Source organism: Microbacterium sp. NPDC055910, from assembly GCF_042271185.1.
Classification (GTDB): domain Bacteria; phylum Actinomycetota; class Actinomycetes; order Actinomycetales; family Microbacteriaceae; genus Microbacterium.
In genome coordinates this window covers 1-56538 of record NZ_JBHJZS010000001.1, presented here as the reverse complement: position 1 = coordinate 56538, position 56538 = coordinate 1, and the positions used below count along the sequence as shown (strand labels likewise).

Genomic DNA, 56538 nt, shown 5'->3' with positions numbered 1-56538 from the left:
TCTTCGACGACGACCTCGACACCGTCTCAGACGCCCTCGAGATCGCAGCGGAACGGCATTTCCGCGACGCTCGATGGATTCACCCAGCGACTCCCCGAACCGGGCCGACCACGGACCCGTACGGCCCCGGGATCTAGCTGTCCGTAGACCTGCACGTAGCTCGACACCTCCACGGGCGGAGCGATGGATACATTACAGTAGGCGACCGCCATCGTGTTTCAGTGTGGTGCGGGGCCAGTGTTATCCCATTTCGATTGAGATGTATTTTCCAGTTTCGCCTTCAGGCACTGTGTAGATCCCGCGGAACGCGTTACCCACATCGAGTGAATAGAACCCTCTACCGGCCGGGATGTTGCCAATCTCGAACTTGAATGCGCAGCCACTGCGGTAGCCGCCTCCTATGGTGCTGTACCCGTCGACCAATTCACTGACCGCAACTATGTTTCCTTCAGCATCCAGAACGCTGATCTGGGTTCCACCGGAGAAATCTGAGAACCCTTTATCAGCGACACAAACGCTCGGAGCTTGGTTAGGCCCCCCGCCGGGGACAAGGATCACTCCTCGGAGGAAGAGCGTCTCTTCAGTCGGAGGTTCGGAGAGTAGAGGCTCGCTCCCCGCGGACGTTTCCGCCTGCGAGCACCCAGTGAGCATCAAGACGACCGCGAAGAACAGCGCTCCCCCGTACCGCATCATGGTCGAGATCCTAGCGGGCCGCACTGTCGCCTGGCCATGTAAACCAAGGTTGCTGAGCCGCACCTCGAGGGACGAGGGATCGCCGCGTCCGCGAGCACCCAGGGGCGCCGAGAGCCGTCCACTCCGACGGTCCCGGCCGCGCGTCGGAGTCTCCCTGGTTCGAGCGCCTCAGCCAGTACAACGCCAGCGTGCAGCGACTCCGATTTTCCAGCGTTGGCATCCGCTCCGAGACCCCACGAAACGACGTGAACGAACCTCCGTTTGCCCACATCGCCGTGGGCAAATGTGGGCAAATTATGGGCAAATCGCGAAAATCGGACGGGAAATCGCTCCGCTCAGATGCAGAAAAACCCCGGTTGATCCGGGGTTTTGATCTGTAGCGGGAGCGGGGTTCGAACCCGCGACCTCACGATTATGAGTCGTGCGCTCTCACCAACTGAGCTACCCCGCCGCGAAGCATCCGAAAGCATGGATGCTACGAGCCCCGAGTCAGGATTGAACTGACGACCCCTTCCTTACCATGGAAGTGCTCTGCCACTGAGCTATCGGGGCGTGCCACCCGTCGCCGGGCAACTAGACGAGAATACCAGAGCCGCGGCATCCGTCTGAATCCAGATCAGCCTCCCGCGTGCTCACGCAGCCAGGGCAGCGGATCGATGTGCGTCGTGCCGTTGAGCAGCAGCTCGAAGTGCAAGTGCGCGCCGAAGGAGCGGCCGGTGTTGCCGGTGCGCCCGATCACCGTTCCGACCTCGATCTTCTGGCCGGGAACCACCTGGATCGAGTCGAGGATCATGTGGGCGTAGTGGCTCGAGATCATCTGACCGTCGATCTCGTGGTCGATGATGACGTGCACACCATAGGCGCCGCCGTTGTTCGTCGCGACGCGCACCGTGCCGTCGGTGATCGCCTGGATCGGCGCACCGGCACCGGGGGTGAAGTCCACACCCTGGTGCATCCTGCCCGAACGCATTCCGTAGCCGTAGCTGATCGGCACACCGACGGCGAAGGGCCACTGGATGGCGGCGTTGGCGTCGTTGACGAAGAAGTCCGAGATGTTGGTGATGCCCGACTGGTAAGCGAGCTCGGCCATCGTGATCGTCGAGTAGCTCTCATCGCGCGTCACATCGGCGTTCTGCACGCTCGACGGGGCGACATAGGCCTGGATCTCGCTGATGGTCTCGTCCTCAGCGGGTTCGACCGGAGCCCGCACCGACATGGCGGCGGCGCTGCTGCCACCCGCCGCGATGACGGCCTCGGCGGGTGTCGTGAGGCCGACCGTGAGCAGTCCGACCACGCCCATGACGCCGAACGAGAACGAGGTGGCGGCGACCCGCGAGAAGGCGGCGCGGCCACGACGGGCGCCGCGGGGCGCGACGTGCGCGGCGACGGGCTCCGCTTCGGTGTCAGCAGGCTCCGGGGCAGACATCACCGGGGTCTCGTCCGTGAACGAGAAGAGCCGGGCTGCGGCTTCGAACTCGTCGACGGATTCGGATCGCACGGGCTCGTCGACGACGGGCTCTTCGACGGGCTCGGCTTCGTCCACGATGGGCGGTTCGATGAGCTCGAAGACTTCGGGCGCGACAGCGGTGCGAGCCGCACGCAGCGCGCGGCGGGAGCGGGCGGCGGGCTGGTCGACGGCGACGACGTCGCCTGAAAGCACCGGCGCGGGAACGATGTCGGTTCCGGCGGTCGCGGCATCCGTCGTCACGGTCGCCGCACCCCAGACCAGCGCGGTCCGCGCGGCTGCCACGGATCGTCGCTGCGCTTCGTCACGGTCGTCTGTCGTCGGCTTCGTCGACGATTCGGGCATCGACGGGGAGCGGTTCGACCGGCGCGTGGGCACAGGCGGAGCCAGGGGCGTGTCGGGCTGCAAGAGGGTCGGGGGCTTTCAGATCGTGTCGCCTCGGGGGAAAGGCGGCGGAACGGGCTTCATGCACCCCCACACGCGAACGCGCGAAGGTAACGATCGGGTAAACACTACCCCGGGGTGCCTGGGAATGCCATGAACGGGATGCCGGGTGTCGAGCGATCACCCACGGGCGCGCTCGAGGAGCGGTTCGAACAGCGCGGGTCCAGCGGCGACGAACAGGTGCCGACCGAACGGGTCGACGTCGTCGTAGCCGCCGACGAGTCCGCCCGCCTCGCGCACGAGCAGCGCGCCCGCGGCGTGGTCCCACGGCGACAGACCCCGCTCGAAATAGCCGTCGTAGCGGCCCGCCGCGACGTAGGCGAAGTCGAGCGCCGCGGCACCCGCACGGCGCAGATCGCGTGCGATCGGCATGACGCGCTCGACGCGCGCGAGGTCTCCGACGTGCGTCTCGGCGTTGTATCCGAAGCCGGTCGCGAGCAGGGCGCCCGCCGTCGGCGGCTCGCTGACCACAGCGAGCCGGAGCCCGTCGAGCCAGGCCCCCTCACCGCGCGCGGCTCGGAAGAGCTCGTGACTGGGCGGGTTGTAGACGACGCCGGCGAGGGCGTCCCATGTGGCGGGGTCGGGCTCACCCGCGACAGCGGCGATGCTGACGGCGTAGGTGGGCACGCCGTACGCGTAGTTGACCGTGCCGTCGATCGGGTCGACGATCCACGTGACTCCCGAAGTCCCGGCTTCGACGCCGGATTCCTCCCCGAGGAAGCCGTCATCGGGACGGGCCTCCGAGAGGCGGCGGCGGATGAGCGCTTCGACCTCGTGGTCGGCGTGGGTGACGATGTCGGCGAGCGCCGACTTCGTCGCGGCGATCGCGACGCCCTCCGCTCGGCGCAGTCGAGCGAGCTCCCCCGCTTCCTGCGCGATCGCGACGGCGAGGTCCTGGAGTTCGATGACCGAGGGCATCCCTCCACGGTACCCGGCGCGGACGGGCCGATAGCGTGGAGGGATGGCCGATGCAGTCCACTCCTCCACCCACGACGTCGTGATCGTCGGCGGAGGCCACAACGCCCTCGTCGCCGCCGCCTACCTCGGGAAGGCGGGTCGCAGCGTCGTCGTGCTCGAACGCCTCGACGGTGTCGGCGGCGCTGCCGTCTCGGAGCGTCCATGGGAGGGCGTCGACGCGCGCCTGTCCCGCTACTCGTACCTCGTGAGCCTGCTGCCGCCCCGCATCATCGACGACCTCGGCCTCTCGATCGAACTGCGCCGACGTCGCTATTCGTCGTACACGCCCGTGCCCGACGACCCCGCGCGCGGCATCCTGATCGACAACGCCGACGTCGGCGCGACCGTGGCATCCTTCCTGCGCGCCACCGGCGACGCCGTCGAAGCCGAGCGCTACGGCTCGCTGACGAACCGCATCGGGCCGGTCGCCCGGCGTTTGTTCCCGACGGTGTTGAAGCCCCTGGCCCGTCGCGCCGACACGCGACGGCTGGTCGGCGACGACGACCTGTGGGCGGCGCTCGTCGACACGCCGCTCGGCACGCTGCTGCGGGACTCGCTCGAGACCGACCTCGTGCGCGGCATCGCCCTCACCGACGGTCTGATCGGCACGTTCGCGAGCGCCGACGACGCGAGCCTGCGTCAGAACCGGTGCTTCCTGTACCACGTGATCGGCGGCGGCACGGGCGATTGGGACGTCCCGGTCGGCGGGATGGGCCGCGTCAGCGCCGAGCTCGAACGCGCCGCGCGCAATGCGGGGGCCGACATCCGCACGAACGCGGAGGTCGTCTCGGTGTCGCCCGACGGCGTGGTCGAGGTCGACGTGCGCGGATCCCGCCAGACGCTGCGCGGCCGTCTCGTGCTGAGCGGCGTCGGACCCGCCGTCCTCGAGGGCCTGCTCGACGCGAGCGGCGTCGACCGGTTCCTCCCCGTCTCACGGGAGCAGCCCGAGGGCGCCCAGATCAAGGTCAACATGCTGCTGCGTCGCCTGCCGCGGCTGCGCGATGAGCACGTCTCGACCGAAGCCGCGTTCGCGGGCACCTTCCACATCAACGAGACGATGAGTCAGCTCGACGCCGCGCACACGGCGGCGCTCGGCGGCAGCATCCCCCATCCTCTCCCCGCCGAGATCTACTGCCACTCGCTCACGGATCCGAGCATCCTCGGGCCCGAGCTGCGCGCATCGGGGGCGCACACCCTGACGCTGTTCGGCTTGCAGGTGCCGCACCGCATCATCGAGGGCGGCGATCGCGACACGGCGCGCGCCGAGCTTCTCGACGCCGCGACGCGCTCGCTGGACTCCGTGCTGGCGGAGCCGATCTCCGACCTCGTCTACGAGGCGCCCGACGGCACGCCGTGCGTCGAGGCGAAGACCACGACAGATCTCGAGGACGCTCTCGGCATGACGGGCGGGGACATCTTCCACGGTTCGCTGTCCTGGCCCTGGGCGGCCGACGACGAGCCCCTCGACACGCCCGCGCAGCGCTGGGGCGTCGCGACGCCTCACCCCGCCGTGCTGCTGTGCGGATCGGGTGCGCGACGCGGCGGCGCCGTGAGCGGCATCGCGGGCCACAACGCCGCGATGGCAGCCCTGGAGCTGCTCGCGCGCTGAGGACGGATGCCGCCGGCCTCAGCCGCGCGGAGGCAGCGGCGGGGGCGGCGGGAAGCCCTCGTAGCCGGGGGGCGGGGTCTGCGGAGCGTGCGGGGCCACCGGCTCGGGCGCCGGCGCGGGGTGACCCACGATCTGCGCGCCGGGCGAGGGATAGCCCGAGTAGTAGGCGCCCCAGTCGGGCTGGCCGTCGGGCATGACCGGCAGCGGCGTGACACCGTCGACGAAGGTCGGCCAGGGCAACTGCTGCGGGTGCTGCTGCTCGACGGGCGCGGGCGCGGGCGCGAGCACGGGCGCGGGCACGGCCGGCGGGACCTGCTGCGCGTGGTGGGCGGGAGCGCTGTAGCCGTCGTACGCGGGCGCCTTCTTGGGCGCGAAGAGCACGTTGACCAGCGGCACGAGGGCCGTGCCGACGGCCGCGAGGATCGCGACCGCCACGATGACGCGCCAGTACAGGTCGGTGAACGTCACGTACTCCCACAGCACGAGCGGCACGGACAGCAGCGCCGCGAGTCCGACGACGAGCGAGATCGTGACGACCGTGACGACCTGCGTGAAGCCGGTCACGAAGCGCCGCGATGCCTTCATATAGAGGCGGATGTGCAGCAGCGCGAGTTGCACGATGAGCACGATGACGAGGAACTGCACGAACCGGCTGATCCCCGAGTACTCGTAGCGTTCGGGCATCCAGACCATGACCGCGCCCACCAGGAGCAGCGCGACCCAGCCGATCATGCTCGACAGGGCGAACCACGCGGGGCGCCGCTCCGCCAGGTGGGCGTCGAGGATCGCGACGCCGGCGAAGGCGACGAGCAACAGGATCGTGAGGAAGGCGCGCCCCACGATGCCGTTCTGCTCGCCGAGGAAGATCCATACGACGCACACGATCGCGGCGGCGATGAGCGCACCGATGGCGACCCAGATCGCGGCGCGGAGAAGCGATGAAGCGGAACCGGAGCGCGTCGGCTCCTCGGTCGGATATCCGGGCACGGTCATCGTCGCTCCTGTCTTCTCGTCGGGCGGACCCGCCCCCATCCTGGCACGCGGCGCCCTTGACCGCCGTGGGGACTTTCGCCCACACCGCCTCTCGAGCCACCGGGATCGGAGAGGATCTGATGGGATGGACCGAGCGCATCCGCAAGGAGGACCTGATGGCCGAGATCGAGAGCTTCACCCTGGACCACACCGCCGTGAAGGCGCCGTACGTGCGGCGGATCGGTGTCGAGCACGGCCCGTCGGGCGGGACGATCACGAATTTCGACGTGCGGTTCGTGCAGCCCAATGCCGGCGAGATCCCGACCGCCGGCATCCATACTCTCGAGCACATGCTCGCGGGGCTGCTGCGCGACCGCATCGACGGCGTCATCGACATCTCGCCGTTCGGGTGCCGCACGGGCTTCCACTTGCTGATGTGGGGCGAGCCGCCCGTCGCCGACGTCGTCGGCGCCCTGACCGAAGCGCTGCGCTTCATCGCCGACGAGGCCGTCGAGGCCGACGTGCCGGCCGTCTCGGCGATCGAATGCGGCAACTACCGCGACCACTCGCTGCACTCCGCGCGCGAGTGGGCGAAGGTCGTCCTCGACGACGGCATCAGTCTCGACGCGTTCGAGCGCGTGGGCGTCTGACCCCCGCACCTGCTCGCACCCGTCCATCCCCTGTCGACTTGCGCCTTGTGCGCGCGACACGCCGACAGCGCGATGCACAAGGCGCAAGTCGACAGGAGAAGAGGGCGCGGGGAAGGGGGCCGCGTGACCTCAGCCGACGATCGCGCGGATCCCGAGCTCGAGCGTGCGGACCACGGTGTCCAGCGATGAGATCGTGACCCATTCGGTCGCCGCGTGCGCGCCGCCGCCGTCGACCCCGAACAGCACGGTGTCGATCCCCGCCTCGCTCAGCAGCGCGCAATCGGTCCAGAAGGGCTCACCCCGGGTGCGGGGCGGCATCCCGGTCACCTCCGCGAACGATGCGGCGAGCGCCGCGGCGATCTGCGACCCCTCGTCCGCTGCGAACGGCGGACGATCCCCCGTGATCGCGAGGTCGTAGGAGAAGTCGGCATCGGCACTCGCGATCCGGTCGAGGATGCCGCGCAGCTCGTCCTCCACGAACGCGACGTCCTCGCCCGGCACCGTGCGGCGCTCGAGGACGATCCGGCAGCGATCCGGGTACGACGATGCCTCCGTGCCGCCCTCGATCGTCGACGCGTGCACGCTTCCGGTCGCGAGCAGCGGATGCCGCACCCCCGCCGCGAGCCGCGCACCGAGTTCGTCCAGCTCGACGAGGAAGCGCCCCGCCTTCGCGATCGCGTCGATTCCGAGGTCCGGGCGGGACCCGTGCGCCGCGCGGCCGTGGACCGTCACCTCGGCCCACACGAATCCCCGGTGCGCGATGACGAGGTCGAGCCCACTGGGCTCGACGACGACGGCCGTGTCGGTCACGACGTGGCGCAGCACGTCCTCCGTGCCGGCGCTGGCCCATTCCTCGTCGGCGACGAGTGCAACGACGATGTCGCCCGCGTGGGGCTCCGCGGCGACCGTCGCGGCAGCCACCATGATCGCGGCGACGCCGGATTTCATGTCGTACGAACCGCGACCGAACAGGCTCCCGTCGCGCACGACGGGACGCAGCCCCTCACCGTCGTAGCTGCTGAGGGCGACCGTGTCGATGTGCCCGTTGAGCATGATGCTGCGCCCGCCGCCCGATCCGGGTGAGACGGCGAGGACCGAGGTGCGCCCCGGCGCACGCTCGACGAGCCGGCAGGTGAACCCGCGGGCGTCGAGCCACGCGTGGGCGAACGCGGCGATCTCGGCCTCGCCCGCTCCCCCGGCCACGAGCTCGGGATTGACCGAGTCGATCGCGATGAGCTCCTTCAGGAGATCGACGACATCGCTCACGACAGGTCCGTCGGGAGCGGGTTGGCGGCGCGGCTCTCGGTGCTGAGCAGCAGCACGGTCGCCTCGGGGGCGAGCGGTGCGACCTCGGCGAGAGAGCGGATGCCGGCGAGCGTCGCCGCCCCGCAGGGTCCGGCATCGACGCCGAGGGCTTCGAGATCGTGCACGGCGCGTGCGGTCGCGGCATCCGTCACCGTCACCGCCGCATCGATGCCGCGGTGCAGTGTGGGCCAGCCGCCGGCGGTGGGAGTGCCGCAGTTGAGGCCCGCCATGATGGTCGACGACGCCTCGACCGTGACGGGCCTGCCCGCGCGCAGCGACTCCCGCAGCGTCGGCGCCGCCGTGGGCTCGACGCTGAGCACGGTGGGCGCCGTGCCGCCCGAGCGATAGTGCCGCACGACGGCTTCGGCGAGCGAGCCGACGCCGACCGGCACGACGACGACCTCCGCGCGTGCACCGACTTCGGACAGCTGCTGATCGGCCTCCACGACGAGCGTCGTGTAGCCCTCGACGATCCACTGCGGGATGCGCTCGTAACCCTCCCAGGACGTGTCCTGGATGAGCACGTCGGCATCGCCCGCGGATTCCGCGGCTTCGGCGACGACGTCGTCGTACGGCGCATCCACCTCGATGCGGTTCGCCCCTTCGGATTCGATCCCGGCCTTCGCTTCGGGCGTGATGTCGGCCGGCGTATAGATACGGGCGGGGATGCCGAGCAGCCGCGCCATGTGGGCGACGGCACGGCCGTGGTTGCCGTCGGTCGCCGCGACGAGCCGGACGGGCCCCGTGGTCCGCAGCCGTTCCCGAAGCTCATCGACCGGGAGGGCCCCGCTGCCCCCGACACGTTCCGTGAGCGCGCGCGACACGGCGTACGACGCCCCCAGGATCTTGAACGCGGGAAGCCTGAGCCGCGAAGCCTCCTCCTTCACGAACACGCGCGCGACGCCGAGCTCACGGGCGATCCCGGGAAGCTCGACGAGCCTCGTCGGGGCGTATCCCGGGAGCGAGGCGTGGAAGCCGAGGGCATCGGGCGAGCGGTCGGTCCGCCAGCGACGGGCGGCAGGGTTCAGGTAGGCGTCGACGCTCATGACGCGAGCCTACGCACCGTGTCGGCGAGCACCGCGATGCCCGCTGCGCAGTCCTCGGGCGTCGAGTACTCGCGCGGATTGTGGCTGATGCCGTCGTACTGGCCGCGCACGAAGACCATCGCGGTCGGGGCGATCACCGCCATCTCCTGCGCGTCGTGTCCGGCGCCGGACATGAGCGGCATCGTGTCGTACCCGAGGTCTGTCGCGACCTGAGCGATCGTCTCCTGGATGCCCGTGTCGAACGGCACGCTCGTCGTCCTCGCCATGCGGGCGGACTCGACGCGCAGGCCGGGCTGCGTGCCGGGAAGCGTCTCGAGGTACGCCGCGAAATCGCGTTCGGCGGCGGCCAGGTGCGCATCGTCCGGATTTCGCAGGTCCACCGTCAGTTCGGCGCGGTCGGGGACGACGCTCGGCAGTCCGGGCGACGTCGAGATGAGCCCGACGGTGCCGCGCAGCCGGCCATAGACGCCCGAGTCCACCATCTCGCGGACCTTCACGACGATCTGGGCCGCGGCAAGTCCGGCGTCGGCGCGCAGCTCGGTCGGCGTCGTGCCGGCGTGCGCGGCGCGGCCGTGCACGGTGATCCGCTGCCACGAGATGGCCTGCACACCGGTCACGACGCCGATCGGGACGCCTTCGCGCAGCAGAACGGGCCCCTGCTCGATGTGGCATTCGACGTAGGCGTGCACAGGCTCGATGCGCACGGAGCGCTGACCGCGGAAGCCGATGCGCGCGAGCTCGTCTCCGAAGCGGAGGCCGCGCGCATCCGTCAGCGCGTACGCGTCCTCCAGCCGGATGCGGCCCGCCGCGACGGCGGACCCCAGCATGTCGGTGCCGAACCGCACACCTTCCTCCTCGGTCCATGCGGCGACGACGATGGGGCGGCGCGTGCGGATCGCCTGCTCATCGAGAGCGCGCACCGTCTCGAGCGCGCCCAGCACGCCGAGGCATCCGTCGAAGGCGCCCGCCGTTCCGACGCTGTCGATGTGAGATCCGGCGATGACCGGCGCGAGGCCGGGCTCGGTCCCCTCTCGACGACCGAAGATGTTGCCCATCTCGTCGATCGTGACGTCGAGACCGGCCTCCCGCATCCATTCCACGAGAAGGCGCCGACCGGCGGCATCCTCGTCGGTGAGCGACTGTCGGTCGACACCGACGAGTCCTGTCGCGTCGTCCTGATAGGCGCCGATGCGCGCGAGCTCCATGAGGCGGTCCCACAGGTGCTGTCCATCGATCGCGACAGAAGCGGGGGCGTGAGTCGTGTCGGTCATGTGCGTCTCCCGGGTCGGTGGATGCCAGCATCCCGCGTCCGTACCGACGAATCGATAGCATGCTTCTCATCGGTACTGATGAGTTCTCTTCATGAGAGGAAGCCATGTACGACGTGCACCGGCTGAGACTGCTCCGCGAGCTCCGGCTGCGCGGGACGCTTGCCTCCGTGGGGGCCGCACTCGGCTACAGCCCGTCGGCGATCTCCCACCAGCTCGCCGTGCTCGAGCGCGAAGTCGGCGTGCCTCTGCTGGAGCCGGTGGGACGCGGCGTGCGGCTCACGGCGACCGCCGATGTGCTCGTGGGTCACGCCGAAGCGGTCCTGCGCGAGCTCGAGCGTGCCGAAGCGGGAGTTGCGGCGAGTCGCGGCGCCGTCATGGGAACCGTACGCATCGCGACCTTCCAGACGGCCGCGCACACGATCGTGCCCCGCGCGCTGGCCGCGCTCACGGCGCAGCATCCGAGTCTCGATGTGCGCTTCTCGCACATCGACGCCCCGGCCGCGATCCCCGGCCTGGTCGCGCGCGAGTTCGACGTCGTCCTGTCGGAGCGCTATCCGGGCGAGCCGGCGACACCTCGCGCGGGCGTTCTCACCGACGAACTCGCGCGGGATACGCTGCGCCTCGCGGTGCCGGACTCCTGGTCGGGCGAGGCCCTGTCCGATCTGGCGGATGCCCCGTGGATCATGGAGCACGTCGGCACGAACGCGCGGGCCTGGTCGGACGCGATGTGCCGCGGCGCGGGCTTCGAGCCGCGCGTCGCCTTCGAGACGGCGGATGTCCTGCTGCACGCGCAGCTCATCGATCGCGGGCTCGCTGCGGGGTTCCTGCCCGATCTCGTGGCCGCCCGGGCCGGCGGCATCCGCCTGCACGACACGGGACGGAGCCGGATGATCGAGAGCTCGGTGCGCGCCGGCAGCGAGACCTCGCCCGCGATCGCGGCCGTCCGCGCCGCGCTGCACCGGGCCGTCGCCTGACGGCGACCTGATGCGCCGATCGGCGAGTCCTCGGCGGGGCCATCCGCGCGCGTCTAGCCGGCACGCAGCAGGTCGCGCAGCCGCTCTTCCAGGGCGGGCACTCGCGGATCCGTCACGAACCCCTCCCCCCGCGGGATGTCCCTCGACACCACGGCCTCACCGATGATCCGGGCGGGACGGCGCGAGATGACGTAGACGCGGTCCGACAGCCGGACCGCCTCGCGGATGTCATGCGTCACGAGCAGCACGCTCCACCGGTGCTGCGCCCAGACGGTCAGCAGCCACTCCTGCATCTCGTCGCGGGTGATCGCGTCGAGCGCACCGAACGGCTCGTCGAGCAGGAGCAGCGGCTTGCCCTGCACGACCGTGCGAGCTAGCGACACCCGCTGCCGCATCCCTCCGGACAGCTGGCGCGGGTAGCGCCGCTCACTGCCGGACAGCCCGAAGGCGTCGAACAGCTCGCCGGCGCGGCGCCGCGCTTCACGCCGTGGCACGCCCGCGACCTCGAGCCCGATCGCGGCGTTGTCGAGAGCGCGACGCCACGGCAGCAGCACGTCTCGCTGCGGCATGAACGCGAAGGGCCGCTCTCGTTCCGGCACGGGGGCGCCGTCGAAGAGGATCCGGCCGGCATCGGCGACGAGCTCACCCGTGAGCAGCGAGAGGAGCGTCGACTTGCCGCTGCCGCTCGGGCCGATCAGGCTCACGATCTCACCGGGCGCGACCGACAGAGTGAGGTCATCGAGCACCGGCATCCCGTCGAAGCCTTTGCGGATGCCGGTGAGTTCCAGGCCGCCGACGTTCATCGCAGTGCACCCTTCTCGACGCGCAGCCAGGGCAGTACGAGGCGTTCCACCAGACCGACGAGCCCGTAGAGAAGGAGTGTCAGCACCGAGCTGACCGCGACGGCCGCGAGCACCAGATCCGTTCGGAACACGTTCTTCGCGCTCTGCATGTAGACGCCCAGGCCCGAGACGGCGCCGGCGTACTCCGCGAAGATCGCGCCCACGACGGCGTAGGTGATCGAGATGCGCAGCGAGGAGAAGAACGACGGCATCGCCGTGGGCAGCCGGACCATGCGGAACACGGTGCGTGTGCCCGCCCCCATCGAGCGCAGCAGGTGCTCGGCGTCGGGATCGGCGGAGGCGAAGCCGCGCATGAGTCCCACCACCATCGGGAAGAACGTGACGAACGCGACGAGCAGCACCTTCGGCAGCAGACCGAACCCGAACCACAGCACGACCAGCGGCGCGAGCGCGATGAGCGGCAGGGTCTGGCTCACGATGAGCAGCGGCATCACCGCCCGCCGTCCGAGCGCGAAGAAGTCGAGCGCGGTCGCGGTGAGGAATGCGACCGCGATCGACAGCGTGAAGCCCAGTGCGGTCGCGGTGAGCGTGGGGATCGTGTGGCGCAGCAGCACCTCCCGCTCGCCGAACCCCTGCTCGAGGATCCGGGTCGGCGAGGGCAGGACGCCGGCCGCGACGAGGCCCGCGTTCGCCACGACCTCCCACAGAACGAGGATCGTCAGTGCGGCGGCGATCGGGGGCAGGACGACGCCGACGGTGCCGCGCATCCTGCTCACTCGAGGTAGTCGGTCGAGTAGTACTCCGACCAGTCGGGCGCCTCGGTCACGACCGCCCCCGCGGCATCCGTCAGCACACCGTGGGCGATGAGGAACGCGCCGAAGTCCTCCCACTTCTGGGGCACGGCCTCGCCGATCGCGACGCCGTCGGCGACGAAGTACTCCTCCGCGAGCAGGGTCGCGCTGCGCGTCACGAGCTCTTCCGCGGCGCCCAACGTGTCGGAATTGGCCTCGATGAGGATGCGAGCCGCGTTCTCGGGCTCGGCGGCGGCATACGCGTAACCGCGCTGCACGGCTGAGACGAACGCCCGAGCCGTCTCGGGGTTCACCTCCAGGTAGGCGTCGCTCGAGACGATCCCCGTCGACTGCAGGTCGGGCACGCCGTAGTCCTGGTAGCGGAACGCGCGGTAGGGGTGACCGTCGATGTCGGCCTGGATGTCCTGCCACGTCGAGACCGAGAGCGTGAAGTCGATGCGCTGCTGACTCAGCGCCTCATAGGCGCCGGTGTCGAGCACGACCTCTTCGAAGTCGCCGTCGCCGCCGTCGCCCTGGATCACGGCACGCGCGAGCGCGCCGTAGAGCGGCGAGCCGAAGCCGCCGAAGACCCCGCCGTCGAGGTCCGCGGGGCGCTCGATGTCGTCGCGGTCGCCGAGGAGCACCAGTTGGCCCGTATCGGACTGCGTCACCTGGAAGACCGATACGACGTCTCGACCCGCCGTGCGAGCCAGCTGCACGCCCGCTTGACCGGCCAGCCCGAAGTCCGCCGACCCGGCAGAGACCAGCTCGGGCACCGAGGTCGAGGCGTACGGCAGGATCTCGACGTCGATCCCCGCCTCGTCGAAGTATCCGAGCGCATCGGCGACGTACACGCCGATGTGGTTGGTGTTCGGCGCCCAGTCCAGGGCGAACGTGACCTTCTCGAGGTCGTCGGGCGAGTCCGCCGACCCGGCTGCGCAGCCGGTGAGACCGAGCGCGACGATGGAGATGGATGCCGCGAGGGCGTGGAGTTTTCGCATGGGTGTGCCCCTCTGATCGGGCACGGGTGAAGAAGAGATGCCTCCCTGCGCTGGCATTATCCAGATCAGGTTCGACGGTCGAAGGTTGGGACCTTCCTCTCAGCCCGGTCTACCGAGCTCCCGTGTACCGACGAGCGTAGCCGAGATCCGCAGAAGGGCTATCGTGGTGCGTCATGCCCCCCGTGATACATCAGAACGCGCTCACTCCGACCGAGTACGGGGTGGGCGCGCGCTTCACCCTCTCGGTCTACGACTCCGCCTACGTCGACATCATCCTGGGTGCGCTCGCGACCGCCGACGCGAGCGCCGTGACCGTCGACACGACCGACATCTCCACCTTCGTGGGCGGCGCCGAGAACGACGTGCTGCGCTATCTGCGCGACGTCATCGCCTCCGCGTCCTCCGGCGGAGCGCACGTGTCCGCGGCGATCCTGCTCTCCCGAGGCTGCCCCGGCGAACTGCAGTGCGAGCTTCCCGCGGGGGTGGATGCGATCGGCGCCGAACCGGTGCAGCTCGCGGCCACCGGCATCCGTGCACGCGCCCACTGGTCGCTGTATCCCCTGCTCGACGGCGGTGCCGACGGCGATCACATGACGGCGATCTACGACGCGATCGAGCACGCGAAGGAGATCGGCGTGTACGCGGGTTCGGACCACTACGCGACGCGCCTGGACGGCGACCTCGCCGACGTGCTGACGACCGTCGCGAACGCCTGGATCGCGGTGGGACGAACCGTGCAGCACGTGACGACCCACGTCACGATCTCGATCAACAGTCCGACTCTCGCGGCGAGCTGACGTGGCGAGGCAGATGCACCTCGTCGCGATGGTGAATCCGCCGACGAGCCAGTATGCCGAGAACTGGCGCAACCCGCTCGGGCGGGCCGACTGGCTGCGCGGCGAATTCTTCGCTGACCTGGGGCGGATGCTGGAGCGCGGCCGGTTCGACATGATCTTCTTCGCCGACGCACTGGCGGTGCCCGAAGCCGCGGACGGCACGGTCGACACGACCCTGGCGACCGGCGGGAAGGGCAGCATCTACCTCGATCCGATCTCGCTCATCTCGCTCGTCGCGGGAGTGACGAGCCGGATCGGGCTCGGCGCGACCGTGTCCACGAGCTTCGCGCCGCCGTACACGATCGCGCGGCAGCTCCTGACCGTCGACCAGCTGTCGGGTGGACGCGTCGCGTGGAACATCGTGACCTCCACGACGAACGCCGAGGCCCGCAATCACGGGCGTGAGAGCATCGCGGGGTCGGCCGCTCGGTACGACAAAGCCGACCGGGTCGCGGAGACGGTCGTGGATCTGTGGAAGAGCTGGGATGCGGACGCACTCGTGCTCGACCGCGAAGCGCGCCGGTTCGCGGATCCGGACCGCGTGCACCGAGTGCCGGCGCGCAACGCCGACCTGGCGCGCGGACCCCTAACGGTGCCGGCGAGTCCGCAGAGGCACCCCGTGCTCATGCAGGCGGGAGCTTCGCCGCGCGGACGCGATTTCGCGGCGCGATGGGCGGAGGTGGTCTTCGCGATCGGAGACTCCGAAGACCAGATGCGGGCCTTCCGCCAAGAGCTGCGCGGGCGCGCCGAGCGAGATCACGGCAGGGATCCGGACAGCATCCGTGTCCTGCAGGGTCTGCAGCCGGTGCTCGGGCGGACGGACGCCGATGCGCAGTCGCGGCTGGAGCAGCTGCGCGCGCAGATCTCGCTCGACGACGCCCTGGTCAAGCTCGCTCGGCTGCTGCATGCCGAGTCGCTCGACCCCGCCGCATCCGCCGTCACGACACTCGAGGCGCACCGGGGTGCGACGGGGAGCGTCGCGTTCGAGGACATGCTCGCCGCGGTGAGCGCGCAGCGCGGCTACACCGTCGCCGACCTCGCGATCGAGCAGGCGCTGAATCAGCTGCATCCTCAGATCGTGGGCTCGCCGGCGAGCGTCGCCGACGAGCTCGAGCACCTGTTCCGCGGCGAGGCCGCCGACGGGTTCATCATCATGCCGGCGCTGTACCACTCGTCGTTCGAAGAGTTCGTGAACGGCGTCGTGCCCGAACTGCAGCGTCGCGGTGTGTTTCGCACCGAGTACGCGGGACCGACGCTCCGCGACAACCTGCGGGGCTGATCTCTCGACGTCGCCGGCCCCAACATCGATGCGCGCCGCCCGCACGCAGCCCGCGCATCGTCGACGTGCGCCGCCCGCATCGTCGAGGTGCGGCGCCCCGCACGCAGCCCGCGCATCGTTGAGGTGCGCCGCCCGCACGCAGCCCGCGCATCGTCGACTTGCGCCCTATGTCGGACACGCCCGGCGTGTCGCCGACACAGGGCGCAAGTCGGCGAACGGGGACGGGCTGACGCGAGAGGGATGCCGCCGCTCGGGCGGCAGGGGCAGCAAGGGCATACGCAGAAAGCGGGCGCAGGCGCGCGGATCGCGGGGGGAATGTGGTGGCGAGTGAGGGATTCGAACCCCCGAATGCTGAGCAGTCTGATTTACAGTCAGATCCCTTTGGCCGCTTGGGTAACTCGCCGGGTGCGCACCCGCCCAGCTTTTTCAGTCGACCGGAGGCGCGATCCACAATCTTACGCGCATCTTGCCGGTGTTCGAAATCGACCCGCTCAGGTGCCGATGCGACCCAGGTCCATGCCGTCCAGAGCCCTCGGTGTGCGCAGCAGCGCGCCCTCGAAACGGCACGTGGCGGCGGCCATCTCCATCGCGTCGCGAAGCACCGCGTCCCAGCCGTCGGCGTGCGTCGGCGAATGGTCCACGAGCCCGGCGAGCGCGGCGGCGAAGGCGGCGTCGCCGGCACCCATCGTGTCGACGATCCGGCCGGGCAGTCGCGGCACCGGTCGGGTCAGGACCACGTCGCCCGCTTCGATCGTGGCGCCCGCCGATCCGCGGGTCGCGAGCACGGCGTGCGCGCCGAGCTCGACCATCCGCGCCCGCACGGCGTCGAGCGGCGCGCGATAGAGCAGCCGCGCGTCGTCGTCGCCGACCTTGATCAGCCGAGCGCCGGGCACGACGCGCTCGAATCCCTGCACGAATGCGGCTCGGTCGCGCAGCATCCCGGGTCTGGGGTTCGGGTCGATCGCGACGGATGCTGCGTCGGCGAGCGCGTCGCGCAGCTCATCCGCCTGCTCGGGGTCGTCGAAGGCGACGCAGCTGACGGCGACGAGATCGGCCGCTGCGATGACGGCGCGCTCGCGTTCGCCCAGCCGGATGCGGCGACGCCGGGCCGCCTCGTTGAACTCGTACTGCGGTTCCCCTCGCGTGCGCGTGCTCACGGCGCGCGCGGAGCCGTGCGGTGCGGGGGTCGCGATCAGCCCGACGCCGAGGTCGCCGAGGTATCGGCGGATGCGCGAGCCCGCGTCATCATCGCCCACCATCGCGATGAGGGTCGCCGGCACGCCGACCCGGACGAGGCCGACCGCGACGTTGAGCGCGGCTCCGCCGACGAATTCGCGGATGCCGCGGGGGTCGCGCAGCTCGTCGATCAGCGCGTCGCCGATGACGACGACCGTCACCGGCGCGAGCCCGCTGTCTCGAGCACGCGCGCGACGAACGCTTCGACGCGCGCGCGGGTGCCGTCGATGCGGCGGTCCACGCTCGCGCGGATCTCGCTCGGCGCGAGCGGAGCCGCCAGTCGCACGTTCTCGTGGCACGACAGGTCGGAGCAGATGTAGGTGCCGACGCTGTCGCCGTGCTCTCCCGCCTCGCCGGCCCTGCGCGCCGTGAAGAGCGCCACCTGGTCGGAAGGCTGCATCGTGTGACACAGGTTGCACATCGATGCCCGGGCGCGCGACGAGCCGTCGGCGGCGCGCAGCACGACCCCGTGCGGCTCACCGTCGATCTCGGCGACGATGTAGCCGCGGGAGCGCGTGCGCGGGTCGCGCCACGCGTAGAAGTCGAGGTGGTCCCAGTCGGTGATGACGAAGTCGACCGGCACGGCGAGCAGTCGCACATCGTCGGGCGAGGCGTTGGCCATGGCGGCTCGGAGAACGTCTTCCGTGAGCGGGCGCATCCCCTCAGTCTACGAACGCCCCTCCGCCCCGGACCCGCGAGACTGCATCTGCGCGCCGAGGATGCGGGGTTTACCCACGGTCTCGGCCGCCCGATGCGGTCTCACGGTCTGGGCGGGGTGGGGTGGCGGCATCCGCTCGGTCGCGTCCGCGGATGAGGAAGCCGAACCCGAAGGCGACGAAGAACATCAGCACTCCGTAGACGGCTGCCGGCAGCGACAGCTCCACCGAGCCGAGGACCGTCTGCGCGATGACGATCGCGAGGGTCGCGTTGTGAATGCCGATCTCGAACGACGAGGCGATCGCCTGGCGCTTGCCGACGCGCAGCCAGCGGGGTACGAGGTATCCGATGGCGAGGCTCACGAGGCAGAACACGATCGTGATGAGCGACAGCCGCGCGAAGTTCTCGACCAGCAGCGCCCAGTTCGACGCGACGGCGCCGGCGATCACGACGACCAGGATGATGACCGACGCGATGCGCACGGGCTTGTCCATGCCCGCGGCGAAACGCGGCCAGAAACGGCGCACGAGCATGCCGCCCGCGACGGGCAGCAGCACGATCGCGAACACCTCGAGCGCCTTGGACCACTGCATGCCGAGCTGATCGTCGAACGGCTCGAAGTACCAGATCGCGAAGTTCGTGATGAGCGGCAGCGTGATGACGGCGATGACCGAGTTCACGGCGGTGAGCGAGATGTTCAGCGCGATGTCGCCGCGGAACAGGTGGCTGTACAGGTTCGCCGTCGTGCCGCCGGGAGACGCGGCGAGCATCATCATGCCGACGGCGAGGACCGGCGGCAGCTGGAAGGCGATCACGAGCCCGAAGCAGATCGCCGGCAGCAGCAGGAGCTGGCAGGCGAGGGCGACGATCACCGCTTTGGGCTGCTTCAGGACTCGGGCGAAGTCGCCGAGGGTGAGGCTCAGCCCGAGGCCGAACATGATGATGCCGAGGGCGACGGGCAATCCGACGGTGGTCAACGCTGACATGGCACTCAGTGTGCCCGATACCGCGATCCGGTGTCACGCGTTCTCCACACGTCGCGTGCCCGACCCCCTACCCGCGAGACTGCAACGGCACGCCGAACCAGCGGGTAAAGCCCACGGTTTCGGCCTCCCGTTGCAGTCTCGCGGTCAAGAGGCCGTGTCAGGAGGGGACGCGCACGCCGGGGAGCGACCAGGCGGCGAAGGCCGGGCCCTCGGCCGAGAGCACGACGGCGCCGTCGACCGCTGTCGCGAGCGTCGCGTCGCCGACGAGCGCCCGCGCGCTCTCCGCTCCGGCGAGAGCGCCGGGCACGAGCTCGACGTCGGCGTCTCCGCGCGTCGCGAGCACGACGATCGTCTCGTCAGCCGACTCGCGCGCGAACACGACGGTCTCGTCGTCGACGTGCAGCCACCGCAGCCCGCCGCTGCCGAGCACGGCGTGCTCGCGCCGCAGCGCGATGAGCGAGCGGTAGAGCTCGAGCCGTTCGGCGACGGCGGGTTCGTCCTCGCTCCCCCATGGCATGGGCGTGCGGCTGGACTCGCCGTCGGCTCCGACCAGCCCGTACTCGTCGCCCGCGAACACGACCGGCAGACCCGGCAGGGTCATCGACAGCCCCACCGCGACGGGGATGCTGCCCGGCGCCGCGTTCGTCGCGAACCGGGCCGTGTCGTGGGTGTCCAGCGGCTGCATGTTGCCCAGGCGCACCCGCCACGGGATCCCCGCCGTGAACCGCACGACCGCGTCGACGAACTGACGCGCCGTATAGCGCGGGATGCCGCCCACCGGCTGCGTGAAGAACCACGGCTCGGTGCGCTCCTCGCCTTCGGCCGTGAGATAGGCCCGCCCCGTCGGTTCGGACAGCCAGCCCCACAGCGGGCGCGTGAACGAGGGGTACGTCATCGCCCCGTGCCAGCCGTCGCCCTGCAGGTCGCTCGCGGCGTCGTTCGTCGACTCGCCGAGGAGGATCGCGTCGGGGTTGATCCGCCGCATCGTCTCCTGCAGCAGCTGTCGTACCTCGGCGTTGAGGTCGATGTCGCCCAGGCGCCCCGTCATGTTCGCGACGTCGATGCGCCACCCGTCGGTCGAATACGGCGGCTCGAGCCACCGCGCGACGACGGAGTCCGGCCCGTCGACGAACGCCGCCCGCAGCTTCTGCGAGGCCCAGTTGAACTTCGGCAGACTCGGCACGCCGAGCCATGACTCGTATCGCGTGTTGCCGTCGCGGAAGTAGTAGAAGTCCTCGGTCTCGGCGCCCGGCCGGCCGAGCGCCGACGTGAACCATTCGTGCCGGTCCCCCGAGTGGTTGCTCGTGAGGTCTCCGATGACCCGGATGCCGCGGGCATGCGCCGCCTCGATGAGCCGGACGTACGCCTCATCACCGCCCAGCAGGGGATCGACCGAGAGGAAGCTCGACGCGTCGTAGCGGTGGTTGGATGCCGCGGGGAAGACCGGCGTCAGGTACAGCACGTTCACCCCGAGCTCGACGAGGTGGTCGAGCTTCTCGGTGACACCGTCGAGATCGCCGCCGTAGAACTGCTGCGAACGGCCGGGCGAGACGGGGTCGACGGGGTCATCCCACGCGGCCGGCAGAGCCCACTCCGGCACCGGACGGGCATCGGCCTGCGCCGACCGGGCGAACCGGTCGGGGAACACCTGGTACATCACGGCGTCGTACAGCCACGCGGGCGGGGCGGGGCGGGCGACGAGGGCGAAGTCGTCGGCGTCGAGTGTCTCGATGTCGTGCAGACCGGTCTGGTTGAGCCAGTGCGCACGGCCGTCGGCGTGCACGAACAGCCAGCGGTAGCCGTGTCGCGGGTTGTGCACCGCGACCGGCGCCTCCCACCAGTCCCACCCGTCCGACGAGCCGACGAACGCGGCATCCGTCCAGCTCGGCTCGTGGTCGGGGTTCGAGCGTGTGCGCACGGCGCGCAGCGGCCCGTACCCCTGCGGCACGCGCACCCGCACCCGCACGGTCTCGCCGAGCTGCGGCGCGTCGTTCGAGACGTACAGCGGTGAGCCGTCGTGGTGCGGCGTGAGCAAGGTCATGCTCACTTGACGGCGCCGGCGGTCAGTCCGCCGACGATGTACTTCTGCAGGATGAGGAACAGCGCCATGACCGGGAGCGCGGCCAGGACGGCACCGGCCGAGAACGCGCTCCAATCCGCGTAGCGCGGGTTGGAGACCATCTTCGTCAGGCCGACGGCGAGCGTCTGCTTCTCGGGTTCGATGAGGATGACGCTGGCGATGACGAATTCGCTGAACGACGCGATGAACGACAGCAGCGCCACGACCGCGAGGATCGGGGCTGCCAGGCGCAGGATGATCGTGAAGAAGATCCGCGCGTGCCCCGCACCGTCGATCTTGGCCGCTTCGTCGATCGACGCGGGGATCGTGTTGAAGAACCCGTACATGAGATAGGTGTTCACGCCGAGGGCGCCGCCGAGGTACACCATGATGAGGCCCAGGTGCGTGTCGAGCCCGAGCGCGGGGAACCAGTCGCCGATCGCCGACATCAGCAGGAAGAGCGCGACGACCGCGAGCAGCTGCGGGAACATCTGCACGATGACGATCGAGACGAGTCCGATCCGGCGCCCGGTGAATCGCATCCGCGAGAAGGAGTATGCCGCGAGCCCGCCCAGGAACACCGTCGCGACCGCCGTGACGCTGGCCACGACGAGCGTGTTGACGAACCAGTTGGCGTACGGGTTGTTCGGATCGGTCAGCATCCGCACGTAGCTCTCGATGCCGACAGTCGAGAAGAGCGCGTTGGATCCCGTGAGCGTGCCGCGGGGGTTGAGCGACGACGACAGCACGAACAACAGCGGGAACGTCGAGAAGACGATCATCACGACACCCACCAGGTGCCGCCAGCCGGTCGCGCGGAACCACTGCCCGAAGGTCTTCGGTCGTTCGTAGAAGTCCGCGTCGGCGCGACGCTTGGGTCGCCGACCGCGGCGACGGGTGTCGTCCAGGACTTCGGCCTCGCCGGCCAGGAGACCGCTGGAGCTGCCGGGGAAGGAATCGGGCATCAGTTCAGCTCCTCCAGTGCCTTGGTCCGTCGGAAGCTGATGATCGAGATCACCGCGACGACGATGAAGATGAGGATCGTGAAGGCGGATGCCAGACCGTAGTCACGGTTCTGCCCCGTGAAGGCCACCTTGTAGACCATCGAGATCAGGATGTCGGTGTGGCCCACGTTGATCGCGGCGGACGAGTCGCGCGGCCCGCCGTTGGTGAGCATGTAGATCAGGTTGAAGTTGTTGAAGTTGAACGCGAAGGACGCGATCAGCAGGGGCGCGACCGTCACGAGGAGCAGCGGCAGCTTGATCAGCCGGAAGATCCCCCAGGGTCTCGCGCCGTCGACCTTCGCCGCCTCGATGACGTCGTCGGGGATGGACTGCAGCGCCCCCATGCACACGAGGAACATGTACGGATACCCGAGCCAGAGGTTCACGAGCAGGACCGAGACCTTCGCCAGCCAGGGATCGGTCAGCCAGGGCACCGACGCCCCGCCGAGGAGCACCTGATTGATGAATCCGAAGCTCTCGTTCATCATGCCCGCCCACACGAGCGCCGACAGGAACGACGGGAACGCATACGGGAGGATCATCAGGATGCGGTAGAACTTGCGCCCCCGCATCCGCATGTCGTTGAAGACGATCGCGAGGAACAGTCCGAGGAAGAAGGTCGTGGCCACCGACACGATCGCGAAGACGAACGTCCACAGCGTCACGTAGAACAGCGGGCCGCGGATGCTCTCGTCGGTCACGGCGCGCACGAAGTTGTCGAACCCGACGACGATCGTCCAGCCCGGCATGAGCTGCGATCCGTCGTCGGCGGTGAACGCACCCACGCCGGTGTCGCTGTAGACCGTGCCGTTGCGGGTGTCCGTCATGGTTCCCGCGGCTTCGTCGTACACGAGCGCGGAGGTGTACAGGTATCCGCGCTGACCGTCCGGGGTGAGAAGAGTCCCGTCGTTCGGATCGTCGGACACGGGGACCGCGAGGTCTCCGATGACGCTCTGGTTGGCGAGCACATCGGCGAAGGTCAGCGTCGTCCAGCCGTCCAGTCCGACGGCTTTGCCGCCCTCGAACCGGGCTCCGGGGGCGGGCTCGAGGGGCTGCTCGTTCGTGCCGAAGAGCGCCTCCCCGTCGGGGTCCGTCACGAGCACGCCGTACTGCCCGAGCTGCGACACGACGGTGACGTCGTACGTCGGCGAGTCCGGCACGCGCTCGAGCGCAGACGCCATGAGCGACGAGACGGCCTGCTCCTTGGAGCCGTTGTGGCCGGTGCCGTAGTTGGTGAAGCCGATGTAGCCCGTGTACACGAGCGCGAACACCTGGAAGATCAGCAGGAAGATGACGCCCGGAGCGAGGTATTTGGCGGGCAGCCGGCGCCGCGAGAGGTAGATCCAGTTGAGGAGCGCCGTGGTGGCCGCGACCAGCCCGGCCACGAGCCATTCCCGGTTGCTCAGCAGCACGAACAGCGCGAAGACGGCGAGCGCGTCCAGTATCCCGAGCAGGACGATCTTGATGATCCATCCCTTGACGCCGAGCGATGCGGCATCGGCGATGCGCGCCGCCTGCTTCGACCGCTTGCGTCGTCGCGGGTCGGCCGCGGGGTCCTCCGTGCGCTCTTCGAGCGTGTTGCTCGTCACTCGCAGCCTCCGTTGCGTGCGGGCAGTCCGACGTGGCGACTCTGCCGTTCTAGCGTGATCGTAGCGGGATGCCGGGGCTCGATCCTCGTGCGAAGATCGGGCCCCGGCATCCGTGGGTCGTCAGCCGATGGCGGCCGTCACATCGTCGACGAGCTTCTGCCACGTCGCCGCCGGGTCGGCGCCGTTGATGATCTCGGCCTGTGCGATGCCCCAGAACTCCCACACGGAGCCCATCTGCGGGATGGCGGGCATGGCCACGGCCTCTTCGCCCACGGCGGCGAAGCCGCCCACGATCGGGTCCGCCGAAGCGGTGTCGGCGGCCGCCGTCAGGGCGGGCAGCACGTTGCCGGATTCGAAGAGCTTCAGCTGCACCTCTTCGGTGCCGAGGTAGTTGACGAGGAAGTCGTTCGCGGCGACCTTGTTCTCGGACTCGGCGCTGAGGTAGAAGCCCTTGACGCCCGCGAACGGAGCAGCGGGCTCGGCGGTCGGGCTGGGGACGGTGTCGATCGCGACGTTGATGCCCGCGTCGACGGCGGCCCCGACGTTCCACGGGCCCGTCAGCCAGAACGCCGCCGTGCCGTCGAGGAACGACTGCTTGGCGATGTCACCGTCGATGTCGGTGTTGAAGGCGCCGGTGCCGTTCGCGCCCTGCCCGGACAGCCAGGTCGCGAATTCGAAGCCGCCGGGGCTGCCGAGCTCGAGCTGAGCGGGGTCGTAGTTGCCTTCGGCGTCGAGCCCGAAGACCGGTGCACCGAACGCCGTCTGGAACGGGTACAGGTGGTAGGGGTTGCCCTCAGCACCCTGCTCGACGACGAACGGGTGGTCCAGGCCCGCGGCCTGACCCTTCGCGATCATGTCGTCGAAGCCCGTGGCCGCGTCGGGCACGAGATCGGCATTGCGCAGCACCGCGATGTTCTCGACGGCGTACGGCAGGAGGTACGTGGTGCCCTCGTAGGTGGAGGCCTGCACGGCGACCGGCAGGTAGTCGCCCGAGGTGTCGCCGAGCTCGATCGGAGCGACGACGCCGTTCGTCGACAGCTCGCCGACCCAGTCGTGCGCACCCATCGCGATGTCGGGACCGCGGCCCGTGGGCACCTGCTGGATGAAGTCGTCCTTGATGACGTCGGTGTCCTTCGACACGAGGTTCACCGTGACGCCCGTCTTGTCGGTGTATTCGGCGGCGACGTCCTTCAGTGCGTCGATGCGCTCGGCGTCGACCCAGACGGTCAGTTCGCCGGCGGTCGATTCGCCGCCGCCGTTTCCTTCGTCGCCGCCGCTGTCGCCGGAGCAGCCGGCAAGCAGCATGGCGCCGCCTGCGATGAGCGCGCCGAATGCGAGAACGCCCTTCTTCTTCACCGTCATCGGTGTGCCTCTCTCACGTGCTGTAGGGGTGTACCGGACGAGCCGACGCAGAGCGCGAACGGAGACCGGTCTCCCGCTCACAAGGAATGTAAGCGCTTACATTGTCATCTCGATCCCCCCAACGTGCAACCTCGCCCGGCGATCTCGATACACGTTCGTGACCTCATGCGCGGGCTCGACGGGCGGCATCCACCCCATCGCTGTAAGCGTTTGCACACGCGCTGCGAGGAGGAAGCCGCGGCTAGACTCGCGGCATGGCAGATTCCTCGTTCGACATCGTTTCGAAAATCGACCAGCAAGAGGCCGACAACGCCCTCAACCAGGCGCGCAAAGAGGTCGAGCAGCGTTACGACTTCAAGGGCACCGACGCCTCGATCGCGTGGAGCGGCGAGTCGATCCTCATCAAGGCGAACAGCGAAGAGCGCGCGAAGGCCGTGCTCGATGTCTTCCAGTCCAAGCTCATCAAGCGCGGCATTTCGCTGAAGAGCCTCGAGACCGGTGAGCCGACGGCGAGCGGCAAGGAGTACCGCATCGTCTCGACGCTCAAAGAGGGCATCTCGTCGGAGAACGCCAAGAAGATCTCGAAGATCATCCGCGACGAGGGACCGAAGTCGGTGAAGTCTCAGATCCAGGGCGACGAGCTGCGGGTGCAGTCCAAGAGCCGCGACGACCTGCAGGAGGTTCAGCGCCTCTTGAAGGCCGCCGACCTCGACGTCGACCTGCAGTACGTCAACTACCGGTAGCACCGGCCGCACAGACCGTCACGCCTCGTCCTGCTGCTGAGGCCCGGGGCGGCCCCCCGGCGCGCGCACAGGGGGAATGACGCGCCGGGGAACCGGTGACCCAGGTGCCGAGGGTTCGAACGGATCGGTTCGAACGGATCCGACGCCCCAGAAGTCGGGTCGATCGCCACTGTATCGGCGTCCGGCTGCTTCCGGCGAGCGTCGAACGTCGCGTCTGCGTCCGACAGATGGCGGTCGGGTCAGCGGCGGGCGAGCATCGCCGTCGCCCACCGGTCGAGGCGGGCGTAGGCCTCGTCGCGCGCGTCACGGCGTGAGAGGAACACGTCGTGCAGGGCGCCGTCGATCCGCTCGACGGTCACCGACGGGCCGAGCTTGAGCGAAGCGCGCGCGATGTCGTCGACGATGAGAACCGTGTCGGCGCTCGTGAGGTCCTCGCTCCACTTCGTGGGGATCGCCGTGCGCGCCGACAGCAGGACGCAGACGGGCACCGGTATCGCCAGGCCCGCCGAGACCTTCGTGTGCCCCGCGATGACGGCGTGCATCCAACCGACGTGAACCGGCATCGTGTGCTCGGGACGCCACAGGGCCTCGATCGTCAGCGGGTCTTCGGCATCAGCGACCTCACGCTGTGCACGGGCGTAGAAACCGGCATCCATCTGCGGCCACAGATCGAACGGGCGCAGCTTGGAGTGCAGACCCAGCACGGGCGCGATCGCGGCACGCGTCACGGCGCTCAGCTGGAACTCGAGCCACGGACTGTTCAATATGACGGCGGCCGCCGCGCCCGGGTTCCTGCTCGCCCACAGGCTCAGGGTGAGACCGCCCGTCGAGTGACCGAAGAGCACGAGACGCCGTTGGCCCGACCCATCGGCACCGCGGCCCATCGCCTCGAGGGCGGCGGCGACGTCGGCGTCGTAGTCGGAGAGATCGGCGATGTACCCGGGCGTCTGCCCCTCGCGGATGCTGCGTCCGTACTTGCGCAGATCGAGCGCGTAGAAGTTCGCGCCGCGATCCGCCCAATAACGGGCGAGCCGCGCCTGGAAGAAGTAGTCCGACCAGCCGTGCACGTAGAGCACGTCGACGTCGGCGAACGGGCGGTGATCGCCGAACAGCCCGCCCAGCGCCGGAGCCTTCGCCCGCAGCCGCACGAGGGTCGCGACGACGGGACCCTCCTCATCGTCGTCGAGCGGCAGCGTCAGCTGCTCGAACGGCTCCCCCAGCACATCGGGGACCCACTCGTGCGACATCCGCTCAGCCTACCGACGCACCCTCACTCGCCACGCGATACGTGGAGCATCTCATCGCGCGCCACGACCTTGATGCGTGCGCGATCCCGGGGCGCTCCGAGCGCGATCTCGTGCTCGTCGAGGCGGTGCCAGCCGTCGAGGTCGGTCCACCGCACGCCGCGTTCGGCGAGGAGCGCCGGAATCGCCGCATCGGACGGGTCGGCCGGGTCCCACCACGAGCCCTGGTCGTTGATGAGGTGGCGCACGGTCTCCATCGCGTCGGACTTGGTGTGCCCGATGAGCCCGACGGGACCGCGCTTGATCCAGCCCGTGGCGTACACGCCCGGCACGCGCTCGTTGGAGTCCTTGTGCAGCACCTGGCCTTCGTGGTTCGGGATGACGCCGTGGCGCTTGTCGAACGGCACGCCGGGAAGCGGCGACCCGAAGTATCCGACGGCACGGTACAGCGCCTGGATCGGCAGCTCGCGCAGTTCGCCCGTGCCCTCGACGCCTCCCTCGCCGTCGGGACGCGTGCGCTCGTACACGAGCGCGGCGACCTTCCCGCCGGCATCCTTGCGAACCTCCACCGGTCGGGCGTAGAAGTGCAGGTGAAGTCGCCGGGATGCCTCCCCGCCGGTGTTGTTGACCGCGGGCCGCTGCCGCCAGGACTGCAGCACGCGGTCGATCACCATGACCTGCTTGTTGCTCGCGATGGCGGCCTTCGACGCGTCGTCGTAGTCGAAATCCTCGTCGTAGACGACGATGTCGACGTCGCGCAGCTCGCCGAGCTCGCGCAGTTCGAGGGGCGTGAACTTCACTTGCGCGGGCCCGCGACGCCCGAACACGTGCACATCCGTGACCGGCGAGGCCGCGAGGCCCTCGTAGACGTTGTCGGGGATCTCGGTCGACAGCAGGTCCTCGGGGTGCTTCGCGAGGATCCTCGAGACATCGAGCGCGACGTTGCCGTTTCCGAGCACGGCGACGGATGCCGCCTCCAGCGGCCATTCCCGCGGCACATCGGGGTGCCCGTCGAACCAGCTCACGAACTCCGCCGCACCGTACGAGCCGTCCGCGTCGATGCCGGGGATGCCGAGGTCGGTGTCGCGGATCGCTCCCGTGGCGAAGATGACGGCGTGGTAGTGCTGCTTCAAGTCGTCGAGCGTGATGTCCTGGCCGAAGCGCACATTGCCGAAGAGACGGATGTCGCCACGATCGAGCACATCGCGCAGAGCCGTGACGATGCCCTTGATGCGCGGGTGGTCGGGGGCCACGCCGTAGCGCACGAGGCCGTACGGCGCGGGCAGCTGCTCGAACAGGTCGATCGAGACGTCGAACTTGCGCTCGGCCTTCAAGAGGATGTCCGCGGCATAGATGCCCGCGGGCCCTGCACCGACGATGGCGAGACGGAGCTTGGTCATAGGAGTCCTTCCGGTACGTCGGTCAGAAAACGCCGCAGCGTCAGCTCGAACGGTCGGCGACGGCGCGCGCGAAGCGTGTGAGCGCTTCGCGGACAGGGCCGTCCGGCACGGGAGCGAGGGCGTCGATCGCGTCGCGCGACCACGTGTTGGCCAGGTCGAGGGTCGCCTGCGTCGCCTCGTGTTCGCGCAGTCGGGCGAGCGGCTCGTCGAGGATCATCGGATCGGCGCCCGCGGCGATGCGTTCGACGCCGTCGTCGATCGCGCCCTGGAGCGCACGCGATGCGGCGTCGTCGCGCTGCGTGAGCAGCAGGTACGGCATGGTGGGCACCCCCGCGCGCAGATCGGTGCCGGGCACCTTTCCGGTCTCTTCGGGGTCGTCGGACAGGTCGATGACGTCATCGAGCAGCTGGAAGGCGACGCCGCTCTTCTCGCCGAAGACGACGAGCGCATCCTTCAGCTCGACCGGTCCGTTCGAGAACACGACGCCCGCTTGCGCTGCCGCCGCGATGAGCGAGCCGGTCTTGTCCGAGAGCACCTGCAGATAGAACGCGACGGGGTCGTCGTCTTCACGCGGCCCGATCGTCTCGTGCATCTGCCCGAGCACGAGGCGCTCGAACGTGTCCGCCTGCAGCTGGATCGCCTCGTCGCCGTGGCGCGCCATGATCTGGCTGGCCCGGGAGAACAGCAGGTCGCCCGCGAGGATCGCGACGCTGTTGCCCCACACCGCGTGGGCGCTGGGCACTCCGCGGCGCTTGTCTGCGGCATCCATGACGTCATCGTGATAGAGCGAGCCTAGGTGCGTCAGCTCGAGGGCTGTGGCCGCCTGGACGACTTCGTCGGTCGCGCCGTCACCGAGCTGGGCGGTGAGCAGCGTGAGCATGGGGCGCAGGCGCTTGCCGCCCGCCTCATAGAGGTATCGACTCGCCGCGTCGACGAGCGGATCGGCCATCCGAAGCTCGGACGCGAGAACCTCGTCGACCTTCTGGAGCCCCCTCTCGACTTCGGCGAGCAGGCGGCGCGAGCGCGGGCCGGCGAAGATGCGGTCGGTGAGGCCCAGCTTGCCCGCGAGGCGCGAGCCCGATGCTGAGGGATTCACGGGGTCAAGCCTACCCGTCGGACGGGGTGGGCTCGCGGCCCTCAGCGGGGCTTGACGGCGCGGTGCAGCGCCACGATGCCCATCGACAGATTGCGGTGCGCGACATCGGTCCAGCCGGCTTCGCGGATCCACGCCGCCAGCCGCGCCTGATCGGGCCAGTCCCTGATCGATTCGTTGAGGTAGTCGTACGCGTCGGCGTTCGAGCTCATCGCGCGCGCGACGACGGGCAGCACGCGGTCGTTGTAGAAGCGATACAGCCCCGCGAAGGCGCGCGAGGGCGGGTGCGAGAACTCGCAGACGACGAGGCGTCCGCCGGGCTTGGCGACCCGCAGCAGCTCCTGCAGAGCCTTCTTCGGCTCGTTGACGTTGCGCAGTCCGAACGACATCGTGACGGTGTCGAACTCGTCGTCGTCGAAGGGCAGATCCGTCGCGTCGGCTTCGCGGAAGGTGAGATTCCGGATGCCGCCGTGCCGGCGCCGCCCCTCGGCGATCATGCCCGGCGAGAAGTCGGCCGCGACGACATCGGCGCCGCTGCGCGCGAACGCGACGCTGGATGCACCCGTGCCGGCGGCGAGGTCGAGGATGCGCTGACCCGGTCGCGGGGCGACGGCCCGTGTCGTCGCGACGCGCCAGAGCCGGTCGTTGCCGAGGCTCAGCACGTCGTTCGTGAGGTCGTAGCGCTGTGCGACCTGGTCGAACATCCCGCTCACTCGGGCGGGGTCCTTGTGCAGATCCGCGCGGTTGGGCTCGTTGTCGCTCACCCGTCGAGTCTATGCGGCGCGATCGCGGCGAGCCGCGTGAGCCATGCGTCGGCGGTCGCCTCGTCGAACGGCGCGATCCGCCTTGAGACGCGGCGCTCCAAGTCGACCGCGAGCTCCTCGAGCCGCGCGACGATGTCGAGCGGGTAGCCGTACGCGACGCGGTGCTCGTCCCACTCGTCGCGGTCGTCGATCCACACGCCGCGCTCGTCGATCGCGCGCACGACGTCGAGGTCCATATCGATGCCCTCAGGCTCGGCGGCATCCCACCGTGCATCCCACGCGAGGTCGATGTACACGCGGTAGCTCGCGGGCGGCGCCGTATTGACCGTGAGCGCGTAGTCGCCGCTCGGCGGCAGCAGCGTGACATTCGGGGCGGTCGTGACGATCTCGCGTCCGGGGCGGGTGCTGCGCGAACCGACCGGCTGTCCGAACCACTCGCCCCACGCGTCGGCGCCGAGATAGAGGCACTCGTGCACCCAGTGCGGGTCGCCGTTCCACTTGCGCCAGCGGAACAGCACACGCGTGCCGGGTGCGGGACGCGGAGTGGCCATGCAGCGAGTCTAGAGTTGAGGCGTGACACCTGCGCCTCGCCCGCCGAAGCTGGTGGTCGAGACCCGTGAGATCGACCCGATCGACGACCTCGTGCCCTTCGCCGACCCGCGCGAGCCCCTCGCGTGGCTGCGCCGGGGCGACGGGATCATCGGCCTCGGACAGGTCACGGGCTACGAGCACGGGCCGCAGACTCCCCCCGACGCCCCCTCCCCTGCGACGGCGTGGCGGCTGATCGCGGCCGAAGCCGAGATCGACGACGCGGTGGGCGTGCCCGGCACGGGCCTCGTCGCCTTCGGGACCCTCGTCTTCGACGCCCGTTCGCAGGCGACGAGCCTTCTGACCGTGCCGGAAGTCGTGGTCGGCCGTCGCGACGGTCGGGCATGGGTGACACGCATCCGCACTGTGGGGTCCGATGTGCCCGAGCGCGCGCCCGAACCGATCCCCTTCGGTCCGCACTGGTCGGCCACTCTCGGCCCCGGCGCGCTCGACCGCGCCGGATACCAGGCCGCCGTGCGCGCGGGTCTCGACGCCATCTCGACGGGCGAGGTCGCGAAGGTCGTGCTCGCCCGCGACCTCGTGGGCACGGTTCCCGCCGGTGCGGATCTGCGCCGCCTCGTGCGCGCTCTCGCGACCGATTACCCCGACACCTGGACGTATGCCGTCGACGGCATGATCGGCGCGAGCCCCGAGACCCTGGTGACGGTGTCGGGCGGCACCGTCACGGCGCGCGTCCTCGCCGGCACGACGCCGCGGGGCGCCGATGCGACCGAGGATGCCACGGCCCGAGGCGCGCTGGCGGCGAGCGCGAAAGACCTCGACGAGCACCGCTACGCCGTGCGGAGCGTCCTCGAGACGCTCGCGCCGCACACCTCGACGCTGCGCTCCGACCCCGATCCGTTCACTCTCGAGCTGCCCAACCTGTGGCACCTCGCGACCGACGTCGCGGGCGAGATCGCCGATCACGCGTCGGCGCTCGATCTCGTCGCGGCGCTGCACCCGACGGCGGCCGTGGCGGGGACCCCGACCGATGCCGCCCTCGATGCCATCCACCGGATCGAGCCGTTCGACCGCGGCCGCTACGCCGGCCCCGTCGGCTGGGTCGACGCGAACGGCGACGGCGAGTGGGCGATCGCACTGCGCTGCGCGCAGATCGGCTCGGCGCCCGATCGCCGGTTCGCGGCGTACAGCGACACGATCCCGATCATCGCCTACGCGGGCGCGGGCATCGTCGCCGGCAGCGACCCCGAGGCCGAGCTGCTCGAGACCCGGGTGAAGTTCCGCCCGATCGTGGACGCGCTGGCCTGACCCACGCCCCGCCCCGCGCCTCCGGCCTCCCCCAGCCTGCCCCCGGCCTCCCCCCGGTTGACTTGCGGCTCGTGCACGCGACACGCCGGGCGTTTCGCGCACAAGGCGCAAGTCAACGGAACAAGGGCTCCCCCGCGCACGGAGCGCGCGACGGATGCGACGGATGCGACGGGACGAGCGGCGAATGCGACGGATGCCACGGCCACGGCGGCAGTGCCAAGCGTGACATCGACCCGCTTTCGCCGACTTGCGCCTTGTGCACGCGACACGCCGGGCGTTTCGCGCACAAGGCGCAAGTCGACAGGGCAGGGGTTCCCGAGGGGCCGCGCGGGGGCGCGGGGGCGCGGGGGCGCGCGGGCGGGGAGGTCAGCTCGCGGCGAGCCGGGCTTGCTCGGCTTCGACGTCGAAGGTCGCGGCCGGCCACTGCGGATCGATCTCCTCGAGCGTCTCGAGGAGCAGCGCCTGCACTGCAAGCCGCGCGTACCACTTGCGATCGGCGGGGACGACGAACCACGGCGCCTCGGCGGTCGAGGTGCGCTCGATCGCGACCTGGTACGCGTCCATGTACGCCGGCCACAGCTCGCGTTCGTCGATGTCGCCGGGGTTGAATTTCCAGTGCTTGTCGGGCCGCTCGAGCCGCTCGGCGAGCCGTGCCTTCTGCTCGTCGGGCGACAGGTGCAGCATGACCTTGACGACGCGCGTGCCCGCAGCCGTCAGTCGCTTCTCGAAGTCGACGATCGCGCCGTAGCGCCGCTCGATCTCGTCGGCCGGCGCGAGTTCGCGCACCCGCCCGACGAGCACGTCCTCGTAGTGTGAACGATCGAACACGCCGATCATGCCCGGTTGGGGCGCACGCTTCTCGATCCGCCACAGGAAGTCGTGCGCGAGCTCTTCCGGCGTCGGCTTCTTGAATGCCGCGAGCTGCACGCCCTGCGGGTCGACCGAGCCGACGACGTGCCGGATGATTCCGCCCTTGCCGGCCGTGTCCATGGCCTGCAGCACGAGCAGCACGCTCGCGGGGCGCACGCGCCCGGAGGGCGTGGGGGCGGTGGCATTCGACCGGCTCTGCGCATACAGCCGCTCCTGGTACTCGTCGAGCTGGTCGGCGCCCGCGGCGAGATCGCGTTCGCCGGCGGATTTTCCCCCCGGATGCCCGGGGGTCGAGGCCGTATCCATGTCGGTAAGCCGGAATCCGGCACCGGCCCGCAGGATTTCGCGGGCATCCGAGGTCCAGTACTGCTGGCTCTTCGCGGTCATGCAGCCATTGTGGCGCGCCCCGCCGGGAATCGCTCAGCGAGCCAGCGGAACCTCGATGAGCTGGCGGCCGCCTGCCGGTGCCGTGAGCGCCTGATCCAGGGCCGAGCGGGTCGTGATCCGCTGGTACTCCCAGCCGTACGCGAGCGCGAGGTGCTCGAGGCGCGTCGTGTGCGGCGTGTAGAGCACGCGATTCATGGCGCCGGGCGACGCGACGGCCGCGACCTCGAGCCGATCGAAGATCGTGCCGCCGCCGTCGTTTCCGACGATGACCTGGATGCGCGGCTCGTCTTCCTCGGGCGGCAGCAGCAGCGCGCCGACGTCGTGCAGCAGCGCCAGGTCGCCCAGCAGCACGCGCGTGACGCCCGTCGCTCCCGTGTCCTGGCTCGCCAGCGCGATCCCCGTCGCGGTCGCGACGGTGCCGTCGATTCCGGCGAGCCCGCGATTGGCGTGCACGGGAACGCGCTTGCCGCCCAGCACCGCATCGGCGACGCGCACGAGCCGCGACGATCCGAACACGAGCCGGTCGTGCGGCCACGTCGCGCGCCAGACGGCGTCGACGAGGGCCTCGCGGTCGACCGGCGTGCGGATGACCTCGAGCTCCGCGGCGATCGCCCCGAGCCGGGATGCGGGCTCGGTCGACGCGAGACCCTCGGCGTCGGGTGCGGGCGGGGTCAGATCGACGGATGCCGCCCGCGATGCCCGCATCCATCTTCCGAGCCATTCGCGATCGGACTCTCCGGGCGCGAGGCTGATGCCGTCGACGGCGACGGTGGCGCCGTTGAGGTCGAGCGCTTCGCCCGGGCCGCGCACGGCGAGCACCTCGACATCGTCGCGGGACAGCAGCTCGCCGACCTCGCGCGACAGGGTCGGGTGCCCGAAGACGATGGCGCGCTCCACGCGTCCGCCGAGGTCAGGGGCGGCGAGCAGAGCGCGGTACCCGTGCACGAGGTGCCGCCCGAACCTCGCGCCGCTGACGATCTCGGCGACGAGAGGCCATCCCCCCTCGTGCGCGAGCTGCTCGGCGGCGTGCCCCGCGTCGGCGCCCGCCACGACGATCGTGCGGGGTCCGTGCTCGATGACGCGCGGCTCACCGGCGGGCACGGCGACCGGGCTCGCCGCCGCAGCGGCGCGCGGCTCGCCCGCGGCGACGACCGAATCGACCCACGCCGGCAGCGTGCCGGAAAGGGGTTCGCGGTACGGCAGGTTCAGGTGCACCGGTCCCGCGGACTGCTCGCCCGCACCGCGCGCCGCGGCGACGGCTTCGGCCGCGAGGGCGCTCAGCATGCGGGTCTGCGGTGCGTCTCCGACCGGATCGAGCGCGTCGGGCGTCGGCAGGTCGGCTTCCAGGCGCACGTGGTGCGCGAACATGCCGGGCTGGCGCGTGGTCTGGTTGGCGCCGATGCCGCGCAGCTCAGGGGGCCGGTCGGCCGTGAGCAGCAGCAGTGGCACACCGGCGTGGTCGGCCTCGAGGACGGCCGGCAGCAGGTTGGCGACCGCGGTTCCCGACGTGCAGACGACAGCCGCGGGCATCCCGGTCTCGCGCCCGATCCCGAGCGCCGTGAAGCCCGCCACCCGCTCGTCGATCCGCACGTGCAGCCGGATGACGCCGCGCTGTTCGAGGTCGGCCGCGACGAGGGCGAGCGCCTGCGAGCGCGAGCCGGGGCTTAGTACGACATGGCGCACGCCCTGGTCGATCAGTCCGCACAGCAGCGCCGCCGCGGCATCCGTCGCACAAGACGTCGAACCAGACGTCGCGCAAGACGTCGAACCAGACGCCACCGGCGTCTCGTCGGCCGACGCCACGGTCAGCCGACGGCCCCGCGCTGACCGAGCGAGTCGTCGTCTCCGTCGGAAGCGGGCGGCTCGGTCGTCGGGTCGGCGGTGCCGCCGATCGTCGGCGGCTGCTGCCACCGCGGGTCGTCGTCCTCGGAGTCGAGCAGAGCGAGCTCTTCCTCGAGGCGGCGGATGCGCTCGTCCTGATCGCTGACCGCGCCGAGGCGGCCGAGGAACTCGGGATCGTCGTCGGGTGCCTGGTAGACCCGGACCGCCGAGCGGCGCACGCGGCCGACGGCGAGCCACAGGATACCGCCGAGCACGGGAATCAGCACGACGATCGCGATCCAGGCGGGCTTGCTCACTCCGCGGTGGCGGGTCGGCGGCTGCACAGCACAATCCACGATGGTGAAGATCCAGAAGGCCGCCACCACCGGGATGAGAATGAACAGGGCCCGGACCACGTCTCCATCCTAGGCGTGCTCTCTGGAGGAGGGCTGGACACGGCCTCGCCTACGATGGAAGGCGTGAAAGCACGGTCGATCGTCCTCTACACGGTGCTCAGGCTGCTCGCCTTCCTCGTGCCCTTCGGCCTGCTCATGCTCATTCCGCTGTTCCGCGAGTACTACTGGCTCGCGGCCATCTTCGCCGCGCTCATCGGGCTCAGCCTGTCGGTGCTGTTCCTGCGCCGGCCGCTCGCCGACGTCACTTCCGATCTCGCGCAGCGGCGCGCCGAACGGCAGACCGGCACGACCGACGAAGAGATCGAAGACGCCGCGATCGACGACGATCCCGAGCGCTGAGCCTCAGCCGAGGAACGCCCACATCAGGAAGGCGCCGTAGCCGACCGACGTGAGCGACGTCAGGGCGAGGGCGACGACGAGTTCGCGCGGATCGCGATAGGTCCACACGATCAGGATCGCGGGCAGCGCCGCGAGCAGTGCGAGCAGCGAGAGCCACGCGATCGGGTAGAACAGCGCGAGGAACGCCGCGATGAGGAACGGCGCGATCACGAAGACGGTGAACAGCACCCGCGTCGCCGTCCGCCCGATGAGCACCGTGAGCGTGCGCTTGCCGGCCGCCCGGTCCTGGTCGATGTCGCGCAGATTGTTCGCCAGCAGCACGGCGCACGCGAGCAGGCCCGCCGCGACGGCGCCGAACCAGGCCTCCTGGGGCAGCGCCAGGGCCTGCACCCAGGTCGTGCCGAGCGTCGCGACGAGACCGAAGAAGACGAAGACGAAGACCTCGCCCAGCGCCGCGTAGCCGTACGGCCGCTTGCCCCCCGTGTAGAACCACGCCGCGACGATGCACGCCACGCCCACGGCGAGGAGCCACCACTGCTGCGTGCGGATCGTCACGGCCAGGCCCGCGATCGCCGCGATCGCGAAGAAGACGAGTGCGACCGTGAGCACGGTGCGCGGCTTCGCCTTGCGGGCAGCGGTCAGTCGGGCGGGACCCACGCGGTGGTCGTCGGTGCCGCGGATGCCGTCGCTGTAGTCATTGGCGTAGTTGACGCCGATCTGCAGCGACACCGCGACGATGAGGCAGCACAGGGCGATGACCCAGTGGAATTCGTCGACGACGAGCATCGCCGCCCCCGTACCGATGAGGATCGGGGTGATCGCGAGCGGCAGGGTGCGCAGACGTGCGGCACCGATCCAATCGCGGAGCGTCGCCGGTTCGACCTTGCGGGGGTCGCCCTGCTCACGCGACTTCTGCGGGTTGCCGCGCACGTTCTGCTTCTTGGATGCCGGACGCTTGCGCTTCTTGCTCGAGGTGCCTGCCACGACTGGCCATCCTAGTCAGCCGAGCGCGGCGACGGCGCGGCGGATCGCCTCTCGATCGGGCTTGCCCGACGGCAGCGCCGCGATCTCGTCGACGAGCACGAGCCGCGCCGGTCGCGCGTGCGCGCCGATCTCGGCGCCGACCGCGGCACGCGCTTCGTCGAGCTGTGTCGACTCGCTGCGCCGCAAGGCCTCACCGCGCGCGGTGACGATGACGGATGCCTCACCCCAGCGCTCGTCGGGAACCCCGACGACGACGGCTGAAGCGAGGCCGGGCACGGTCCGCACGATCCGCTCGACCCGATCGAGCGAGATGTTCAGGCCCCCCGAGACGATGACGTTGTCGATGCGGCCGCGCACGCGCAGCACGCCGTCGTCGAGGACGCCCGCGTCGCCTGTCCGGTACCACCGGGTGCCGGCGTCGTCCCGCACGAAGACGGCGTCGGTCAGCTCGGAGTCGCCCAGGTACCCGTCGGCGAGGGTCGGTCCGGCCACCTGCACTTCGCCGCGCTCGATCCGCAGCGCCACACCGCGCAGGCGCCGGCCGTCGTAGACGCATCCGCCGCTCGTCTCGGTCGAGCCGTACGTGCGAGTGATGCGCGCGCCCGCCGTCTCGGCGCGTTCGAGCGTGACGGGCGGGAGCGCCTGCCCGCCCACGAGGATCCGCTCGAACGAGCGCAGTGCCGCGAGCACATCGGCATCGTGCTCGGCAGCGTCGAGCAGCGTCGTCAGCTGCGCCGGCACGAGCGAGGTGAAGGTCGGCACCCGCCGGCCGCCCTCGCTCGAGGCCATCGTGAGGGCGGCCGCGGTGAACGCGCGCGGCGAGAATGTGCCCGAGAGGATCGCCGGTTCGCGGTCGGCGACGATCGACCGCACGAGCACCTGCAGCCCCGCGACGTAGCCCGCCGGCAGCGCCAGCAGCCACGCTCCGTCTCCGATCCGGTCGGCGGTCGCGAGCGCGCTCGCCGTGAGGGCGTCGCGGCTCAGCGCGACGCTCTTGGGCACGCCCGTGGATCCTGAGGTCGTCACGACGACGGCGGTGCCCGCCCGCACATCGATGGGCATCGCCCCCACATGCCCGATCCCGAGCGCGGGTCCTGCCCCGTGCAGCGCGACACGCAGCGCCCGCATCAGATCGCGCGGGTCGTCACCGGTGACGGGTTCGAGTCGCATCAGTAGTGATACGGGTACGGCGACCAGTCGGGTTCGCGCTTCTCGAGGAACGCGTCGCGGCCTTCGGCTCCCTCGTCGGTGCCGTACGCGAAGCGCGTCGTCTCACCGGCGAACAGCTGCTGCCCGACGAGCCCGTCGTCGGGCAGGTTGAACGCGTACTTGAGCATGCGGATCGCCGTGGGCGACTTCGACAGGATCGTGCGCGCCATCGCGATCGCCTCGCGCTCGAGCTCGGCGTGCGGCACGACGCGGTTGACGGCGCCCATCTCGTAGGCGCGCGCGGCGGAGTACTCCTCGGCGAGGAAGAACACCTCACGGGCGATCTTCTGCCCGACCTGCCGGGCCATGTAGGCCGAGCCGTATCCGGCGTCGAACGAGCCCACGTCGGCGTCGGTCTGCTTGAAGCGGCCGTGCTCGGCCGATGCGATCGACAGGTCGCACACGATGTGCAGGGAGTGCCCGCCGCCGGCCGCCCACCCCGGGATGACCGCGATGACGACCTTCGGCATGAAGCGGATGAGCCGCTGCACCTCGAGGATGTGCAGCCGCCCCGCGCGACCGGGGTCGGCGACGGCGGCCTCGTCGTCGGAGTACTTGTATCCGTCCTTGCCGCGGATGCGCTGATCGCCGCCCGAGCAGAACGCCCACCCGCCGTCTTTCGGGCTCGGCCCGTTGCCGGTCAGCAGAACGGCGCCGATGCGCGGATCCTGCCGTGCCGTGTCCAGCGCCCGGTACAGCTCGTCGACCGTGTGCGGCCGGAACGCGTTGCGAACCTCGGGACGATCGAAGGCGATCCGCGCGATGCGCCCGTCTTTCGACACATGCGCCGTGACATCGGTGTAAGCGTCGGCGCCGGGTGCCGGCATCCATTCACGCTCGTCGAACAGCTCAGAGACCATGGGTTTCACCTTACGGCGACGGATGCCGCGACTCACGCGCCGTTCTTGGCGTCACGCCAGCGCAGCCACGACCGGACGAGGCCGAAGTCGTAGTCGGGCCCGGCGAATCCGAGCGTGAACATGCGCGTGCCGGCGTCGTAGAGGGCGTCGGCGACGTCTTCATCGCGGCGCTCCAATTCGTTGGAGACGACGAGGTTCGACGTGTCCCGGCCCTCCTCCTCGGCCCACCGGTCGATGACGGAGAGCTTGTGCGGCATCTCTTCGGGCGCGACGAAGCTGTGCCAGATGTCGGCGTGCCGGGCGACGAGGCGCAGGGTCTTCTGCTCGCCCTTCCCGCCGATCATGATCGGGATGCGGCGCGTCGGCGCCGGGTTGAGCTTCGCCCAGCGCGCCTCGATGCGGGCGAGCCCGTCGGCGAGGTCGTTCAGGCGCGTGCCGGGGGTGCCGAACTCGTAGCCGTACTCGTCGTAGTCGCGCTGGAACCATCCCGCGCCCGTCCCGAAGATGAACCGGCCCTCGCCGCCCTTGGCCGAGATGTGGTCGATCGTGCGGGCCATGTCCGCCTGCAGGTCGGGGTTGCGGTAGCTGTTGCAGTTGACCAGCGACCCGAACTCGACGCGCTCGGTCTGCTCGGCCCACGCGCCGAGCATCGTCCACGATTCGAAGTGGAGGCCGTCGGGCTCCCCGCGCAGGGGGAAGAAGTGATCCCAGTTGAACAGGACGTCCACGCCCATGTCCTCGAGGCGGCGGACCGCGTCGCGCAGGTCGGGGTAGGTGACGTGCTGGGGCTGCAACTGCACGCCCAGCCGGACCGGAGTGTCGAAGAGCATGTGCCTCAGCCTACGTCCGCCGCCTCACGGGCGAGGTCAGCGCGAGCGACGGGCCTTGAGGAAGGCGTCGATCGCATCCCACACCGCGATGCCGACGATTCCGAAGCCGAAGATCACCGCGATGATCGTCGTGACGGTCTCGCCGTCATCGGGCACGAAGGTCGGGAAGAACTCGGGGTTGAGCAGGCGATCGGTGAGCAGCAGCCACACCGCCGGCACGACGATCGCGAGGTTGAGCACGACGTTGATCGTCGCCAGTCGCGTGTCCCATCGGCCTCGCGCGTAGACCGCGATCGCGAGCAGGGCCTCGAGGGCGATCAGCAGCAGAAGCACGGCGATCCCCACCGGCCAGAGGTCGGGCGCGAGGAACGACACCCAGCCCCCGCCGTCCGCGAAGTAGACGACGCCGACGAAGTGGTCCCACAGCACCGCGCCGGCCATGACCGCGAGCAGCACGAGCGAGGCGACGAGATCGCTGAGCGTCGCGCCGCGTTCGCGGGGCTCGGGCAGCCGATCGAGGGTCCACTCGCCGACGAACCCGACATCGGCGCCGCGGGCGGCGCGCTCGACGATGAAGAAGACGAGCGTCGTCCAGAACGCGATGTGCACGATGCTGCCCATGAGCACGGCCCACGCCGTGCCGAAGATCTCGCCGACAGGCTCTTGCGCGAGCGACATGCCGAGCGTCGTGCCGACGACGGCGCACGCGGGCACGATCGCCCACAGGAGCTTGAGCAGGCGCCACCACGTGAGGTAGTACCGCGGCCCGATGAGGAACAGCGGCCGGTCGGTGTAATCGGCGGCGAGCTTGTCGGGATCGCCGAGCTCGGTGAGCACGGCGTGCTCCGCATCGTCGCGCGCCAGGCCCTCGTCGAGGCGGGCGTCGATCTGATCGTCGATGGAGGCGCGGAGCTCGGCGGCCAAGTCAGCGCGCTGCTTCTCGGGCACCGTGCGCATCGCGGCGTCGATGTAGCGGTCGGTCAGGGTCATGGCGTTCATGAGTCCTCCTGAGGGAGCCCCTCGATCGCGGCGGCGATCGAGCGGAAGTCGTCGGTGAGAGTGGCGAGCAGACGCGCGCCGGCGTCGCTCGTGCGGTAGAACTTGCGGGGCCGAGCCTCGTCGGTGTTCCACTCGCTCGTCAGATGCCCCTGCTTCTCCAGCCGGCGCAGGAGCGGGTACAGCGTGTTCGCATCCGTGTCGAAGCCCCGGGATCGCAGCTCTTCGAGCAGGCCGTAGCCGTAGCCGGGCTGTTCGAGCAGGCGCAGACAGGCCAGCACGACCGTGCCGCGCCGCAGCTCCTGCCGGTGCGTCTCGAGGGCTTCCGTTTCGCTCACGCCTGACACGATACCGTGTGACACACACTATTGGCAAGAGCACATCATTGTTCACGGTGTCGACGTCGAGAACTCCGGATGAATCCGCACATCGGCCCGACAACTCCGGAGGAACCGGCACATCGAGGGCCCAAACCGGGCGTCCTCAAAGAAAGTCCGGAGTTGTCGACGCTCCTCGCGGCAGGATGGGGGCATGACCCCGCCTCCCCTCGCCGACATCCTCGCGAACGCGCACGTCGTATCCCTGCCGCTCGCGACACGCTTCCGCGGGATCGACGTGCGCGAGGCCGTCGTTCTCGAGGGACCCGAGGGGTGGACGGAGTTCTCGCCCTTCGCCGAGTACGACGACGCCGAGGCCGCGACGTGGCTCGCCGCGTCGATCGACTACGGGTGGCAGCGGCAACCGGCGCCGCGGCGCGACCTCGTGCCGGTCAACGCCACGGTGCCGGCCGTTCCCGCCGCGTCGGTCGGCGGCGTCCTCGCCCGCTTCGACGGCTGCCGCACCGCCAAGGTCAAGGTCGGCGGCGAGAGCACACTGGCCGACGACATCGCGCGCGTCGCGGCCGTACGCCAGGCGCTGGGGCCCGAGGGCCGCATCCGCGTCGACGCGAACGGCGCGTGGAACATCGACGAAGCCGAGCGCGCGATCCACGCCTTCGCCGAATACGACCTCGAGTATGCCGAGCAGCCGTGCGCGACTTTGGACGAGCTCGCGGAACTGCGCCGGCGCGTGGCCTACATGGGCATCCCGATCGCGGCCGACGAGAGCGTCCGCAAGGCCGAAGACCCCCTCGCCGTCGCCCGCGCGGGCGCGGCGGACCTGCTCGTCGTCAAGGCGCAGCCGCTCGGCGGCGTGCGCCGGGCGCTCGACATCGTCGAGGCCGCGGGGCTGCCGGCCGTCGTCTCGAGCGCGCTCGACACCTCGATCGGGCTCGCGATGGGCGTCGCCCTCGCCGCCGCCCTGCCCGAGCTCGACTACGACTGCGGGCTCGGCACGGCGTCGCTCCTCACGGCCGACGTGGTCGCCGCCCCGCTCACTCCGCGCGGCGGGTCACTGCCGGTCGGGCGCGTGAGCGCCGACCCCGCCCTGCTCGCCGAGCACGCGGCATCCGCCGAGCGTCGGGCGTGGTGGCTCGATCGTGTGGAGCGCTGCCACACGCTACTCGCGGCGCGCTGACCCGGCACGCCCCGGCCGCACCGCCACACCCTGCTCGAGGCGCGCTGACCCGGCGCACCCCGGCCGCACCGCCACGCGCGCAGGGCGCCGACGGCTCCCGCGTCAGGCGGGTTCGACGAGCGCTGTCGCGAGGTTCGCGGTGCGCTCGTTGACGAGTGCGCACATCGCCGTGAAGTCGAGGCCGGCCATGACGGCGTAAGCCGCCGTGTCCTCCCACTGCTGCAGGATCAGCTGGGCGAAATCGCGCTCGGGCAGCCGCAGCGTCAGCCCGTACCGGGCGCTGAGTTCGGCGATGACGCCGGCGACGCGCTCGACCAGGCCCGCCTGCCACGCGAGATACGCCGTCGCGAGGGCCGCGTCGCGCATGGCGCGCGTGCGGATCTCGCTCGTGAGCAGAATGCCCATCTTCTCGTCGATCGCGACGTCGAGCACGCGCTGCACGATGTCCGCCGGAGTGAACTGCTCGCCCGTCTCACTCAACTCGGCGATGCGGGCCGTGACGAGGTCGATCTTCTGCTCCGCGACGCGCTCGGTGAGCGCGAGCATGAGCTCGTCCTTGGTCTCGAAGTTCGAATAGAAGGCTCCGCGGCTGAAGCCGGCGCGCTCGCAGATGACTTCGACGGATGCCGCATCCACGCCGACTTCGGCGAACACCTGTGCGGCGGCGTCGAGGAGCTTCTGCCGGGTCGCCTCGCGGCGACGCGTGACGGTCACATCGCTCATGCGCATCCTCCTCGGGCCATCTTCACACGGGCCGCCCAGCTTGAGAGCCTCGGCACACCTTACGATACATTCGTGTATCCGATACAGCACTGTATCCACCCCGCCTGAACCCACGAAGCCGGAGACGCTGTGTCGACTCTTCTGTACTCGCTCGGCCGCTGGTCGTACCGCCACCCTTGGCGCGTCCTCGTCGCCTGGATCCTGCTGCTCGGCATCGCCGGCGGTGGAGCGCTCGCGTTCAGCAAGGGCACCGACAACGCCTTCACGATCCCGGGCACCGAGTCCCAAGCCGGCCTCGAGCAGCTCGAACGCACCTTCCCGCAGGTGAGCGGCACGAGCGCACAGCTCGTCGTGGTGGCCGCCGACGGCGATCGGGTCGTCGACGGCGCATACGCCGACGCGATCACGGCCGCCGTGACCGAATTCGGCGCGATCGACGAGATCCTCGGCGTCACCGATCCGTTCGACGAGATGATCTCGGGCCTCGTGAACGACGACGAGAGCGCCGCCATCATCCGCCTGCAGTTCGACGGCCAGGCCACCGATGTCTCCCCCGAGACCACGGCACAACTCACCGACGTCGCCGACGCGCTCGCGGAGGGTCTGCCCGCCGGCTCCGAGGTGGCTCTGGGCGGAGACCTCTTCTCGGTGTCGGTGCCCGGCCTCACCGTCACCGAGCTCGTCGGCGTGCTGATCGCGCTGCTCGTGCTGATGGTGACCTTCCGCTCCTTCCTCGTCGCGGGCCTCCCCCTCGCCACGGCGCTCGTGGGCGTGGGCCTGTCGATGGCCCTCATCCTGCTCGCCACGGCCGTCGCCTCGGTCTCGTCGACGACGCCGCTCCTGGCCCTCATGCTGGGACTCGCGGTCGGCATCGACTACGCCCTGTTCATCGCCGCGCGACATCAGGATCAGGTGCGCGGCGGCATGGATCCCGAGGAGTCCGTCGCCCGCGCGACCGGCACGGCGGGATCGGCCGTCGTCTTCGCCGGTGTCACGGTGCTCATCGCGCTCGTGGGCTTGAGCTTCGCGAACATCCCGTTCCTCACGACGATGGGCATCGCCGCATCCGTCGCCGTCGCCATCTCGGTCGCCGTCGCGGTCACGCTCACGCCCGCCCTGCTCGGCTTCGTCAAGGGTCGCGTGAAGGGACGGATGCCGCGCCGCGCACCCGCCCGATCGTCGCGGCCTCGCCGCGGATTCGCGACCCGCTGGGTCACGGGGGTGACGCGGCATCCCGTGATCACGACCGTGGCCGTCGTCGTCGGGCTCGGCGTCCTCGCGATCCCCGCGGGAAGCCTCGCGCTCGCGCTGCCGAACGCCGGCGTGCAGCCGGCCGCCTCGCAGGCGCGGCAGAGCTACGACCTGACGGCGGAGCAGTTCGGGCCGGGCTTCAACGGCCCGCTCATCCTGACCGGCACGATCGTCACGTCGACCGATCCCCTCGGGCTCATGGAGGATCTCGCCGCCGAGATCGAGCGGGTGCCCGGCGTCGCCGAGATCGCCCTGGCAACCCCGAACGAGACGGCCGACACCGGCATCATCCAGGTCGTGCCCGAGACGGCGCCCGATGCACCCGAGACCGCACAGCTCGTGCGCGACATTCGCGCCGAGGCCGATCGCCTCTACGACGAATACGGCATCGATCTGACCGTGACGGGCTTCACCGCCGTCGCGATCGACATCTCGGACCGTCTCGGTGCGGCCCTCCTGCCGTTCGGGATCTTCGTCGTCGGACTTTCGTTCATCCTGCTCATGATCGTCTTCCGCTCGATCGCCGTGCCGCTCACCGCGACCCTGGGGTACCTGCTGTCCGTGCTCGCCGCGTTCGGCGTCGTCGCGGCCGTCTTCGAATGGGGCTGGTTCGCCGACCTGCTGCACGTCGCCCGGGTCGGCCCGGTCATCAGCTTCATGCCGATCGTCCTGATGGGCGTGCTGTTCGGCCTCGCGATGGACTATCAGGTGTTCCTCGTCTCGCGCATGCGCGAGGACTACGTGCACGCCTCGCGCGCCCGCAAGGGTCGCGCCGACCGGCTCACCGCGGTCGGTGCGGTGCGGTCGGGGTTCACCGCCTCGGCACGCGTCGTCACCGCGGCGGCGCTCATCATGTTCGCCGTCTTCGCGGCATTCGTGCCCGAAGGGGACTCGTCGATCAAACCGATCGCGCTCGGTCTCGCCGTCGGCATCGCGGTCGACGCGTTCCTCGTGCGCATGACCCTGATCCCGGCGCTCATGGCGCTGCTCGGCGACAAGGCCTGGTGGATGCCGCGCTGGCTCGACCGGCTGCTGCCCCACTTCGACATCGAGGGCGAAGCGGTCGAGCGCGAGCTCGCCCTCGCGGACTGGCCCGAGCCCGCCACGACGGCTGCCGTCGTCGGCGAGCGCGTCACGGTGCGCGCCGAGACCGGCCGCACGGCGGGCGAGGTCGTTCTGTACGACGACGCATCGTTCCGCGTCGAGCCCGGCGGGACCCTGCTGGCCACGGGCGACCCGCGCGCAGCGCGAGCCTTCGCGCTCACGGTGGCGGGCCGTCTCACCCCGAGCGACGGGCGCCTGCGCGTCGCCGGCCATCTGCTGCCCGGCCGCGGCGCGTGGGTGCGCGCGCACGTCGGCGTCGCACTGCTCGCCGACGCGGACGACCCCGTGCGCGAGGTCCGCCGCGCGCTGCGCGGACGCACGCAGCTGGTCGTCATCGACGGGCTCGACGCCCTCGACGCCGCCGCGCGCGACCAGGTCGCGGCATTGCTGCGGGATGCCGCCGGCTCCGCCCGCACGGCGCTCACCGTCGTGGCGACCGCACGATCCGAGGGTCCTGCCCTCGCCCTCCTCGCCGACGCCCATCGGCCCGACCTGACCACTCTCGCTCTGCGTGCCGGAGCGCGCACGGCGACCGCAGAGGTGACCTCATGACACTCCACGCCCCGATCGAACGCGCTCGCTCGCGCCGCCCCGTGACCTGGCTCACGCTGCTCGGCGTGCTCCTGCTGCCCGTCATCATCGGCGGCATCCTCGTCGCGGCGCTCTACAACCCCGTCGAGCGGCTCGACGGGCTGCAGGCCGCCGTCGTGAACGAGGACCAGGCCGTCACGATCGACGACCAGCTCGTGCCGCTCGGCCGGCAACTGACCGCGGGGCTCGTCGAGGGCTCCGACGACCAGCCCTCGAACCTCTCCTGGACGATCTCGAACGCCGACGATGCCCGCGAGGGACTCGCCGACGGCACGTACGCGGCCGTCATCACGATCCCGTCGAACTTCTCGGCCGCGGCGACCTCGACCCGCCCCGGTGAGACGCCCGAGCGAGCGACGATCGAAGTGCAGACGCCCCCGGACAGCCTCATCGTCGACGACGCCATCACGGCGCAGGTGGCCTCGGCTGCGGCATCCGTCATGGGAGAGCAGCTCTCGACGGTGTATCTCGAGAACGTCCTGCTCGGCTTCACGACCCTCGGCGACCAGCTCGGCGACGCAGCGTCGGGTGCGACGCAGCTCGCGGACGGCGCGACCCAGGCGTCTGACGGAGCGTCCCAGCTCGCCGACGGGATGCCGCAGCTCGCCGACGGGGCGACGGGACTCGCGTCGGGAGCAACGGCACTGCAGCAGGGGCTCGGGCAGCTCGGGACCGGCGCCCGGGACGCCGCGACCGGCGCGAGCCGGCTGGCGGCCGGTGTCGATGCCGGTGCGGCTGAGCTCGAGGCCACGGGCATCGTGCCGGCCGAACTCACGAGCGTCGCGAACGGCGCGGCCACGGCGACGGGAATGGCCGCGACGAGCGCGGGCGAGGCGGCGGCGAGCCTGCAGACCCTCGCGGCTTCGTGCACGCAGTCCGCGGAGTTCTGCGCGCAGCTCGCCGATGCCGCGCTGTCCGCGGGCACGGCATCCGTGATCCTCACCGGCGACGGCACGCAGGCGAACCCCGGCGCTGTCGCGCTCACGCAGTACACGTCCGGCGGTCTCGCGCAGCTCGCCCAGCAGGCGCCCGCCCAGCTCGCCGGTCAGCTGCGCACGATCTCGACGAACGTCGCTTCGCTCGGCGGAGGCGTCGCCCAGCTCGCCGGCGGCATCGACCAGTCGGCGGCAGGCGCGGGGCAGCTCGCCTCGGGCGCCTCGCAGCTCGCGGGCGGCATCGACGAGGCGGGAACCGGCGCGATCTCGCTCGCCGACGGCGTGCAGCAGCTCGCCGACGGCACCGACGAGCTCGCGACCGGGCTCGGGACCGCGGTCGACGAGGTTCCGACCTACACCGAGGCCGAGGCGGCGAGCCTCGCCGAAGTCGTCGCGAACCCCGTCCGAGCCGACGGGGTGGGCACATCGATCTTCGGCGCGTCGGCGATCCCGCTGCTCGCGATGCTCGCGCTGTGGTTCGGCGGACTGGGCACCTTCATCGCCCTCCAGGCCGTCTCGCGCCGGGCGCTCTCGGCTCGCGAGTCGTCGGCGACGCTCGCGCTGCGGGCGTTCCTTCCGGCGGCCGCGCTCGGCGCCGCGCAGGGCGTCCTCGTCGCGGGCGTCGTGCAGCTCGCCGCCTCGTACGACTGGGGTCAGTGGTGGACGTTCGCGGGCGTCGCGGTCGTCGCCGGCATCGCCTTCGCCGCCGTCAACCAGGCGCTCGTGGCCGTGTTCGGCGGAGCCGGACGCTGGATCTCGGCTCTCGTCGGTGTGCTCGCCGTCGCGACCGGGGTCGTCTCGACCGTGCCCGGTGCCCTGTCGGGCATCGCCGCGCTGCTGCCGACCGCCCCCGCATACAACGGCATGGTCGCCGCGCTCACCTCGGCCGAAGGGCTCGGCGCAGGCTGGGCCGGGCTCCTGGTCTGGGCCGTGCTGGCCTTCGGCGCGACCGTCCTCGCGGTCGTCCGCCGTCGCACGACGAGCGCTCGCGCGCTGTTGAAGGCCTCGCCCGCGATCGCCTGACCGCCGCGACGGCGCGCGTGCCCGCGGCATCCCCCGATCAGTTCGTTTGCCCCAGGCATTCCACGATCAGCTCGTTTGCCCCAGGCATTCCACGATCAGTCCGCTCGCCCCAGGCATTCCACGATCAGTTCGTTTGCCCCACATCGCTCCCGCGTGCCCGATGCACCGACTGTTCGAGGCAAATGAACAGGACTCCCGCTCGTTCACTTGCCTCACATGGATGCTGCAGCCCAGTGACGTCGACAGTCTGAGGCAAACGAACGACCCGCTCGACGAACGACCCGCTCGACGAACGACCCGCTCGACGAACGACCGGGGAACAGCCGGGGAACAGCCGGGGAACAGCCGAGGGGGTCAGCTCAGGCCGGAGTAGGCGTGCAGCCCCTTGAAGAACATGTTCACGATCGTGAAGTTGAACACGACGGCCGTGAAGCCGATGATCGACAGCCACGCCGACCGCGTACCGCGCCAGCCGCGCGTCGCACGCGCGTGGATGTAGCCCGCGTAGAGCACCCAGATGACGAAGGTCCACACTTCCTTCGTGTCGAAGCCCCAGTAGCGGCCCCACGCGTCGTTGGCCCAGATCGAGCCGGCGATGAGGGTGAACGTCCAGAAGATGAAGCCGAGGATCGCGAACCGGTAGGCGAGCGTCTCGAGCGTGTCGGCATTCGGCAGCGTGCGCAGGAACCCCGGTCCGGTCTTGCCGGGATCGCCGGATGCCGCCGCAGCGGCCGTGAGCCGCTCGCGCCGCGCCTGCATCAGCTGCGTGATCGACAGGCCGAAGGCGAGGCCGAACAGGGCCGTCGCCAGCGACGCGACGAAGACGTGGATGACGAGCCAGACCGACTTGAGCGGGTCCATCAGCGGCACGACCTCGACATAGAACCCGAGGGTCGCACCTCCGAGCAGCACGACGACGAGGCCCGTGATGAAGGTGCCGAGGAAGCGCAGGTCGTACCGGAACAGCGCGACGAGGTACACCCCGATGATGAGGCACGTGCCGGTCAGCGCGAACTCGTACATGTTCGACCACGGCACCCGTTCGGCCGCGATGCCGCGCGTCACGGCGCCCGCCGTCTGGAAGAGGAAGCCCAGCACCGTGAGCGACGTGCCGATGCGCGCCCACAGCATGCGGGGTCGCTGCGACACGGGCGCCTCGATGGTCGCCGTCGCCGACGCGCGCCCGGACCCGGCGTACCCCGCTCCCACCAGTTCGCGTGCGGCATCGTGCGATGCCACGGTCGAGGCCGAGCGGCGTGCCAGGTCGACGGCGTAGGCGATGAACGCGAGAGCGTAGATCGCGATGGCCGTCCAGACCAGGAGCACCGAGACCGAATCGAGGCTGAGCATGGCGTCGGACATGACTCTCAGTCTACGTGCGCCGCGGATGCCGCATCCCGGCCGGGGCCTCGCTGTGCGAGCGCGGCGGAGTGGCGTTCGGCGACCTCGTCGACCGCCGTCGTGAGGGTCGGATCCTCGCCGCGCGCGAGACCGGCGTACTCGATGCGCAGCGTCTGACCGTCGGGACGGACCTTGACCCAGACGCGACGGCGCGGCACGAACAGCGCCGTGAGCAGACCCAGCGTCGCCAGGACGGCGAACACGAGCACCCACGTCGCCGACGCGTCGCGATGGATCGACAGCGACACGTAGCGTTGCACCGACCCGTCATAGCCTTCGGCGCCCTCGGGCGCGGCGTTCTCGAACGTGAGCGTGCCGAGGCCGTCCGGAAGATCGACGGTCTCCCCCGGCGCGATCTCGATCGAGTCGCCGTTCGTGCGCCCCGCGAGCTCCTCCATCTCGGACGTGTCCAGCGTGTACACCGACCGCGGGACACCGTCGTTGATGCCGAGGTCTCCCTGGTAGACCTCGAGGGTCACGACGGGGTTGATCAGCGCGGGGTAGCTCGACGTGAAGGCGCCCGAGAGCAGCTCCACCTGCGTCGGGTAGAAGAACCCGACGAGGCCGATCTGCTCGGGCAGCCCGTCGGGCACCTTGATGACGCCGAGCGATGTCATGGCGGCGTCCTGCGGCAGGAACGGCACCGCCTCGGAGAAGACGACCTCGCCGTCGGCGTCGCGGATCGTCAGGGCCGGGGCGTAGCCGTTGCCCATCAGGTAGATGCGGTCGCCGGCCATGTCGAGCGGGTGGTTGACCCGCACTTCGACGGGGTGCGGGTCGCCGTCGACCTGCTGCGCCGTCAGGTTCGCGACGAAGTCGCCGGCCTGACCGCCGCCCTGCTCGCCCGAGGGGATGTAGGTCACATCGAACCGGTCGAGCGTGAGCGCGTAGGGGGTCAGGCCGTCGGCGTCGACGAAGCGTCCCGGGTTGAACGAGGTGTAGTCCAGCAGGGTGTTGACGAAGGTGCGGCCCTCGATGATGACGGTCTGTCCCGTGTACGTGAAGCCTCCCCCGATCCCGACGGCCAGCAGCACGCCGACGAGAGACGAGTGGAAGACGAGGTTGCCCGTCTCGCGCAGGTAGCCGCGTTCGGCCGAGACCGACGGCACACCGCGCGTGTCGTACCGCTGCACGCGGTAGCCGCTCTTGCGCAGCTGCTCCTCGGCGAGGTCGACGGCGACGGATGCCGCATCCGCGGCGTCCGCACCGGCAGCCAGGTCGACCGTGCTCACGCGGTGCGCGGCGAGGCGCTCGAGCCGCGCGGGCGTGCGCGGCGGGCGCGAGCGCATCGCCTTCCAGTGGTGCTTCGTGCGCGGGATGACGCACCCGATGAGCGAGACGAACAGCAGGATGTAGATCGCCGAGAACCAGGGCGACGTGTACACGTCGAACATGCTCAGGTTGTCGAGGACCGGGGCGAGGTCGGGATTGTCGGTGTAGTACTGCGTGACGCCGTTGGGGTCGGCGCTGCGCTGCGGCACGAGCGAGCCCGGCACGGCGGCGATCGCGAGCAGCAGCAGCAGCACGAGGGCCGTGCGCATCGAGGTCAGCTGCCGCCAGATCCAGCGCATCCAGCCGACGACGCCGAGCGACGGCTGCTGGATGTCGGTCGACGCGGCATCCGCGTGATCGGCGGGGCGCAGCGTGCCCTCGACGGGCGAATCCGACACGTCAGAGGATCGTCGGGACACTCTGGAACACCCCCTGTAGCTGAGCCATCCACATCGACCACACGCCCGTCACCATGAGCAGCCCGACGAGGATCAGCAGGACGCCGCCGATGATGTTGACGGTGCGGATGTGGCGGCGCAGGAACGACACCGAGCGCGTCGCCCAGCCGAACCCGAGCGTGAGCAGCACGAACGGGATGCCGAGACCGAGCGAGTACGCGAGCCCGAGGAGCGCTCCGCGTCCGGCCGACGCGGCGTCGAAGGACATGTTCAGGATGACGGCGAGCGTCGGCCCGATGCACGGGGCCCAGCCGATGCCGAGCGCGAGGCCGAGCAGCGGCGCCCCGACGAGCCCGATGTTCCCGCGCACCTGCGGGCGCGCGATGCGCTGCGCAAATCCGAACACGCCGATGAAGACGAGACCGAGGAGGATCACGACGACGCCCAGGATGCGCGTGATGACATCAGCGTACTGCAGGAAGAAGATCCCGACCGTGCCGGCGAAGAAGTTCAGCGCCATGAACACGACCGCGAACCCCGCGATGAACAGCAGCACGCCCGCGAGCAGTCGGCCGCGCGGGGGTGCGGCATCCGCTTCGGTCTCCGTTGCTGTCCGGAGTGCGCCGTCTTCGGCGCGAGGCGTCGGGCGGGGGCGGCGCGGCGCGGCGGCGCCGGCGATGAAGCCGAGGTAGCCCGGCACGAGCGGCAGGACGCACGGTGAGAGGAACGAGATGAGACCGGCGAGGATCGCGATCGGCACGGCGACGAGCAGCGAGCCGTCGGCGACGGCGGCGGCCGGGTTCACGCTTCTCCGATGGCGTCGCGCACGAGCGACCGCAGGATCGACTCCTCTTCGACGATGCCGATGACCCGTGCCGCGACGCGACCCTCGCGGTCGAGCACGAGGGTGACGGGCACGGCGCTCAGCGGAGTCTGCCCCGCGAAGGCGAGCTTGATCGAGCCGTCTTCGGTCGTCAGGACGCTCGGATAGCCGACGCCGTACGTGTCGGCGAACGCGCGCGAGGCCTCGGCGCCGTCGTACAGGTTGATGCCGAGGAAGTTCACCCCGTCGACCTGGAACTCCTCGTGCACGGCTTCGAGCACGGGCGCTTCGACCCGGCAGGGCGCGCACGCCGCGTACCAGAAGTTCACGACGAGCACGTCGCCGCGGTAGTCGTCCGATGTCGTCGTGCCGCCCGTGTCGAGCACACCCTCGAAATCGATGGGCTCCGTCCGCTCGTCGACGGGGATCTCGTCGACGCGGAAATCGCCCGAGATGTAGCCCTTGTTGCTGCCCTCGCGGTACTGCTCCGCGAGCGGGTCCTGCGTGCACGCGGCCAAGGACGCCGTGAGCGTCAGCGCCAGAAGAGCGGATGCCGCGGCTCGCAGCCGTCGGCCGCGTCGGCGTGCCGGCAGATCGCGCATCACACCGCCCCCACGTCGATCGCACCGGCCGTTGTCGCGGGCGCCGCGTACGACACTTCGGCCCAGGTGCCGTCCACCAGCTCGAACGACGTGACGCTCGACAGCGCACAGCGTCGTGACCGGGGGTCGTGGCGCAGGGGCAGTCCCGCGACAGCGAGGTGCGTGATCCAGATGGGCAGCTGGTGCGAGACGATGACGACGTCACCGGTGGGCGCGGCGTTCCACGCGTCGGTCATGGCGGCGTCCATGCGGGCGACGACCTCGGCATACGCTTCACCCCAGCTGGGCAGGGCGGGCTTGCGCAGGTGGCGCCAGTTCCACGGATTGGCCAGCGCCCGCGTCATGCGCTTGCCCTCGAAGACGTTCGTCGGCTCGATGACGCGGTCGTCGATGACGGGTTCGATGCCGAACAGCTCGGTGAACGGCTCGGCCGACTCGCGCGTGCGCTGCAGAGGCGAGCAGATGAGCGCCGTGACGGGGCGCTCGAGGTTTCTGACGTACTCGGCGGCCTGCCGCGCCATGCCTCGCCCGTCGGCGCTCAACCCGAATCCGGGAAGCCGACCGTAGAGCACTCGGCGAGGATTGCGGACCTCCCCGTGGCGCACGAGATGAAGGCGATCGGCGGGCACCCGACCAGTCTACGGGGGCGCCGTCTGTGGGGCCGCTGAGCGCGGGTCGTCAGCGCCCGCGCTCACTCGATGTCGAGGCTGGGCACGCGAGTCGGCGCCGACGTGCGGCGATGCAGCTGATGCTCGACGACCAGGAGGGCGACGACGGCTGCGGCTCCGACCACCGCGAGGAGGATCGGCAGACCGATGGGGTCGGTCGGCAGCAGCAGCGCACCCACGCCATGGGAGTCGCCCGCCGTCGCCTGCCACGGCCACAGCGCGCGCAGGGATCCCAGCATCAGTCCCGCCATCGCCAGCAGCGCCAGGCGACGATGACGGTCGAGCAGCCACTTGACGACGCGCACGATGCTGACCAGACCCACGATCGCACCCAGCATGAAGATGCCGATGTAGACGAGGTCGCGCTCGGCGACGGCACGCAGCGTCGGCGTGTAGAGACCGACCGCGAGCAGGAAGAACGACCCGGACAGGCCGGGCACGACGAGCGCGCAGACCGCGATCGCGGCCGCGATCGCGACGGCCCACAGCGGCGGGTCGACCGTAGCCTCCGCACCGGCGAGCCCGACGAGGACGAAGGCGAGCACAGCGGCGACGACGAAGAGAACGATGCCTCCGACGTGGGCCGCAGCACCGCGGGCCTCCTTCGGGATGAGTCGCAGCGGCACGATGATGCTGACGGCGACGAGGCCGAAGAACAGCCCGCGCGAGGCTTCGACGTTGCCGCTCACGAGAGCTTCCACCGGGCCGGCGAGTGTCAGGACGATCGCGATCATCCCCGCCAGGACGGGCACGACGAGCCACCAGTCCACCCGGCGGATCTCGGCGATGAAGCCGCGGCCGCGGTCAGGACCGGCGATCAGACGCTTGAAGGCCGACACGACGTGCGATGCCCCGTCGATGAGACGCTCGAACACCCCCGTGATGAGGGCCACGGTGCCGCCGGAGATCCCGGGAACGAGCTCGGCGAGACCGATGAGCGCGCCGCGGATGACGTTGAGGATGACGTGGCCCGGCCGGAACCGCCGATCCGGGCGGGGAGTGTCGACGGGCAGGGGCGGGACGTCCGTGGGACGATCATCCGACTGCGAGAGGTCGCGGGAGCGCGAAGACTCGGTGCTGGCGTCTTCTTCTGGCGAGTGCGGCGGCATCCTTCGAACGTACCCGCACGTAGACTGAACCCTCGTGACCGAACGCACTCTCGTCTCCCAGCTCCACGCCCGCGAAGGCGGGCCCGTCTCGGTGTCCGGATGGGTCGAGACCGTCCGCGATCAGAAGAAGGTGCAATTCGTCATCCTGCGTGACGAGACCGGCGCCGTGCAGCTGGTCAATCCCGCGACCCGCCCGGCCGAGGACGGCACCGCGCAGGACGCGGCAGCGCTCGCGCTCACCGACACGATCTCGAACCTCGCGACGGGCAGCTTCCTGACAGTGCACGGCGAGCTCAAGCACGACGAACGCGTCAAGCTCGGCGGCGTCGAGATCAAGATCGGCTCCCTCGACATCTCGGCGGCGGCACTGCCCGAGACGCCCATCGCCGCCGACAGCGGCCTGGACAAGCGCATGGACTGGCGTTTTCTCGACCTGCGCCAGCGCCGCAACAACCTGATCTTCCGCGTGCAGACGACTCTCGAGCACGCTTTCCGCACCTACTGGATCGAGCGCGACTACATCGAGGTGCACTCGCCGAAGCTCATGGCGTCGGCGTCGGAGTCCAACGCCGAACTGTTCGCCCTCGAGTACTTCGACGACCAGACGGCGTACCTCGCGCAGTCGCCGCAGTTCTTCAAGCAGATGGCGCAGGTCGCCGGCTTCGGCAAGATCTTCGAGGTCGCGCCCGCCTTCCGCGCCGACCCGTCGTTCACGTCGCGCCACGCGACGGAGTTCACGTCGGTGGACGCCGAGATCAGCTGGATCGACTCGCACGAAGACGTCGCCCGCATGCAGGAGGAGCTCCTGCAGTTCGCCATCCAGGCGGTCAAGGACAAGCACGGCGAAGAGATCGAGCAGCTGTTCGGACTCGAGATCACCGTGCCGGCGATCCCGTTCCCGCGCATCCCGCTCGCCGAGGCGCGCGACATCGTCGCAGCGCGCGGCTATGAGATCCCTCGCACCGACGGCGACCTCGATCCCGAGGGCGAGCGGCAGATCGCGGCATACGTCCAGGAGACCTACGGACACCAGTTCGTCTTCATCACCGACTACCACCCCGAGATCCGCGCTTTCTACCACATGCGCGACGAAGAGACGGGGCTCACGAAGTCGTACGACCTGCTCTTCAACGGCGTCGAGATCACGACCGGCGCGCAGCGCGAGCACCGTGTCGACGTGCTCATCGAGCAGGCGAAGGAGAAGGGTCTCGACCCCGAGCACCTCGAGTTCTACTTCGACTTCTTCCGCTACGGCGCCCCGCCGCACGGCGGCTTCGGCATGGGCCTCGCGCGCGTGCTCATGCTGCTGCTCGGACAGGACTCGATCCGCGAAGTGACGTACCTCTTCCGGGGCCCGACACGCCTGGAGCCCTGACGCCCGTTCCGCCGCGAGTCATCCCCGTTTCACCCCCGTTTCACCCTGGACGAGGGCGGAATCGAGGAGCGTGCTCAATAGGCTGAGCGCATGACGACGACGCTGGCAGGCACCTTCAACTTCCGAGACACGGGCGGGATGCCGCTCACCGGCGGCGGCACGTCGACCGGTGGCATCCTCTATCGATCCGACGCTCTCAGCGCCCTCACTCCCGAGGGGCTCGAGCAGCTCGCCGCGAGCGACATCGGCGTCATCGTCGATTTCCGCACGCCGACCGAGCAGCAGATGGCGCCCGACCGGCTGCCGACGAGCAGGCCGTTCCACGTCGTCGAGCTGCCCCTGCTCGAGGGCGCTGTGACGGGTCTCGCGCAGCAGGGCTTGCAGGCCGTCGCGCAGGGGGGCGACCCCGCCGCGAAGGCGCAGGCCATGCAGCAGATGCTCGCCGCGATCCCCGCCCTGGGCGACATGTACGTCAGCATGCTGCAGCACGGCGCGCCCTCGTTCGCGGAGCTCGCGCGCCTCGTGGGCGCTGCGACGGTCGACCCGCCGACCGCCGTGCTCGTGCACTGCACGGCGGGCAAGGACCGCACGGGCGTCAGCACAGCGCTCGTGCTCGATGCCGTCGGCGTGGAGCGCTCCGCCGTCGTCGCCGACTACGCCGCGTCGCAGCAGAACCTGGCGGGACCGTGGGCGCAGCAGATGTATGCCATGGTCGAGAAGTTCGGGATCCCCCTGACCGACCAGATCCGCGACCTCATCGCGGCGACACCCCCCGCCGCGATCGAGCAGGCCTTCGCGTGGGTCGACGCGCAGGGCGGCTCGGCGGCGTACCTGCAGTCCGGCGGCCTGACCGACGCCGAGCTCGCTGCCCTGCGCACCCGCCTCACCGCCTGACCCGTTCCGCGAGACTGCAACGGCGCGCCGAGACAGCGGGCTTCACCCGCTG

52 protein-coding genes, 3 tRNA genes and 1 riboswitch (1 of these 56 only partly in view) are annotated in these 56538 nt (G+C 70.3%); of the genes, 14 read left to right on the top strand and 41 right to left on the bottom strand.

The window, feature by feature from the left end:
- A protein-coding gene (locus ACFC3F_RS00275; protein ID WP_376125089.1) for a tyrosine-type recombinase/integrase crosses the window boundary here: on the top strand, positions 1-137 show its final stretch. The gene continues 1024 nt to the left of window position 1, outside the view; only the last 137 of its 1161 coding nucleotides appear in the window; the start codon falls outside the window, past its left edge; it ends in the stop codon at positions 135-137.
- A gap of 103 nt (positions 138-240) precedes the next feature.
- Here the strand turns inward: ACFC3F_RS00275 and ACFC3F_RS00270 are convergent, their stop codons facing one another.
- The 5 genes from ACFC3F_RS00270 to ACFC3F_RS00250 all read right to left on the bottom strand — a co-directional run bounded on the left by ACFC3F_RS00270 (position 241) and on the right by ACFC3F_RS00250 (position 3520).
- On the bottom strand, positions 241-693 hold the full coding sequence (locus tag ACFC3F_RS00270) for a hypothetical protein (RefSeq protein WP_376125087.1): 453 nt from the start codon (positions 691-693) through the stop codon (positions 241-243).
- Between the two features lie 377 nt (positions 694-1070).
- Positions 1071-1144 (bottom strand) — tRNA-Met (locus ACFC3F_RS00265).
- Between the two features lie 29 nt (positions 1145-1173).
- Positions 1174-1245: transfer RNA gene (locus tag ACFC3F_RS00260), tRNA-Thr, on the bottom strand.
- 64 nt (positions 1246-1309) lie between these two features.
- The gene (locus tag ACFC3F_RS00255; RefSeq protein ID WP_376125084.1) at positions 1310-2443 is read right to left on the bottom strand and encodes a peptidoglycan DD-metalloendopeptidase family protein; all 1134 of its coding nucleotides are present in this window, start codon (positions 2441-2443) and stop codon (positions 1310-1312) included.
- 279 nt (positions 2444-2722) lie between these two features.
- Entirely contained in the window at positions 2723-3520 is a 798-nt protein-coding gene (locus tag ACFC3F_RS00250) for an inositol monophosphatase family protein (RefSeq protein WP_376125083.1), read from the bottom strand.
- A gap of 43 nt (positions 3521-3563) precedes the next feature.
- Here ACFC3F_RS00250 and ACFC3F_RS00245 point away from each other — a divergent pair, with 43 nt between their 5' ends.
- Positions 3564-5168, top strand: coding sequence for a phytoene desaturase family protein (locus ACFC3F_RS00245; RefSeq protein WP_376125080.1), 1605 nt, complete (start codon positions 3564-3566; stop codon positions 5166-5168).
- Between the two features lie 18 nt (positions 5169-5186).
- On the opposite strand, the gene ACFC3F_RS00240 is transcribed toward ACFC3F_RS00245, so the two are convergent.
- Positions 5187-6161, bottom strand: coding sequence for a hypothetical protein (locus ACFC3F_RS00240; protein WP_376125077.1), 975 nt, complete (start codon positions 6159-6161; stop codon positions 5187-5189).
- Between the two features lie 119 nt (positions 6162-6280).
- Here ACFC3F_RS00240 and ACFC3F_RS00235 point away from each other — a divergent pair, with 119 nt between their 5' ends.
- Positions 6281-6790 carry an S-ribosylhomocysteine lyase gene (locus ACFC3F_RS00235; protein ID WP_376125074.1) on the top strand — a complete coding sequence of 170 codons (510 nt, stop codon included), beginning with the start codon at positions 6281-6283 and terminating at the stop codon, positions 6788-6790.
- Positions 6791-6919: 129 nt separating this feature from the next.
- Here the strand turns inward: ACFC3F_RS00235 and ACFC3F_RS00230 are convergent, their stop codons facing one another.
- The 3 genes from ACFC3F_RS00230 to ACFC3F_RS00220 are packed head-to-tail and all read right to left on the bottom strand — an operon-like array spanning position 6920 to position 10412.
- Complete coding sequence (locus tag ACFC3F_RS00230) at positions 6920-8056, bottom strand: ArgE/DapE family deacylase (protein ID WP_376125072.1); 1137 nt, start codon at positions 8054-8056, stop codon at positions 6920-6922.
- Positions 8053-9141 (bottom strand): pyridoxal-phosphate dependent enzyme, encoded by a 1089-nt coding sequence (locus ACFC3F_RS00225; RefSeq protein WP_376125070.1) that lies wholly within the window; start codon positions 9139-9141, stop codon positions 8053-8055. Before ACFC3F_RS00225 ends, ACFC3F_RS00230 begins: the two co-directional genes overlap by 4 nt.
- On the bottom strand, positions 9138-10412 hold the full coding sequence (locus tag ACFC3F_RS00220; RefSeq protein WP_376125067.1) for a M20 family metallo-hydrolase: 1275 nt from the start codon (positions 10410-10412) through the stop codon (positions 9138-9140). The genes ACFC3F_RS00225 and ACFC3F_RS00220 overlap by 4 nt, the downstream gene beginning before the upstream one ends.
- A 104-nt stretch (positions 10413-10516) precedes the next feature.
- Here ACFC3F_RS00220 and ACFC3F_RS00215 point away from each other — a divergent pair, with 104 nt between their 5' ends.
- Entirely contained in the window at positions 10517-11386 is an 870-nt protein-coding gene (locus ACFC3F_RS00215; protein WP_376125065.1) for a LysR family transcriptional regulator, read from the top strand.
- Between the two features lie 53 nt (positions 11387-11439).
- Here ACFC3F_RS00215 and ACFC3F_RS00210 read toward each other — a convergent pair whose 3' ends face one another.
- From ACFC3F_RS00210 to ACFC3F_RS00200, 3 genes are read right to left on the bottom strand one after another with little or no spacing between them, the layout of a single operon-like run.
- Positions 11440-12189, bottom strand: a complete 750-nt coding sequence (locus ACFC3F_RS00210) for an ABC transporter ATP-binding protein (protein ID WP_376125062.1) — start codon at positions 12187-12189, stop codon at positions 11440-11442.
- On the bottom strand, positions 12186-12956 hold the full coding sequence (locus ACFC3F_RS00205; RefSeq protein ID WP_376125059.1) for an ABC transporter permease: 771 nt from the start codon (positions 12954-12956) through the stop codon (positions 12186-12188). Before ACFC3F_RS00205 ends, ACFC3F_RS00210 begins: the two co-directional genes overlap by 4 nt.
- Positions 12957-12961: 5 nt before the next feature.
- Positions 12962-13981, bottom strand: coding sequence for an ABC transporter substrate-binding protein (locus tag ACFC3F_RS00200; protein WP_376125058.1), 1020 nt, complete (start codon positions 13979-13981; stop codon positions 12962-12964).
- A 24-nt stretch (positions 13982-14005) separates the two neighbouring features.
- A riboswitch (TPP riboswitch) is annotated at positions 14006-14115 on the bottom strand.
- Between the two features lie 39 nt (positions 14116-14154).
- Between ACFC3F_RS00200 and ACFC3F_RS00195 the strand changes: the two genes are divergently transcribed.
- Together ACFC3F_RS00195 and ACFC3F_RS00190 are read left to right on the top strand one after the other, a co-directional pair.
- A complete protein-coding gene (locus tag ACFC3F_RS00195; RefSeq protein WP_376125055.1) occupies positions 14155-14778 on the top strand; it encodes a YkoF family thiamine/hydroxymethylpyrimidine-binding protein in 624 nt (207 codons plus the stop codon).
- 1 nt (position 14779) lies between these two features.
- Complete coding sequence (locus ACFC3F_RS00190; protein WP_376125052.1) at positions 14780-16096, top strand: NtaA/DmoA family FMN-dependent monooxygenase; 1317 nt, start codon at positions 14780-14782, stop codon at positions 16094-16096.
- A 318-nt stretch (positions 16097-16414) separates the two neighbouring features.
- Here ACFC3F_RS00190 and ACFC3F_RS00185 read toward each other — a convergent pair.
- From ACFC3F_RS00185 to ACFC3F_RS00150, 8 genes are all read right to left on the bottom strand, one after another.
- A tRNA-Tyr gene (locus ACFC3F_RS00185) sits at positions 16415-16499 on the bottom strand.
- 88 nt (positions 16500-16587) lie between these two features.
- Positions 16588-17493 (bottom strand): PfkB family carbohydrate kinase, encoded by a 906-nt coding sequence (locus ACFC3F_RS00180; RefSeq protein WP_376125050.1) that lies wholly within the window; start codon positions 17491-17493, stop codon positions 16588-16590.
- On the bottom strand, positions 17490-17990 hold the full coding sequence (locus ACFC3F_RS00175) for an FBP domain-containing protein (RefSeq protein WP_376125047.1): 501 nt from the start codon (positions 17988-17990) through the stop codon (positions 17490-17492). Before ACFC3F_RS00175 ends, ACFC3F_RS00180 begins: the two co-directional genes overlap by 4 nt.
- 70 nt (positions 17991-18060) lie before the next feature.
- Positions 18061-18975 carry a bile acid:sodium symporter family protein gene (locus tag ACFC3F_RS00170; protein WP_376125044.1) on the bottom strand — a complete coding sequence of 305 codons (915 nt, stop codon included), beginning with the start codon at positions 18973-18975 and terminating at the stop codon, positions 18061-18063.
- Between the two features lie 157 nt (positions 18976-19132).
- Positions 19133-21016 carry a glycoside hydrolase family 13 protein gene (locus ACFC3F_RS00165; RefSeq protein WP_376125042.1) on the bottom strand — a complete coding sequence of 628 codons (1884 nt, stop codon included), beginning with the start codon at positions 21014-21016 and terminating at the stop codon, positions 19133-19135.
- A gap of 2 nt (positions 21017-21018) precedes the next feature.
- Entirely contained in the window at positions 21019-21999 is a 981-nt protein-coding gene (locus tag ACFC3F_RS00160; RefSeq protein ID WP_376125040.1) for a sugar ABC transporter permease, read from the bottom strand.
- Complete coding sequence (locus tag ACFC3F_RS00155; RefSeq protein ID WP_376125037.1) at positions 21999-23627, bottom strand: ABC transporter permease subunit; 1629 nt, start codon at positions 23625-23627, stop codon at positions 21999-22001. Before ACFC3F_RS00155 ends, ACFC3F_RS00160 begins: the two co-directional genes overlap by 1 nt.
- Positions 23628-23747: 120 nt before the next feature.
- Positions 23748-24989 (bottom strand): extracellular solute-binding protein, encoded by a 1242-nt coding sequence (locus ACFC3F_RS00150; protein ID WP_376125034.1) that lies wholly within the window; start codon positions 24987-24989, stop codon positions 23748-23750.
- Between the two features lie 254 nt (positions 24990-25243).
- On the opposite strand from ACFC3F_RS00150, the gene ACFC3F_RS00145 reads away from it, so the two are divergent.
- Positions 25244-25732, top strand: a complete 489-nt coding sequence (locus ACFC3F_RS00145; RefSeq protein WP_376125032.1) for a YajQ family cyclic di-GMP-binding protein — start codon at positions 25244-25246, stop codon at positions 25730-25732.
- A 239-nt stretch (positions 25733-25971) separates the two neighbouring features.
- Here ACFC3F_RS00145 and ACFC3F_RS00140 read toward each other — a convergent pair whose 3' ends face one another.
- Genes ACFC3F_RS00140 through ACFC3F_RS00120 form a run of 5 tightly spaced genes read right to left on the bottom strand, consistent with a single transcriptional unit; the run spans position 25972 to position 30784 of the window.
- Positions 25972-26979, bottom strand: a complete 1008-nt coding sequence (locus ACFC3F_RS00140) for an alpha/beta hydrolase (protein ID WP_376125029.1) — start codon at positions 26977-26979, stop codon at positions 25972-25974.
- Between the two features lie 23 nt (positions 26980-27002).
- The gene (locus ACFC3F_RS00135; RefSeq protein ID WP_376125027.1) at positions 27003-28376 is read right to left on the bottom strand and encodes an FAD-dependent oxidoreductase; all 1374 of its coding nucleotides are present in this window, start codon (positions 28374-28376) and stop codon (positions 27003-27005) included.
- A 40-nt stretch (positions 28377-28416) separates the two neighbouring features.
- A complete protein-coding gene (locus ACFC3F_RS00130; RefSeq protein ID WP_376125024.1) occupies positions 28417-29472 on the bottom strand; it encodes a polyprenyl synthetase family protein in 1056 nt (351 codons plus the stop codon).
- A 41-nt stretch (positions 29473-29513) separates the two neighbouring features.
- Complete coding sequence (locus ACFC3F_RS00125; protein ID WP_376125611.1) at positions 29514-30173, bottom strand: class I SAM-dependent methyltransferase; 660 nt, start codon at positions 30171-30173, stop codon at positions 29514-29516.
- 56 nt (positions 30174-30229) lie between these two features.
- Positions 30230-30784, bottom strand: coding sequence for a DUF402 domain-containing protein (locus tag ACFC3F_RS00120; RefSeq protein WP_376125022.1), 555 nt, complete (start codon positions 30782-30784; stop codon positions 30230-30232).
- A gap of 22 nt (positions 30785-30806) precedes the next feature.
- Between ACFC3F_RS00120 and ACFC3F_RS00115 the strand changes: the two genes are divergently transcribed.
- Positions 30807-32090, top strand: coding sequence for an isochorismate synthase MenF (locus ACFC3F_RS00115; protein WP_376125020.1), 1284 nt, complete (start codon positions 30807-30809; stop codon positions 32088-32090).
- A 366-nt stretch (positions 32091-32456) separates the two neighbouring features.
- Here ACFC3F_RS00115 and ACFC3F_RS00110 read toward each other — a convergent pair whose 3' ends face one another.
- From ACFC3F_RS00110 to ACFC3F_RS00100, 3 genes are read right to left on the bottom strand one after another with little or no spacing between them, the layout of a single operon-like run.
- On the bottom strand, positions 32457-33347 hold the full coding sequence (locus ACFC3F_RS00110; protein ID WP_376125018.1) for a polyphosphate kinase 2 family protein: 891 nt from the start codon (positions 33345-33347) through the stop codon (positions 32457-32459).
- A 33-nt stretch (positions 33348-33380) separates the two neighbouring features.
- Positions 33381-35126, bottom strand: a complete 1746-nt coding sequence (gene menD, locus ACFC3F_RS00105) for a 2-succinyl-5-enolpyruvyl-6-hydroxy-3-cyclohexene-1-carboxylic-acid synthase (RefSeq protein WP_376125015.1) — start codon at positions 35124-35126, stop codon at positions 33381-33383.
- 26 nt (positions 35127-35152) lie between these two features.
- Positions 35153-35584, bottom strand: a complete 432-nt coding sequence (locus tag ACFC3F_RS00100) for a PLD nuclease N-terminal domain-containing protein (protein WP_376125012.1) — start codon at positions 35582-35584, stop codon at positions 35153-35155.
- Between the two features lie 54 nt (positions 35585-35638).
- Here ACFC3F_RS00100 and ACFC3F_RS00095 point away from each other — a divergent pair, with 54 nt between their 5' ends.
- Positions 35639-35923, top strand: a complete 285-nt coding sequence (locus ACFC3F_RS00095) for a DUF4229 domain-containing protein (protein ID WP_376125008.1) — start codon at positions 35639-35641, stop codon at positions 35921-35923.
- 3 nt (positions 35924-35926) lie between these two features.
- On the opposite strand, the gene ACFC3F_RS00090 is transcribed toward ACFC3F_RS00095, so the two are convergent.
- Genes ACFC3F_RS00090 through ACFC3F_RS00065 form a run of 6 tightly spaced genes read right to left on the bottom strand, consistent with a single transcriptional unit; the run spans position 35927 to position 41140 of the window.
- Entirely contained in the window at positions 35927-36907 is a 981-nt protein-coding gene (locus ACFC3F_RS00090) for a 1,4-dihydroxy-2-naphthoate polyprenyltransferase (RefSeq protein ID WP_376125005.1), read from the bottom strand.
- A gap of 15 nt (positions 36908-36922) precedes the next feature.
- Positions 36923-38077, bottom strand: a complete 1155-nt coding sequence (locus ACFC3F_RS00085) for an AMP-binding protein (RefSeq protein WP_376125003.1) — start codon at positions 38075-38077, stop codon at positions 36923-36925.
- The gene (locus tag ACFC3F_RS00080; protein WP_376125000.1) at positions 38077-38976 is read right to left on the bottom strand and encodes a 1,4-dihydroxy-2-naphthoyl-CoA synthase; all 900 of its coding nucleotides are present in this window, start codon (positions 38974-38976) and stop codon (positions 38077-38079) included. Before ACFC3F_RS00080 ends, ACFC3F_RS00085 begins: the two co-directional genes overlap by 1 nt.
- A 32-nt stretch (positions 38977-39008) precedes the next feature.
- Positions 39009-39806: an LLM class F420-dependent oxidoreductase gene (locus ACFC3F_RS00075; RefSeq protein WP_376124998.1), complete on the bottom strand. Its 798-nt coding sequence runs from the start codon at positions 39804-39806 to the stop codon at positions 39009-39011.
- Between the two features lie 36 nt (positions 39807-39842).
- Positions 39843-40805, bottom strand: coding sequence for a permease prefix domain 1-containing protein (locus ACFC3F_RS00070; RefSeq protein ID WP_376124996.1), 963 nt, complete (start codon positions 40803-40805; stop codon positions 39843-39845).
- On the bottom strand, positions 40802-41140 hold the full coding sequence (locus tag ACFC3F_RS00065) for a PadR family transcriptional regulator (protein WP_376124994.1): 339 nt from the start codon (positions 41138-41140) through the stop codon (positions 40802-40804). Before ACFC3F_RS00065 ends, ACFC3F_RS00070 begins: the two co-directional genes overlap by 4 nt.
- A gap of 193 nt (positions 41141-41333) precedes the next feature.
- Between ACFC3F_RS00065 and ACFC3F_RS00060 the strand changes: the two genes are divergently transcribed.
- Complete coding sequence (locus ACFC3F_RS00060) at positions 41334-42317, top strand: o-succinylbenzoate synthase (protein ID WP_376124992.1); 984 nt, start codon at positions 41334-41336, stop codon at positions 42315-42317.
- 102 nt (positions 42318-42419) lie between these two features.
- On the opposite strand, the gene ACFC3F_RS00055 is transcribed toward ACFC3F_RS00060, so the two are convergent.
- On the bottom strand, positions 42420-43040 hold the full coding sequence (locus tag ACFC3F_RS00055) for a TetR/AcrR family transcriptional regulator (RefSeq protein ID WP_376124990.1): 621 nt from the start codon (positions 43038-43040) through the stop codon (positions 42420-42422).
- Between the two features lie 129 nt (positions 43041-43169).
- Here ACFC3F_RS00055 and ACFC3F_RS00050 point away from each other — a divergent pair, with 129 nt between their 5' ends.
- Together ACFC3F_RS00050 and ACFC3F_RS00045 are read left to right on the top strand one after the other, a co-directional pair.
- Complete coding sequence (locus ACFC3F_RS00050; RefSeq protein WP_376124988.1) at positions 43170-45947, top strand: MMPL family transporter; 2778 nt, start codon at positions 43170-43172, stop codon at positions 45945-45947.
- A complete protein-coding gene (locus tag ACFC3F_RS00045; RefSeq protein WP_376124986.1) occupies positions 45944-47944 on the top strand; it encodes a YhgE/Pip family protein in 2001 nt (666 codons plus the stop codon). The genes ACFC3F_RS00050 and ACFC3F_RS00045 overlap by 4 nt, the downstream gene beginning before the upstream one ends.
- A gap of 354 nt (positions 47945-48298) precedes the next feature.
- On the opposite strand, the gene ccsB is transcribed toward ACFC3F_RS00045, so the two are convergent.
- From ccsB to ACFC3F_RS00015, 6 genes are all read right to left on the bottom strand, one after another.
- A complete protein-coding gene (gene ccsB, locus ACFC3F_RS00040) occupies positions 48299-49306 on the bottom strand; it encodes a c-type cytochrome biogenesis protein CcsB (protein ID WP_376124983.1) in 1008 nt (335 codons plus the stop codon).
- 5 nt (positions 49307-49311) lie between these two features.
- Positions 49312-51015 (bottom strand): cytochrome c biogenesis protein ResB, encoded by a 1704-nt coding sequence (locus ACFC3F_RS00035; RefSeq protein ID WP_376124980.1) that lies wholly within the window; start codon positions 51013-51015, stop codon positions 49312-49314.
- 1 nt (position 51016) lies between these two features.
- Positions 51017-51820, bottom strand: a complete 804-nt coding sequence (locus ACFC3F_RS00030; protein ID WP_376124977.1) for a cytochrome c biogenesis CcdA family protein — start codon at positions 51818-51820, stop codon at positions 51017-51019.
- Positions 51817-52440 (bottom strand): TlpA family protein disulfide reductase, encoded by a 624-nt coding sequence (locus ACFC3F_RS00025; RefSeq protein WP_376124975.1) that lies wholly within the window; start codon positions 52438-52440, stop codon positions 51817-51819. Before ACFC3F_RS00025 ends, ACFC3F_RS00030 begins: the two co-directional genes overlap by 4 nt.
- A complete protein-coding gene (locus ACFC3F_RS00020; RefSeq protein ID WP_376124972.1) occupies positions 52440-53069 on the bottom strand; it encodes a histidine phosphatase family protein in 630 nt (209 codons plus the stop codon). The genes ACFC3F_RS00025 and ACFC3F_RS00020 overlap by 1 nt, the downstream gene beginning before the upstream one ends.
- A gap of 62 nt (positions 53070-53131) precedes the next feature.
- Positions 53132-54217 (bottom strand): DUF368 domain-containing protein, encoded by a 1086-nt coding sequence (locus ACFC3F_RS00015; protein ID WP_376124969.1) that lies wholly within the window; start codon positions 54215-54217, stop codon positions 53132-53134.
- Positions 54218-54251: 34 nt separating this feature from the next.
- On the opposite strand from ACFC3F_RS00015, the gene aspS reads away from it, so the two are divergent.
- Both aspS and ACFC3F_RS00005 read left to right on the top strand, forming a co-directional pair.
- Positions 54252-55592 carry an aspartate--tRNA(Asn) ligase gene (aspS, locus tag ACFC3F_RS00010; protein ID WP_376124966.1) on the top strand — a complete coding sequence of 447 codons (1341 nt, stop codon included), beginning with the start codon at positions 54252-54254 and terminating at the stop codon, positions 55590-55592.
- A gap of 90 nt (positions 55593-55682) precedes the next feature.
- Positions 55683-56486 (top strand): tyrosine-protein phosphatase, encoded by an 804-nt coding sequence (locus ACFC3F_RS00005; protein WP_376124963.1) that lies wholly within the window; start codon positions 55683-55685, stop codon positions 56484-56486.
- Positions 56487-56538: the final 52 nt, after the last annotated feature.

Coding starts and splice junctions, on each gene's coding strand:
- ACFC3F_RS00025 (WP_376124975.1), bottom strand. CDS start 52,440: ATGCGCGATCTGCCGGCACGCCGACGCGGCCGACGGCTGCGAGCCGCG.
- ACFC3F_RS00145 (WP_376125032.1), top strand. CDS start 25,244: ATGGCAGATTCCTCGTTCGACATCGTTTCGAAAATCGACCAGCAAGAG.
- ACFC3F_RS00080 (WP_376125000.1), bottom strand. CDS start 38,976: ATGGTCTCTGAGCTGTTCGACGAGCGTGAATGGATGCCGGCACCCGGC.
- ACFC3F_RS00110 (WP_376125018.1), bottom strand. CDS start 33,347: ATGACCGCGAAGAGCCAGCAGTACTGGACCTCGGATGCCCGCGAAATC.
- ACFC3F_RS00270 (WP_376125087.1), bottom strand. CDS start 693: ATGATGCGGTACGGGGGAGCGCTGTTCTTCGCGGTCGTCTTGATGCTC.
- ACFC3F_RS00125 (WP_376125611.1), bottom strand. CDS start 30,173: ATGTTCGACCAGGTCGCACAGCGCTACGACCTCACGAACGACGTGCTG.
- ACFC3F_RS00150 (WP_376125034.1), bottom strand. CDS start 24,989: ATGACGGTGAAGAAGAAGGGCGTTCTCGCATTCGGCGCGCTCATCGCA.
- ACFC3F_RS00210 (WP_376125062.1), bottom strand. CDS start 12,189: ATGAACGTCGGCGGCCTGGAACTCACCGGCATCCGCAAAGGCTTCGAC.
- ACFC3F_RS00215 (WP_376125065.1), top strand. CDS start 10,517: ATGTACGACGTGCACCGGCTGAGACTGCTCCGCGAGCTCCGGCTGCGC.
- ACFC3F_RS00205 (WP_376125059.1), bottom strand. CDS start 12,956: ATGCGCGGCACCGTCGGCGTCGTCCTGCCCCCGATCGCCGCCGCACTG.
- ACFC3F_RS00070 (WP_376124996.1), bottom strand. CDS start 40,805: ATGAACGCCATGACCCTGACCGACCGCTACATCGACGCCGCGATGCGC.
- ACFC3F_RS00250 (WP_376125083.1), bottom strand. CDS start 3,520: ATGCCCTCGGTCATCGAACTCCAGGACCTCGCCGTCGCGATCGCGCAG.
- ACFC3F_RS00135 (WP_376125027.1), bottom strand. CDS start 28,376: ATGACCAAGCTCCGTCTCGCCATCGTCGGTGCAGGGCCCGCGGGCATC.
- ACFC3F_RS00240 (WP_376125077.1), bottom strand. CDS start 6,161: ATGACCGTGCCCGGATATCCGACCGAGGAGCCGACGCGCTCCGGTTCC.
- ACFC3F_RS00055 (WP_376124990.1), bottom strand. CDS start 43,040: ATGAGCGATGTGACCGTCACGCGTCGCCGCGAGGCGACCCGGCAGAAG.
- ccsB (WP_376124983.1), bottom strand. CDS start 49,306: ATGTCCGACGCCATGCTCAGCCTCGATTCGGTCTCGGTGCTCCTGGTC.
- ACFC3F_RS00220 (WP_376125067.1), bottom strand. CDS start 10,412: ATGACCGACACGACTCACGCCCCCGCTTCTGTCGCGATCGATGGACAG.
- ACFC3F_RS00175 (WP_376125047.1), bottom strand. CDS start 17,990: ATGCGCCCGCTCACGGAAGACGTTCTCCGAGCCGCCATGGCCAACGCC.
- ACFC3F_RS00045 (WP_376124986.1), top strand. CDS start 45,944: ATGACACTCCACGCCCCGATCGAACGCGCTCGCTCGCGCCGCCCCGTG.
- ACFC3F_RS00160 (WP_376125040.1), bottom strand. CDS start 21,999: ATGCCCGATTCCTTCCCCGGCAGCTCCAGCGGTCTCCTGGCCGGCGAG.
- ACFC3F_RS00005 (WP_376124963.1), top strand. CDS start 55,683: ATGACGACGACGCTGGCAGGCACCTTCAACTTCCGAGACACGGGCGGG.
- ACFC3F_RS00120 (WP_376125022.1), bottom strand. CDS start 30,784: ATGGCCACTCCGCGTCCCGCACCCGGCACGCGTGTGCTGTTCCGCTGG.
- ACFC3F_RS00085 (WP_376125003.1), bottom strand. CDS start 38,077: ATGCGACTCGAACCCGTCACCGGTGACGACCCGCGCGATCTGATGCGG.
- ACFC3F_RS00200 (WP_376125058.1), bottom strand. CDS start 13,981: ATGCGAAAACTCCACGCCCTCGCGGCATCCATCTCCATCGTCGCGCTC.
- ACFC3F_RS00015 (WP_376124969.1), bottom strand. CDS start 54,217: ATGCCGCCGCACTCGCCAGAAGAAGACGCCAGCACCGAGTCTTCGCGC.
- ACFC3F_RS00075 (WP_376124998.1), bottom strand. CDS start 39,806: ATGCTCTTCGACACTCCGGTCCGGCTGGGCGTGCAGTTGCAGCCCCAG.
- ACFC3F_RS00095 (WP_376125008.1), top strand. CDS start 35,639: ATGGAAGGCGTGAAAGCACGGTCGATCGTCCTCTACACGGTGCTCAGG.
- ACFC3F_RS00140 (WP_376125029.1), bottom strand. CDS start 26,979: ATGTCGCACGAGTGGGTCCCCGATGTGCTGGGGGAGCCGTTCGAGCAG.
- ACFC3F_RS00060 (WP_376124992.1), top strand. CDS start 41,334: ATGACCCCGCCTCCCCTCGCCGACATCCTCGCGAACGCGCACGTCGTA.
- ACFC3F_RS00170 (WP_376125044.1), bottom strand. CDS start 18,975: ATGTCAGCGTTGACCACCGTCGGATTGCCCGTCGCCCTCGGCATCATC.
- ACFC3F_RS00235 (WP_376125074.1), top strand. CDS start 6,281: ATGGGATGGACCGAGCGCATCCGCAAGGAGGACCTGATGGCCGAGATC.
- ACFC3F_RS00165 (WP_376125042.1), bottom strand. CDS start 21,016: ATGACCTTGCTCACGCCGCACCACGACGGCTCACCGCTGTACGTCTCG.
- ACFC3F_RS00225 (WP_376125070.1), bottom strand. CDS start 9,141: ATGAGCGTCGACGCCTACCTGAACCCTGCCGCCCGTCGCTGGCGGACC.
- ACFC3F_RS00245 (WP_376125080.1), top strand. CDS start 3,564: ATGGCCGATGCAGTCCACTCCTCCACCCACGACGTCGTGATCGTCGGC.
- ACFC3F_RS00195 (WP_376125055.1), top strand. CDS start 14,155: ATGCCCCCCGTGATACATCAGAACGCGCTCACTCCGACCGAGTACGGG.